At 65.5% G+C, this 56,773-nt stretch carries 51 protein-coding genes and 1 pseudogene (2 of these 52 running past the window's edge); 21 read left to right on the top strand and 31 right to left on the bottom strand.

The features are described 5' to 3' along the window. Nucleotides 1-708, bottom strand: the 5' portion of a protein-coding gene (locus AKI39_RS09555) for a LysR family transcriptional regulator (protein ID WP_066634873.1). The gene continues 183 nt to the left of window position 1, outside the view; 708 of the gene's 891 nt are visible here — the first part of the coding sequence; its start codon is at nt 706-708; its stop codon lies beyond the left edge, outside the window. A 252-nt stretch (nt 709-960) separates the two neighbouring features. Between AKI39_RS09555 and AKI39_RS09560 the strand changes: the two genes are divergently transcribed. Next, nucleotides 961-2,208: a D-amino acid dehydrogenase gene (locus tag AKI39_RS09560; protein ID WP_066634875.1), complete on the top strand. Its 1,248-nt coding sequence runs from the start codon at nt 961-963 to the stop codon at nt 2,206-2,208. 207 nt (nt 2,209-2,415) lie between these two features. Here the strand turns inward: AKI39_RS09560 and AKI39_RS09565 are convergent, their stop codons facing one another. The 7 genes from AKI39_RS09565 to AKI39_RS25485 form a co-directional block, all read right to left on the bottom strand. Continuing rightward, entirely contained in the window at nt 2,416-2,610 is a 195-nt protein-coding gene (locus AKI39_RS09565; RefSeq protein WP_066634878.1) for a hypothetical protein, read from the bottom strand. Between the two features lie 169 nt (nt 2,611-2,779). Next, complete coding sequence (locus AKI39_RS09570) at nt 2,780-5,932, bottom strand: error-prone DNA polymerase (protein ID WP_066634882.1); 3,153 nt, start codon at nt 5,930-5,932, stop codon at nt 2,780-2,782. A gap of 6 nt (nt 5,933-5,938) precedes the next feature. Beyond that, nucleotides 5,939-7,399, bottom strand: a complete 1,461-nt coding sequence (locus AKI39_RS09575; protein WP_066634885.1) for a Y-family DNA polymerase — start codon at nt 7,397-7,399, stop codon at nt 5,939-5,941. After that, the gene (gene imuA / locus AKI39_RS09580) at nt 7,329-8,150 is read right to left on the bottom strand and encodes a translesion DNA synthesis-associated protein ImuA (protein WP_066634888.1); all 822 of its coding nucleotides are present in this window, start codon (nt 8,148-8,150) and stop codon (nt 7,329-7,331) included. The genes AKI39_RS09575 and imuA overlap by 71 nt, the downstream gene beginning before the upstream one ends. A 218-nt stretch (nt 8,151-8,368) precedes the next feature. Continuing rightward, nucleotides 8,369-9,223: a DUF2182 domain-containing protein gene (locus AKI39_RS09585; RefSeq protein WP_443103374.1), complete on the bottom strand. Its 855-nt coding sequence runs from the start codon at nt 9,221-9,223 to the stop codon at nt 8,369-8,371. Next, complete coding sequence (locus AKI39_RS09590; RefSeq protein WP_066634890.1) at nt 9,207-9,809, bottom strand: DUF1326 domain-containing protein; 603 nt, start codon at nt 9,807-9,809, stop codon at nt 9,207-9,209. Before AKI39_RS09590 ends, AKI39_RS09585 begins: the two co-directional genes overlap by 17 nt. Nucleotides 9,810-9,947: 138 nt before the next feature. Then, the gene (locus tag AKI39_RS25485) at nt 9,948-10,136 is read right to left on the bottom strand and encodes a hypothetical protein (RefSeq protein ID WP_145925234.1); all 189 of its coding nucleotides are present in this window, start codon (nt 10,134-10,136) and stop codon (nt 9,948-9,950) included. Between AKI39_RS25485 and AKI39_RS09595 the strand changes: the two genes are divergently transcribed. The 4 genes from AKI39_RS09595 (at nt 10,135) to AKI39_RS09610 (ending at nt 15,238) form a co-directional block, all read left to right on the top strand. After that, the gene (locus AKI39_RS09595; protein ID WP_235610782.1) at nt 10,135-11,121 is read left to right on the top strand and encodes a tetratricopeptide repeat protein; all 987 of its coding nucleotides are present in this window, start codon (nt 10,135-10,137) and stop codon (nt 11,119-11,121) included. The two genes, AKI39_RS25485 and AKI39_RS09595, sit on opposite strands and share 2 nt — an antisense overlap. A 246-nt stretch (nt 11,122-11,367) precedes the next feature. Next, complete coding sequence (locus AKI39_RS09600; protein ID WP_083228732.1) at nt 11,368-12,369, top strand: tripartite tricarboxylate transporter substrate binding protein; 1,002 nt, start codon at nt 11,368-11,370, stop codon at nt 12,367-12,369. A 90-nt stretch (nt 12,370-12,459) separates the two neighbouring features. After that, complete coding sequence (locus tag AKI39_RS09605) at nt 12,460-13,818, top strand: MmgE/PrpD family protein (protein WP_066634895.1); 1,359 nt, start codon at nt 12,460-12,462, stop codon at nt 13,816-13,818. Between the two features lie 40 nt (nt 13,819-13,858). After that, a complete protein-coding gene (locus AKI39_RS09610) occupies nt 13,859-15,238 on the top strand; it encodes an MmgE/PrpD family protein (RefSeq protein ID WP_066634898.1) in 1,380 nt (459 codons plus the stop codon). Between the two features lie 165 nt (nt 15,239-15,403). On the opposite strand, the gene AKI39_RS09615 is transcribed toward AKI39_RS09610, so the two are convergent. The 3 genes from AKI39_RS09615 to AKI39_RS09625 form a co-directional block, all read right to left on the bottom strand. Further along, nucleotides 15,404-16,381: a Bug family tripartite tricarboxylate transporter substrate binding protein gene (locus tag AKI39_RS09615; protein WP_066634900.1), complete on the bottom strand. Its 978-nt coding sequence runs from the start codon at nt 16,379-16,381 to the stop codon at nt 15,404-15,406. 102 nt (nt 16,382-16,483) lie between these two features. After that, nucleotides 16,484-17,344, bottom strand: coding sequence for an amidohydrolase family protein (locus tag AKI39_RS09620; RefSeq protein WP_066642605.1), 861 nt, complete (start codon nt 17,342-17,344; stop codon nt 16,484-16,486). Nucleotides 17,345-17,354: 10 nt separating this feature from the next. Next, complete coding sequence (locus tag AKI39_RS09625) at nt 17,355-17,792, bottom strand: carboxymuconolactone decarboxylase family protein (RefSeq protein WP_066642608.1); 438 nt, start codon at nt 17,790-17,792, stop codon at nt 17,355-17,357. A gap of 153 nt (nt 17,793-17,945) precedes the next feature. On the opposite strand from AKI39_RS09625, the gene AKI39_RS09630 reads away from it, so the two are divergent. Continuing rightward, complete coding sequence (locus AKI39_RS09630) at nt 17,946-18,665, top strand: GntR family transcriptional regulator (protein WP_066634903.1); 720 nt, start codon at nt 17,946-17,948, stop codon at nt 18,663-18,665. A gap of 156 nt (nt 18,666-18,821) precedes the next feature. Here the strand turns inward: AKI39_RS09630 and AKI39_RS09635 are convergent, their stop codons facing one another. After that, a complete protein-coding gene (locus AKI39_RS09635; RefSeq protein WP_066634905.1) occupies nt 18,822-19,826 on the bottom strand; it encodes a Bug family tripartite tricarboxylate transporter substrate binding protein in 1,005 nt (334 codons plus the stop codon). A 374-nt stretch (nt 19,827-20,200) separates the two neighbouring features. On the opposite strand from AKI39_RS09635, the gene AKI39_RS09640 reads away from it, so the two are divergent. Both AKI39_RS09640 and AKI39_RS09645 read left to right on the top strand, forming a co-directional pair. Next, nucleotides 20,201-21,187: a Bug family tripartite tricarboxylate transporter substrate binding protein gene (locus tag AKI39_RS09640; protein ID WP_066634911.1), complete on the top strand. Its 987-nt coding sequence runs from the start codon at nt 20,201-20,203 to the stop codon at nt 21,185-21,187. Nucleotides 21,188-21,311: 124 nt separating this feature from the next. Further along, nucleotides 21,312-22,145 (top strand): SDR family NAD(P)-dependent oxidoreductase, encoded by an 834-nt coding sequence (locus AKI39_RS09645; RefSeq protein WP_235610783.1) that lies wholly within the window; start codon nt 21,312-21,314, stop codon nt 22,143-22,145. A gap of 48 nt (nt 22,146-22,193) precedes the next feature. Here the strand turns inward: AKI39_RS09645 and AKI39_RS09650 are convergent, their stop codons facing one another. Next, nucleotides 22,194-23,234, bottom strand: coding sequence for a LysR family transcriptional regulator (locus AKI39_RS09650; RefSeq protein WP_066634914.1), 1,041 nt, complete (start codon nt 23,232-23,234; stop codon nt 22,194-22,196). Nucleotides 23,235-23,542: 308 nt separating this feature from the next. Here AKI39_RS09650 and AKI39_RS09655 point away from each other — a divergent pair, with 308 nt between their 5' ends. The 5 genes from AKI39_RS09655 (at nt 23,543) to AKI39_RS09670 (ending at nt 28,419) form a co-directional block, all read left to right on the top strand. Further along, nucleotides 23,543-23,875: a thioredoxin family protein gene (locus tag AKI39_RS09655; RefSeq protein WP_066634918.1), complete on the top strand. Its 333-nt coding sequence runs from the start codon at nt 23,543-23,545 to the stop codon at nt 23,873-23,875. Nucleotides 23,876-23,961: 86 nt separating this feature from the next. After that, nucleotides 23,962-24,663 (top strand): potassium channel family protein, encoded by a 702-nt coding sequence (locus AKI39_RS09660; protein ID WP_066634921.1) that lies wholly within the window; start codon nt 23,962-23,964, stop codon nt 24,661-24,663. Between the two features lie 325 nt (nt 24,664-24,988). After that, nucleotides 24,989-26,146: an acyltransferase family protein gene (locus AKI39_RS09665; RefSeq protein WP_066634923.1), complete on the top strand. Its 1,158-nt coding sequence runs from the start codon at nt 24,989-24,991 to the stop codon at nt 26,144-26,146. Nucleotides 26,147-27,098: 952 nt separating this feature from the next. Continuing rightward, a complete protein-coding gene (locus AKI39_RS24885; RefSeq protein WP_076879682.1) occupies nt 27,099-28,196 on the top strand; it encodes a reverse transcriptase family protein in 1,098 nt (365 codons plus the stop codon). Between the two features lie 7 nt (nt 28,197-28,203). After that, complete coding sequence (locus AKI39_RS09670; RefSeq protein ID WP_066634925.1) at nt 28,204-28,419, top strand: cold shock domain-containing protein; 216 nt, start codon at nt 28,204-28,206, stop codon at nt 28,417-28,419. A 161-nt stretch (nt 28,420-28,580) separates the two neighbouring features. Here the strand turns inward: AKI39_RS09670 and AKI39_RS26005 are convergent, their stop codons facing one another. The 4 genes from AKI39_RS26005 to AKI39_RS09690 all read right to left on the bottom strand — a co-directional run bounded on the left by AKI39_RS26005 (nt 28,581) and on the right by AKI39_RS09690 (nt 31,100). Further along, entirely contained in the window at nt 28,581-28,796 is a 216-nt protein-coding gene (locus tag AKI39_RS26005; protein ID WP_235610817.1) for a LysR substrate-binding domain-containing protein, read from the bottom strand. Continuing rightward, complete coding sequence (locus AKI39_RS26010) at nt 28,720-29,334, bottom strand: hypothetical protein (protein WP_235610865.1); 615 nt, start codon at nt 29,332-29,334, stop codon at nt 28,720-28,722. Before AKI39_RS26010 ends, AKI39_RS26005 begins: the two co-directional genes overlap by 77 nt. 227 nt (nt 29,335-29,561) lie before the next feature. Continuing rightward, nucleotides 29,562-29,969 carry a hypothetical protein gene (locus AKI39_RS09685; protein WP_066634932.1) on the bottom strand — a complete coding sequence of 136 codons (408 nt, stop codon included), beginning with the start codon at nt 29,967-29,969 and terminating at the stop codon, nt 29,562-29,564. Between the two features lie 174 nt (nt 29,970-30,143). After that, nucleotides 30,144-31,100: a GlxA family transcriptional regulator gene (locus AKI39_RS09690; RefSeq protein ID WP_066634935.1), complete on the bottom strand. Its 957-nt coding sequence runs from the start codon at nt 31,098-31,100 to the stop codon at nt 30,144-30,146. Nucleotides 31,101-31,249: 149 nt separating this feature from the next. Between AKI39_RS09690 and AKI39_RS09695 the strand changes: the two genes are divergently transcribed. Both AKI39_RS09695 and AKI39_RS25490 read left to right on the top strand, forming a co-directional pair. Continuing rightward, on the top strand, nt 31,250-32,425 hold the full coding sequence (locus AKI39_RS09695) for an MFS transporter (protein WP_083228736.1): 1,176 nt from the start codon (nt 31,250-31,252) through the stop codon (nt 32,423-32,425). A 248-nt stretch (nt 32,426-32,673) separates the two neighbouring features. Beyond that, entirely contained in the window at nt 32,674-33,069 is a 396-nt protein-coding gene (locus AKI39_RS25490) for a hypothetical protein (RefSeq protein ID WP_145925235.1), read from the top strand. 287 nt (nt 33,070-33,356) lie between these two features. Here the strand turns inward: AKI39_RS25490 and AKI39_RS26015 are convergent, their stop codons facing one another. From AKI39_RS26015 to AKI39_RS09715, 5 genes and pseudogenes are all read right to left on the bottom strand, one after another. Continuing rightward, nucleotides 33,357-34,073: an ABC transporter ATP-binding protein gene (locus AKI39_RS26015; RefSeq protein WP_338012428.1), complete on the bottom strand. Its 717-nt coding sequence runs from the start codon at nt 34,071-34,073 to the stop codon at nt 33,357-33,359. 84 nt (nt 34,074-34,157) lie between these two features. Then, nucleotides 34,158-34,907, bottom strand: a pseudogene (locus AKI39_RS26020) (ABC transporter ATP-binding protein); the annotation flags it as partial. Continuing rightward, complete coding sequence (locus AKI39_RS09705; protein ID WP_066634941.1) at nt 34,904-36,841, bottom strand: ABC transporter permease; 1,938 nt, start codon at nt 36,839-36,841, stop codon at nt 34,904-34,906. The gene AKI39_RS09705 and the pseudogene AKI39_RS26020, both read right to left, overlap by 4 nt. Nucleotides 36,842-36,938: 97 nt before the next feature. After that, entirely contained in the window at nt 36,939-38,195 is a 1,257-nt protein-coding gene (locus AKI39_RS09710) for an ABC transporter substrate-binding protein (RefSeq protein WP_083228737.1), read from the bottom strand. 337 nt (nt 38,196-38,532) lie between these two features. Further along, a complete protein-coding gene (locus tag AKI39_RS09715; RefSeq protein WP_083228738.1) occupies nt 38,533-43,164 on the bottom strand; it encodes a DEAD/DEAH box helicase in 4,632 nt (1,543 codons plus the stop codon). A 119-nt stretch (nt 43,165-43,283) separates the two neighbouring features. Between AKI39_RS09715 and AKI39_RS09720 the strand changes: the two genes are divergently transcribed. Continuing rightward, nucleotides 43,284-44,180, top strand: a complete 897-nt coding sequence (locus tag AKI39_RS09720; protein ID WP_066634943.1) for a LysR family transcriptional regulator — start codon at nt 43,284-43,286, stop codon at nt 44,178-44,180. 90 nt (nt 44,181-44,270) lie between these two features. On the opposite strand, the gene AKI39_RS09725 is transcribed toward AKI39_RS09720, so the two are convergent. The 7 genes from AKI39_RS09725 to AKI39_RS09755 are packed head-to-tail and all read right to left on the bottom strand — an operon-like array spanning nt 44,271 to nt 51,170. Next, nucleotides 44,271-45,155 (bottom strand): ABC transporter permease, encoded by an 885-nt coding sequence (locus AKI39_RS09725; protein ID WP_066634945.1) that lies wholly within the window; start codon nt 45,153-45,155, stop codon nt 44,271-44,273. A 4-nt stretch (nt 45,156-45,159) separates the two neighbouring features. Next, a complete protein-coding gene (locus tag AKI39_RS09730) occupies nt 45,160-46,092 on the bottom strand; it encodes an ABC transporter permease (protein ID WP_066634947.1) in 933 nt (310 codons plus the stop codon). Then, entirely contained in the window at nt 46,089-46,826 is a 738-nt protein-coding gene (locus tag AKI39_RS09735) for a glycerophosphodiester phosphodiesterase (RefSeq protein ID WP_083228739.1), read from the bottom strand. The genes AKI39_RS09730 and AKI39_RS09735 overlap by 4 nt, the downstream gene beginning before the upstream one ends. Beyond that, the gene (locus AKI39_RS09740; RefSeq protein WP_066634956.1) at nt 46,819-47,826 is read right to left on the bottom strand and encodes an ABC transporter ATP-binding protein; all 1,008 of its coding nucleotides are present in this window, start codon (nt 47,824-47,826) and stop codon (nt 46,819-46,821) included. Before AKI39_RS09740 ends, AKI39_RS09735 begins: the two co-directional genes overlap by 8 nt. Beyond that, nucleotides 47,823-48,650: an ATP-binding cassette domain-containing protein gene (locus AKI39_RS09745; RefSeq protein WP_066634958.1), complete on the bottom strand. Its 828-nt coding sequence runs from the start codon at nt 48,648-48,650 to the stop codon at nt 47,823-47,825. Before AKI39_RS09745 ends, AKI39_RS09740 begins: the two co-directional genes overlap by 4 nt. After that, nucleotides 48,651-50,273, bottom strand: a complete 1,623-nt coding sequence (locus AKI39_RS09750) for an ABC transporter substrate-binding protein (RefSeq protein WP_066634965.1) — start codon at nt 50,271-50,273, stop codon at nt 48,651-48,653. Between the two features lie 57 nt (nt 50,274-50,330). After that, a complete protein-coding gene (locus AKI39_RS09755; RefSeq protein ID WP_066634968.1) occupies nt 50,331-51,170 on the bottom strand; it encodes a MurR/RpiR family transcriptional regulator in 840 nt (279 codons plus the stop codon). A gap of 257 nt (nt 51,171-51,427) precedes the next feature. Here AKI39_RS09755 and AKI39_RS09760 point away from each other — a divergent pair, with 257 nt between their 5' ends. Beyond that, the gene (locus tag AKI39_RS09760; RefSeq protein WP_066634970.1) at nt 51,428-52,471 is read left to right on the top strand and encodes a lysophospholipase; all 1,044 of its coding nucleotides are present in this window, start codon (nt 51,428-51,430) and stop codon (nt 52,469-52,471) included. A 90-nt stretch (nt 52,472-52,561) separates the two neighbouring features. On the opposite strand, the gene umoC is transcribed toward AKI39_RS09760, so the two are convergent. Together umoC and AKI39_RS09770 are read right to left on the bottom strand one after the other, a co-directional pair. After that, nucleotides 52,562-52,996 (bottom strand): UmoC family flagellar biogenesis regulator, encoded by a 435-nt coding sequence (gene umoC / locus AKI39_RS25145; protein ID WP_158515166.1) that lies wholly within the window; start codon nt 52,994-52,996, stop codon nt 52,562-52,564. A 268-nt stretch (nt 52,997-53,264) separates the two neighbouring features. Then, entirely contained in the window at nt 53,265-54,062 is a 798-nt protein-coding gene (locus AKI39_RS09770) for a 2OG-Fe(II) oxygenase (protein ID WP_083229088.1), read from the bottom strand. A 391-nt stretch (nt 54,063-54,453) separates the two neighbouring features. Here AKI39_RS09770 and AKI39_RS09775 point away from each other — a divergent pair, with 391 nt between their 5' ends. From AKI39_RS09775 to AKI39_RS09790, 4 genes are all read left to right on the top strand, one after another. Next, nucleotides 54,454-55,203 carry an amino acid ABC transporter permease gene (locus AKI39_RS09775; protein ID WP_066634973.1) on the top strand — a complete coding sequence of 250 codons (750 nt, stop codon included), beginning with the start codon at nt 54,454-54,456 and terminating at the stop codon, nt 55,201-55,203. Further along, the gene (locus AKI39_RS09780; protein ID WP_066634976.1) at nt 55,203-55,853 is read left to right on the top strand and encodes an amino acid ABC transporter permease; all 651 of its coding nucleotides are present in this window, start codon (nt 55,203-55,205) and stop codon (nt 55,851-55,853) included. Before AKI39_RS09775 ends, AKI39_RS09780 begins: the two co-directional genes overlap by 1 nt. Further along, entirely contained in the window at nt 55,837-56,565 is a 729-nt protein-coding gene (locus tag AKI39_RS09785) for an amino acid ABC transporter ATP-binding protein (protein WP_066634978.1), read from the top strand. The genes AKI39_RS09780 and AKI39_RS09785 overlap by 17 nt, the downstream gene beginning before the upstream one ends. 128 nt (nt 56,566-56,693) lie before the next feature. Beyond that, nucleotides 56,694-56,773: the beginning of a transporter substrate-binding domain-containing protein gene (locus AKI39_RS09790; RefSeq protein WP_066634984.1), read on the top strand. The gene runs 721 nt beyond the window's last position; the window shows 80 of its 801 coding nt (coding positions 1-80); its start codon is at nt 56,694-56,696; its stop codon lies off the right edge, out of view.

Raw genomic sequence — 56,773 nt, forward strand, 5'->3', positions numbered from 1 at the left:
GACGATGGCGTCGCCGCAGCCTGCTTCCACCATGGCGCAGGCCATGTAGTGCGTCTGCACTTGCAAGGCCGTGCTCATGCTGACGCCGTGTTCCGCCAGCGCCGCCTGCAGCAGGCTGCCGAGGGGGTCGCGCGGATCCATGGCGATCAGCTTGTCGGGCCGTACGCTGGCCAGCGGCACCGCCTGGCCGCCGGGTTCCCGGCTGACATAGACCATTTCCGAGCGGTCCAGATCGATCCGCGCGATGCCCGGATGGGCAGGCGGCTCGTAGGTCACCGCCATGTCGATTTCCCGTGCCAGCAGCCCGGCAATCAGCTCGCCGGTATGGTGGGTTTGCAGGCTGAAGGTGATGTCCGGCTGTCGGCTGCGGCTGATGCCGGCCGCGCGGGGCACCACGCCCAGTCCCAGGCTGGGCGCGCAGCCGATGCGCAGGTGCCCGCGAGGATGGTGGCGCAGATTGGCGGCCAGCTTGCGCACGCTTTCGAGGTCGCGCGACAGGCGCGCGATGTCCGGGGCCAGGATGTCGGCCTCGCGCGTGGCGCGCAGCCTGCCCTTGACCCGCTCGAACAGCCGGAAGCCCACCTGGGCCTCGGCGTGCGCCAGCATTTTGCTGGCGGCGGGCTGCGAAATATGCAACGCCTGGGCCGCGCGACTCAGAGAGCCGGTGGCCCGGATGGCTTCGAAGAGTTCGATATGGCGCAGACGCATGGCGGCTCGGCGGGAACAGTAAGATCGAATAGCAAAAGGTTATATCGAATCGGCCCCCGGCGCACGATGTAACCCATTTGTCCTCGTTCGGTACAGGGGTCATCCAAGACCCCTGGCCTTCTTGTGTTACCGAAGTAAGCCGGCCGGTCCCTCAGCCATAGCCGAAGGTTATGCATTGTGGTGGCTTTGGCATTTGCCCCCGGTCGGGCGGGTGCCCAGAATTCGCCCTATGAACGACTTCAAGGCAGTGCCATGCGCGTATGCGTGATCGGTGCGGGCGTGGTGGGCGTGACCTCCGCCTATTTCCTGGCTCGACAGGGCTATGAGGTAACGCTGGTGGACGGGCAGCGCGGTCCCGGCGAGGAGACCAGCTACGCCAATGGCGGCCAGCTCAGCTACAGCTATGTCGCGCCGCTGGCGGGGCCGGGGGTGCTGTCCAGCGTACCCGCGTGGTTGCTGCGCGACGATTCCCCGCTGCGCTTCCGGCCGCGGCTGGACCCGCATCAGTGGAAATGGTGCCTGCAATTCGCGTTGGCGTGCCGTGCCTCGGTGTCGCGCCGCGTCACGGCCGAGATGCTGACCTTGTCCTACCTCAGCCGTGATGTCCTGCATGCGCTGCTCGAACAGGAGCCTTTGTCCTTCAGCCACCTGCGCAACGGCAAGCTGATCGTGTATCGCAGCCACGCGCTGCTCGAAAAAGCGCGGGCCCTCGTGGAATACCAGGCCAGCCACGGCGCCGAGCAGCAGGTGCTGAACGCCGCGCAAACCCTGGATATGGAGCCCGCGTTGGCCGGCATGCGCGCGCATCTGGCCGGTGCCGTGTACACCCCCGGGGAAGAGGTCGGCGATTGCCTGCGCTTCACGGAGGGGCTGTTCGAACGCCTGTCGCGCCAGCACAACGTCCGCACCTTGATGGGCACGCCGGTATCCGGCCTGCGCCGCAGCGGCGCCCGCATCGTGGCCGCGCGCACGCCGGCGGGCGACATCGAGGCCGACGCCTACGTGGTGGCGGCCGGCATGGGCAGCCGGGGCTTGTTGCGTCCCCTGGGGCAGGACCTGCCCATCTATGGACTGAAGGGATACAGCCTGAGCGTGCCGGTGAACAACGACGAGGCGGCCGGCCCGGCGATCAGCGTGACCGACTACGAGCGGCGCATCGTCTACGCGCCCATAGGCCAGGTGCTGCGCATGGCCGCCATGGTGGATATCGGCGGCGGTCCTGGCATCGACGAGGCCCGCATCGCGCTGCTCAAGCGCCAGGTTGGCGACACCTTCCCGGCCCTGCCCCTCGAGGCCGCGCAGCCGTGGGCGGGCCTGCGCCCCGCGACGCCCTCCGGCAAGCCGTGGATCGGCCCCAGCCGCGCGGCGTGCAATCTGTGGATGAACGTGGGACACGGCGCACTCGGCTTCACGCTGGCTTGCGGCAGCGCGGCGCTGCTGACCGCCCAGATGGCCGGCATCCAGGCGCCCATCGAACCGCGCCCATTCCTGCCGGGCTGAGGCGCGGCGCCACGGGCCGTTACGGTTCGGTCCGCAGGCGGCCGCCGCCGCGACGGGATTGCACGGCCAAGCCCGCAGCCAGGGGATGGGTAGAGCGAAAGGAGATGAGTCCGACCGAGCTAGCATGCCCGGCCGGACCCCGTTCGCGAACGTATCAGAGAGGCGGGAAGGTGCGCCGCAAAGGGGCCCTTCCGCTATGCGGACGGATTAGCGCTTCTGGTCGGACCCCGACCCGTGGCTAGGGTGCTGCTGCCCCTGCTGCTGGCCGGAGCGGTTCTGTTGCTGTTGCTGCTGCGAGCGTTGTGGGTTCTGGTTCTGTTGTTGGCCCTGCTGGCCTTGCTGCGACTGCTGGCGCTGGCCCTGTTGGTTTTGCTGGTTCTGCTGGTTCGATTGCTGCTTCATTGCTGGCTCCTTTGCATGATGGCTCCCGCCGGACGTGGATAGCGGGAAAATGCGGAACGGATCCGCACCGAGAGGGCAGCAAATGCTGTGCCTCCATGCCTTAGTCCGGCCGGTGGAGGGCAGCGGGCGGGTGTGCGCGCATCCCGGCACCGCGGGCATGGTCGGGCTTTTAATGAAAATTCCGGCTGCTGACCGATAAATCGCCCAATAGCGGGGTCAGGTCGACCAGGCGGTGCGCGATCAGATGGCGCACCTTGTTCACGTTCTGCCAGACGCCGTACACCCCCAGCAGCGTGGAGGCCAACAGCGCCTGGCGCTGGCGTTCGATCAACTCGGGCCGCACCACCACGTTGACCGCGCCGGTTTCATCCTCGATGGAAACGAAGATCGTGCCGTTGGCGGTGCCGGGCCGCTGCCGCACCGTCACCAGGCCGCAGGCGCGCGCCAGGCGCTTGTCGGGATAGCCGTTCAGGGTCTCGGCGGTTTCGAAGCGACGCGCCCGCAGCTTGTCACGCAGCAGGGCCAGCGGATGGCGATGCAGCGTGAAGCGCAGCGAGCGGTAATCGTCGGCGATGGTCTGCCCTTCGGTGGGCGCGGGCAGTTCGGGCGCCTGGGTTTCCAGGATGGCGGCATCGCGCAGCAGCCCTTTGGCCGGCGGTCCCGCCGCCGCTTCCCAACGGGCCTGGCGACGATGGCCGGCCAGGTTGAGCAGGGCGTCGCCGGCCGCCAGTGCATCCAGGTCGTGGCGGCCAAGGTCGGCGCGCCGCGCCAGGTCCCCGGTATCCGCAAAAGGCCGCTGCGCCCGCGCGGCGGCGATGCGTCGGCCGGCCGCTTCGGACATGCCCTTGACCAGGCTCAGGCCCAGGCGTACCGCGGGCCGATCGTCATGCGCGGCGCCGGCGGCGTGGCCGAAGTCCAGTTGGCTGTCCCAATCGCTGGCACGGACATCCACCGGCAGCACCCGCACGCCGTGGCGGCGCGCGTCCTGGATCAACTGCGCCGGCGCGTAAAACCCCATGGGTTGCGAATTCAGCAGCGCCGCCAGGAAGGCTTCCGGTTCGTGGCGTTTGATCCACGAGCTGGCATAGGCCAGCAGGGCGAAGCTGGCGGCATGGCTTTCCGGAAAACCGTATTCGCCGAAGCCCTCGACCTGCCGGAAGATGGCTTCGGCGAATTCCTTCGTATAGCCATGCGCCAGCATGCCGCCGACCAGCTTGGCGTGGAATTTGTCCACGCCGCCCTTGCGCCGCCAGGCCGCCATCGAGCGGCGCAGTTCATCGGCTTCCCCGCCCGTGAAACCGGCCGCCACCATGGCGATCTGCATGACCTGCTCCTGGAAAATAGGCACGCCCAGGGTGCGTTCCAGCACCGTGCGCACCTTATCGCTGGGATAGGTGACAGGCTCCAGTTTCTGGCGCCGCCGCAGGTAGGGATGCACCATGCCGCCCTGGATGGGACCCGGCCGCACGATGGCCACCTCCACCACCAGATCGTAGAACTCGCGCGGCCGCAGGCGCGGCAGCATGGTCATCTGGGCGCGCGATTCGATCTGGAACACCCCTATCGTGTCGGCCTCGCAAATCATGTCGTAGGTGGGCTCGTCCTTCTGCGGAATATCCTGCATGGCGAAGGGCTGGCCGCGCCGCAGCGACACCAGGTCCAGCGCGCGGCGGATCACCGACAGCATGCCCAGGGCCAGCACGTCCACCTTGAGCAGGCGCATTGCGTCCAGATCGTCCTTGTCCCACTGCACCACGCTGCGGCCTTCCATCGCGGCGTTCTCGATAGGCACCAGCCGCGACAATTTCCCGCGCGACATGACAAACCCCCCCGGATGCTGGGACAAATGCCGGGGAAAGCCCATCAACAGCGTGGCCAGCGCCGCCCACTGCCTGGCCACGACGGATTCCGGATCCAGTCCGCAGCCCTGGAAACCGCGCAGCAAGCCTTCGCGGTCGTCCCACCATTGATGCGCCTTGGCGACCGCATCCACGATGGCCGGATCCACGCCCAATGCCTTGCCGGTGTCTCGCAGCACGCTGCGTGGCCGGTAGGTGATCACCACGGCCGTCAGCGCGGCGCGCGCGCGGCCGTATTTTTCGTAGATGTACTGGATGACTTCCTCGCGCCGCTGGTGCTCGAAGTCGACGTCGATATCGGGTGGCTCGTTGCGCTCCTTGCTGATGAAGCGTTCGAACAGCGAGTTGCCGCGCGCGGGATCGACTTCCGTGATGCCCAGGCAGTAGCACACCGCGGAGTTGGCGGCCGAGCCCCGTCCCTGGCACAGGATGTCTTTGGAACGCGCGAACTTGACGATGTCGTAGACCGTCAGGAAATAGGCTTCGTAGTGCAGGTCCTGGATCAGCGCCAATTCTTTTTCGATCTGTTCGACGACAAGGTCCGGCGTGTGTGCGCCGAAGCGGCGGCGTGCGCCCGCATAGGTTTCGGCGCGCAGGTATGAGGCCGGCGTGGCGCCGGGCGGCACGATTTCGTCAGGATATTCGTAGCGCAGTTCGTCCAGGTTGAAGGTGCAGCGGCGCGCGATTTCCAGCGTCTGGCGCAGCGCATCGGCGGAATAGAGCTGTGCCAGCTGCAGGCGCGAGCGCAGATGGCGTTCGGCGTTGGCGGCCAGCGCATAGCCGCATTCGCTGACCGGCTTGCCCAGGCGGATGGCCGTCAGCGTGTCGTGCAGGGGCTTGCGCGAGCGCACATGCATTTCGGCCAGGCCCAGCGCGGCGATCGGCAATGCGCAGGCCTGTGCGATGTCTTCCACGATGCCGCGATGCAGGTCGTCGCGGGATTGATGCCTGAGCGCCAGGCCTATCCATGCGCGACCGGGAAACACCCGCGCCAGCCAGCGTGCCTGGGCCGCCAGCCGATCGGCGGCGATGCCATGCGCGGGCGCCAGAATGGCCAGGCATTCCGGCAGGCCGGCCAGATGCGCGTAATTCGCCGGCGGCTGTTCCAGTTGGGATGCGGATAGGGTGTAGGAACCTTTTTTTGCCGAGCCGGTGCGCGCCAGCGTAATCAGTTCGCACAGATTGCCGTAGCCCTCGCGTGTTTGCGCCAGCAGGATCAGCCTTATCGGTTCAGGCTGTTCGGCCAGTTCGAAATAGCTGCCGATGATCAAGGGCAGCTTGTGCGCCTTGGCTTCGGTATGCGCGCGCACCACCCCCGCCACCGAGCATTCGTCGGTGATGGCCAGGGCGGCATAGCCCAGTTCGGCGGCGCGGCTGACCATTTCTTCCGCGTGCGATGCACCGCGCAGGAAGGTGAAGTTGGTCATGCAACCCAGTTCGGCGTAGGCGGGAAGCGCATGCATGGCGGTTCAGGCGTACAGCCCGTGCAGATACCAGCGCGCATCGGTCATGCCGCGTTCCCGGTAGACCCAATAGCGGGCGGCGTGCGCGTCTTCCGCCACGAAATAATCGCGCACGGCGGCGGCTTCGTCCCACCAGCCGCTTTCGATGCGTTCGGGACCGCGCAGGAGAGTCAGCGGCGTGCCGTGCACGGGACGGTTGCGCCGCACTTGCAGCGGCTGCGGCGGATCGAGCAGCCAGAAGGGGCGGTCCAGCATCGGCGCGGCCGTGTCCGCGGCGCTGGCGTCATGCACGGGTGTCCAGCGGTTGGCGACCTCGGGCCGATGATCCGCGGCGGGGCAGGGCCGCAGCACGCGATCGGCGCCCAGGCGCGCCGTCAACATGTCCAGCAGGCGCGCGCGTTCGCTCGCCACCTGGGCCGGTTCGGGGAACAGCGTGGTATTGGCCGCGGGCTGCGGCACGGTTCGCGCGGCGTCCAGCACGACGGCGATCACCGGCGCCTGCAGCGTCATGCGGCCCAGGCGTTCACGCAGCAGTCCCAGCAGATGGCCCGGCTGCCAGGCCGGTTCGGCCAGCGTCAATTCCAGCAGGCTGGGCGGCCGTGCATGGCGGCCGCGTTCGTGTTCCAGCGCCAGCGTCAATCCGGGCACGGCGCGCTGGCGCGCCGTGAGCCAGCCGCTCATCTGTTCCACAAGGATGCGCGCCACCGCCAGCACGGCATCGGTATGCTCGATACGCTCGATCAATTCGTAGCGGCGCTTGAACGCAGCCGGCGGAGATATCCAGGCATGGGCTTGCGGTGCGTCGCCGTAAGCGGCATCCAGGGCTTTCAACAGCGCCGTTCCGCAGCGGCGCTGCAAGCCGGCGCGGGGCAGGCGGCGCAGGAAGCCGAAATGGCGGCACCCGATGCCATGCAGCCATTCCAGATGGGGCAGGGCTTGCGGCAGCAGGCCGCAGGGCAGGGCGTCCAGGCGCCGCGCCAACCGTTCCATGGCCAGTGCATGGCGCGGGCCGCGATCGCCGCGGCGTGCCAGCAGCCAGGCGCCGCCGGCCGTGGGCGCCATGCCCAGGCGAGCCTGCAGGCCCAGGGTGCGCAAGGTCCCGGCGACGCGGCGCGCCAGGGCGCGCGGTCCGCCGAACACGCGCAGGCTGGCGCCCACGTTCAGCAGCAGGCTGTCCTGATCGCCCAGCGCGACGTCGGGCGTATATTGCAGCAGCGCCAGCGCGGCGCCTTCCAGCGCGGCGCTTTCGGCCGCGGGGGCGCGATCCAGCAGGATGGCGTGCGGCGCCAGTGTGTTGGCGCCCGCCCGGCGCATGCCCAGGCGGATGCCGTGGGCAGCCGCGGCCGGCGTCAGCGCCATGACGCATTCGTGCTCGATCACCGCGCATGCCGTGGCGTCAAGCGGCCACGGCGGATGCAGGGCGTCCAGCGCCAGCCTCGGCAGGTGTATCGCGATCCAGAGTTGCATGGGTATTCAAAACAAGGTCGTGCGCGAGAGGCTGCGTATCGATCGGCGCGGAGGGGGCGGCTTCTTGCGATGCGGCGTGCGATGTTTCCGGCGCTTCGGCAGGCAGCGTTTCCTGCGACAGGGAGCGGGATCGTTCCAGCGCGATGAACAGGGGATGGCTGCATACCGGCCCGCGGCGCTTGACGATATCCACTCGCAAGGCATCTCCCGCGGGTGCCAGCGACAGCCGCAAGGGCGCCGGCGAGGCCTGCGCCAGCGCGCGCGCCGGCCGCAGGCAGAAGAACAAGGTGGCGCCCGCCTGCGCCGCCAGGTGCAGCCGCCGCAGGGCTTCCGGCCTGGCCTGCGGCAGCCAGCAAAGCAGGGCGGCACAGCCACCGTTTTTCAACACCTGTTCCGCCGCCCACAGGGCATCCGCCGGCCGGGCGGGATTTACCCACAGCAGCCGCGCGGGATCCAGCCCCCAGCTGGTCCATGCCGCGATATGCGGCACGCAGGGGGGCTGCACCAGTACGATGCTGCCTTCCGGGGCCAGTGCCCGCAGCGCCGGTTGCAGCAACCGCATTTCCCCGATGCCGGGCCGCGGCAGCAGCAGTTCATTCAAGGCCCCCGGCGGCCAGCCGCCCCCGGGTAATTCCTGCCCCAGCACCGGATAACCCGTCGGCACCGCGGCGCGCGCCGCCCGCGCAAGCTGCGTCCCCCGCCACAGGGCGGGATGGATGTGTTCAGGAGGCGGCGAGGAAAGCCTGGACATGACGACGGAGCAAGGCGGAAACGCCCGGCGGGTTCAGCGCCGGGCGTGGATTTTCACTGTACAAATATACAGTAAAAACGTGGGGAGCCACCGCCACATTTCTGCGCGCCGCTACGGCAGAGGAGGGCGAAGCAAGCCCCGCTCCGGCCGGTCGAGGGGGCCAGGCGGAGCCGCTATCGACCCCGCCAACCCGCCTGGGATGCGACCTTGCGCCCCCGTCAAACCCCGTTGGCGATGCCGTTCGCCGCCATGGCCACCGCCCATCCCATCAGCGCGACGCCCAGGGGGGCGCTGATGCGGCGGCCCCAGGGCAGGTTTTTTTCGATCGCCATCGCGGTGGCCAATACCAGCATCCAGCCCAGGCTGCCCATGCCGACGGCGAACATCACCAGCATCAGCGCCCAGCAGCAGCCCACGCAGTACAGGCCATGATGCGCGCCCAGCACGAAGGCGTGCCGCGCCGGCGATCCGCCGCGCCAGTGCCGCATGATGAAACCCAGCGGCGCGCGGCATTTATCCAGGCATCGGTATTTGAGCGGGCTGAATTGGAATGCGCCCGCCAGGGCGACGCAGGCGACGCCGATCAGCCAGCCATTCCAGGCAAGCGCAGGGGTGCTGGCCAGGAGCGACAGCAAACCCGCGTGCAGACCCTGCGACAGCGCGCCGAATGCGGCCCACGCGGCCATGTAGCCCACGCCCAGCAATATCAGCAGGCGGCCGTGGTCCCGCCGTCCGGCCGTCAGCCTGTCGAAGAGGGCAAGCAGGGGCAGGATGGTCGGCAGCATCATCGCCGCGATCATGAGCACCCAGGCGGCGGCGTAGAGGACGATCGGGACCAGCACCTCGCCGCCGGGAATGGTGCGACACAGGAAGGCCGCGGATCCCGTTGTCGTCCAGTCATCGTGTTCCAGGTAGCGCCCATACGGACTGCGCGCCCAGGCCCACAGGGTTGCCCACGATAATGCGGCCAGCGCCAGCAGGACCGGCAGGAAGACACGGCGGTGGGGCCGGCTGCCGGGCGGCGCCGGGTACGGTAGCCAGCGCCCGCGGCCGGGCTTATCCGTCGAACACAAAGATGCTTTGCAGGGCATTATGGTTCTTGATGTCGACGTCGATGCCCAGCGCCTTGTTCCTGGACCGGTACGTGGGCGCCTTGCCGACGAAGACCGGCGCGCCGGGCACCGTCGAGAATATCGTGTCCGTCAGCGTCGTCTGGCCGCCGGTGGCGCCCAGGTAGGGCTCCAATGCGGCGTAGTAGTCCGCGCCGATCTCCAGTTCGCCTTTGCCTTCGTTCACCGTGAAGCGGATGGGCGCGCGCTCCACCGAGACGACCTCGCCGATCAATTGCACCAGGTCCGCGACAGGGCCGCCGAGCTGGCCCGTATAGACATCCAGCAGGGCCGCTTCCTGTTCGGGCGAAGCACGCTCATCCACATAGATGGCGGCTGTCCAGTTCCCCCGCAGGATGTTGCCCGGCACATGGGCCACGGCCGCGATGGTGTTGCCGCCGACGTCCACGCCGTTGACGGTGCCATGGTCTATGCGCCACGCGACGATGGTGTCGCAGGTGCCGTTGTCGGGATCCTCGCCTATCCAGCAGGGGCAGAGGACCTTGCAGTTGCAGACCTCCAGCAGACGGCCTTCCAGGTGATAGCTCATTGGACTACCCTCCCGTCGCATTGCGACGCCTCCCACGGCATGGGAGTGCGGCTTCATTCTCGTTTCCGCGGTGAATCAGCGTCAAGCCCATCGCGGGGCGCAAGCCGGGGGTCGATCTTCTGGCGCTATCGCTACGGGTTACACCAGCCTTTTTAATGCGCCGAGGTTTGGCCTGATCGGCCATTCGCGGGTGACGGCGATCAGGATGCCGTCATGGAACGGCGAACGGGGCGCCTCCGGACGACTGTGAGGAAAAAAACCATCGCCCGGATTGAACTTCCCTTGTCCCATCCCCATCTCATGGGTATTAACGGGAGGGTTCGTCATGTCCTCGATAAATTCAAAATCATTCGCCGGTTCGATGCTGTTGGCCGCCTGCCTGCTGATCGGCGGCAACGCCATGGCGGCGGACGCGACGCCGGATCAGGTTTACCAGGCTGCGCAGGCGGGCCACTATCGCGAGGCACAGGCGATGATGGACCAGATCCTGCGCGATCACCCGAACAGCGCCAAGGCGCACTTCGTGGAAGCCGAATTACTGGGCAAGCAGGGCAAGCTTCAACAGGCGCAGCAGGAGTTGAATACCGCCTTGCGCCTGGACCCCAGCCAGAATTTCGCCCGTCCCGGCGCGGTGGATGAGCTTCGTACGCTGATCGCCTCGGGCAATTCGGGCAGCGCATCGCAGGCGCAGGGCACGTTCGGCGGTATCCCGTGGGGCCTGGTGCTGGGCATCGCCGGCTTGCTGATCGTCGTGTCGCTGGTCATGCGCGCGCGTCGGCGCGCCGCTTATTCGCAAGGGCCTGGCGGCCCCTACGGCTATGGCGCTACCCGCACGGGACCGCCCTACGGGGTTCCACCGGCTGGCCCGCAGGGCGGATATGGCTATCCCGGCGGCGCGGCTCCCGGCCAGGGAACGGGCGGCATGGGTTCCGGCATCATGGGCGGCCTGGCCACGGGCGCGGCCGTCGGCGCCGGCGTGGTCGCGGGCGAGGCCCTCATGAACCGCGTGCTGCATGGCGGATCGGCGGCGTCGGGCAATACCGGCAATGTCGTCGATCCCGCGGCATCGCAGGATGCCGGCGCGGCGAACGCGCAGGAGGCCGGCTACGACATGGGCGGCAAGGACTTCGGCGTGCGCGATGCCAACTCGTGGGACGGTGACGACGACACCCGCAAGGTCAGCAGCAATGACGGCGACGGGAGTTCCTGGAATGTCGGCAACCCGTGGGATGACAATGGATCCTCCGGCGATGGCGGGGGTTCCTGGGACGACGGCGGTGGCGGTGGTGGCGGCTCCGACGACTGGACCTGAAGAGCGCCGCATATCGCGATGAGACGGCGCTGCATGAGAGGCGTCCGCATGCGGTCTCAGACGAACCAATGATGAAGAAGCCGGCGCAACGCCGGCTTCTTTCCATGTACGTAGGTATACTGCGGTATACAAAATAGAACAGCGATGTTCCCCGGGGAAAACGTTCACAAGGCATCGACGCTTCCTCGTCGCCTCCGCCAGAACGCGGTCCCTGGCGCATCGCGATAACACTCGGAGACAAACCCTATGGTCGACATTCCCATGTCGGGCCGGCGCTCGCCGTTCGCCCGTGTCCTGGCCGCTTCCATACTCGCTGCATGCTGCGCGCTGGCAGCCGCACCAGCGGCGGCAAAATATCCCGAGAACCCTGTGCGACTGATCGTCCCCTTCGCTCCGGGCGGGGCCGTGGACGGCGTGGGGCGCCTTACCGCCGAAAACCTATCCAGGCAGCTCGGCCAGCAAGTCGTCGTGGAAAACCGCCCCGGCGCGGGCGGGGTGATCGGCATCGGCACGGTGGCGCGCGCCGATCCGGACGGCTACACGGTGCTGATGGGCAATATCGCCCTGACCTCCGCGCCCGCCCTGTACAAGAAACTGACCTTCGATCCCGACAAGGATTTCAAGGGTGTCATCGTGGTGGGCAGCGCGCCCTACGTGCTGGCGGTCGCGCCCGACTTTCCCGCGCAGTCCGTCAAGGAATTGATCGAACTGGCCAAGACCCATCCCGGCAAGTACGACTTCTCGTCGGCGGGGACCGGTTCCGCCATACACCTGGCGGGGGAGATGTTCAAAAGCATGGCGCACATCGACATCGTCCACGTGCCGTTCAAGGGCGCCGGTCCGGCCGCCGCCGCGCTGCTCGGCGGCCAGGTGCAGATGATGTTCGGCTCGCTGGGTGAGATGATGCCCCTGATCGAGTCCGGCAAGGTGCGCGCGCTCGGCGTGACGTCGGCAAGGCGCGACTCCTATGTGCCCGGCATTCCCACCATACAGGAGGCAGGCGTGCCGGGATTCGAGGTCATCGGCTGGTATGGCTTGTTCGTGCCTGCCAAGACACCGGCCGGCGTCATCGCGACCTTGCACGATGCCGCCATCAAAGCCCTGAAGACGCCGGAAATGCAGCAACAGTTGAAGAACTACAAGCTGCACGCGGTAGGCGGCAGTCCCGCGGATGCGGACAAGCAATTGAAAGCGGAAACCGCCGAATGGGCGCGCGTCGTCAAGGACGCGCACATCCAGGCCAATTGAGTCCGCGGGGCCTATCGATCCACGTCGATCCAACGGTATGCATATCGCCGTCGAATCGAATGAACGCCGACACAAGCACTTGAACACGAGATGAACACCGACAAGCAACTTCCCGAAGATGAACAGGTCACGCGCCTGCTGGCGCGGCACATCGCCAATGCGCGATTCTCCGACCTGCCGCCGGCCGCCGTGGCGGCCGCCCGGCGCGGTGTGCTGGACTGGCTCGGCTGCGCCCTGGCGGGCAGCCGCCATGCCACGCTGGATATCCTTGCCTCCGTGATGCAGGAACTGAACGGCCAGCCCCAGGCGACGGTGCTTGGCCGCGACAGCAAGGCCGGCCTGTTGGAAGCCGCGCTGATCAACGGCCAGATGGGCCACGTGCTGGACTACGACGACACGCACATGGGCGGCGTCGTGCTGCATGCCAGCTCACCGGTGCTGGCGGCATTGCTGGCCCTGTCGGAAACGACGAAGGCCAGCGGCGCCGACCTGATCGTGGCCTATGCCTGCGGGTTCGAAGCGGGCGTGCGTATCGGCCAGGCCAGTCCGGAACATCACCGCGGCGGTTGGCACTTGACGGGCACGCTGGGCACTTTCGCGGCCAGCGCGGCCGCGGCGCGGCTTCTGGGACTGGACGAACAACGGACGGTGCACGCATTGGGCATCGGCGGCACCCAGGCCGGCGGCATGCAGCAGAACCGCGGCACGATGTGCAAATCCTTTCATGCCGGCAAGGCCGCGTCCAACGGCCTGCTGGCGGCCAAGCTGGCGCAGAAAGGCTTCGACAGCTCGATGCAGATCGTCGAAGGCAATCGCGGCTTCTGCCGCATCTACAGCAGCGTTGCCGCGCCGCAGGCCCTGGTCGACGGATTGGGCACGCGCTGGGAAATCACCCGCAATGGCCACAAGCCCTATGCCTGCGGCGTGGTGCTGCATCCGGCCATCGACGCCCTGATCCAGCTGCGCAAGACCTACGCGATCGAGCCGGCCAAGGTCAGCAGCATTTCGCTGCGCGTGCATCCGCTGGTGCTCGCGATCACGGCGGTGGTGGAACCACGCACGGGCCTGAAGTCGAAGTTCAGCATCTCGCATTGCGCGGCGGTCGCCTTGCATGACGGCGCGGCCGGAACCGCGCAATACACCGATGCCAGGGCGCTGGACCCGGCCATCACCGCGCTGCGCTTGAAGACCAGCGCGGTCGCCGACGAAACCCTGCGCAACGACGAGGCGCATGCCACGGTCGTGGCCGATGGCAAGACCTACGAGATCCACGTCGACCATGCGACCGGCACGGTAGGCAACCCGATGGACGACGACGCCATTCGCCAGAAATTCCTGGCCAATGCCGTGCCGGTCATCGGCAAGGACCGCGCCGATAAGGTCTGCGAGTGGGTCGCGTCCCTGGAAAAACAATCCGACGTCAGCCAATTGCCGGTGCTGTGCGCCTGACCGTGCTCACTACGCCATCCCCCAGCAAGGAGTTTTCGTCATGATGACGCCCGAAATGGCCGCGCGGCCATCGCCCATGCCCGCGCTGGCCGCGCATATCGCCGGTGCGCTGCGGCAGGCGCTGCCCGAAGCAGTCCTTGAGAAAGCCAAGTTCCAGTTCCTGGATACCTTGGCCGCGATGATCTCTGGGGCACGCCTGCCGCCCGGCGAAAAAGCCATCGCGTATGCGCGCACGCAAGGGGAGAGTTCGCAGGCCTGCGTGATCGGTTCATCGTTGCTGACCACGGCCGTCAACGCGGCGCTGGCCAATGGCATGCTGGCGCATGCGGACGAGACCGACGATTCCCACGCGGCGTCGCTCACGCACCCCGGCTGTGGCATTGTTCCCGCCGCCCTCGCGGTTGCAGAGATGCATCGGCGCGGCGGCCTGGACCTGCTCAAGGCCATCGTGCTGGGCTATGACGTGGGCTGCCGCCTCACGATGTGCCTGCATCCCTATCAATTCCGCGCCGCCGGGCATTCGTCACATACCTTCGGGCCCAACTTCGGCGCCGCCGCGGCGGCCGGCGTGCTGGCGGGCGTGGATGATGAAACGCGCGCCCGCTACCTGATGTCGTATGCCGCGCAGCAGGCCTCCGGCGTGTCGTGCTGGATGCGCGACAAGGACCATATCGAAAAAGCGTTCGACTTCGGCGGCATGCCGGCGCGCAACGGCGTGACGTCCGCGCTGATGGTGGCTAATGGTTTTACCGGCGTGGACGACGTGTTTTCCGGCGAGCGCTGCTTCTTCGATGCCTACGGCGACAAGGCCGACCGCGACGTGCTGGCGCAGGGCCTGGGCACCCGCTTCGAAATCCTGGAGACCAGCATCAAGCGCTGGACGGTGGGCTCGCCGATCCAGGCGCCGCTGGACGCCTTGTATGCGTTGTTGGCGGAACAGGAGGTTCCCGCCGACGCGGTGACGGCCGTCACGGTACGCATTCCCCACGAATCACTGACCATCGTCAACAACCGCGACATGCCGGAAATCTGCATGCAGCATCTGATCGCCACCATGCTGCTGGACGGCAAGCTCACCTTCGTGTCCGCGCACGATCGTGCTCGCATGGCCGACCCCGCTGTGCTTGCGTTGCGCAAGCGCATCAGCCTGTTCGGCGACGACGAATTGTCCAAGGCGATGCCGACCCGCCAGGGCACGGTGGAAATCACGCTGCGCGACGGGCGCCGGCTGTCCCGCCACACCCCGGCGGTGCGCGGCACGCCCGCCAATCCCATGACCCGCAAGGAAGTCCACGAAAAGTGCCACGACCTGATCGCGCCGGTCACCGGCGCCCAGCGCGCCCAGGCGCTGTGCGAGCGCGTGTGGGCGCTGGAGAGCATGACCGATGCGCGCGAATTGCGACCGTTGCTGAGCGCCTGAGCGCCTGAGCGATGTGCATGAACTGAGTCACTTGCCGAGCGCTTGGCGGCGCCGCATCGCGGCCATCCCGATGCGCGCCGCCGCCGTACAGGAGACCCATGACGAAGAGGATGCCGCTGCCTGTGGAAAAGAGCCGGCACGCATGGGAGCGCGCCGCATGAACGCCTATCCCAGCTTCAGGTTCGTCGCCCTGATGATCTTGCCCCACTTGTCCTGTTCCGACAGGATGAAGCGCTGGAATTCCTGCGGCGTATCGCCGACCATATCGACGCCGGTGGCCTTGAATTTCGCGATGACCGCCGGATCGGCAAGCACCTGCCGCACCGCGGCGTTCAGCTTGTTCACGACGTCCGGCGGCGTATGCGCCGGCGCGACCAGGCCGAACCATGCGTCCGATTCGAACCCCGGCACGGTCTCGGCGATGGCCGGGATGTCCTGCATGCTGGGCAGGCGATGGCTGGATGCCACGCCCAGCGCACGCATGGTGCCCGCCTTGACCTGCGGATAAGCCGTCGGCGAATTGTCGAACATCACCTGGATCTGGCCGCCGATCAGGTCGGTGGTGGCGGGGGCGCTGCCGCGGTAGGGGATATGCTGCAGGTCTATGCCCGCGTCCAGCTTCAGCAATTCCATGGTCAAGTGGCTGGTGGTGCCGCTGCCCTGCGAACCATAGGCGACGCTGCCGGGATGCGCCTTGGCGTAGGCGATCAGTTCCGGCACGGTCTTGAACGGCACGTTCATGTTCGAGACCAGCATGATGGGCACCGAGGCCAGCATCGATATGGGCGCGAAGTCCTTGATGGGATCGTAGCCGGGACTGGCATACAGCTGCTGGTTGATGCTCAGGGGCCCGGCGCTGGACACCAGCAGCGTATAGCCGTCCGGCTTGGCGCGCGCGACATAGGCCGCGCCGACATTGCCGCCCGCGCCCTGGCGGTTTTCCACGATCACCGACTGCTTCAGGATCGGGCCGAGCTTTTCGGCCAGCACACGCGCCACCACGTCGGTCGTGCCGCCAGGCGGAAAGGGCACGACGATGCTGACGGTTTGCGCGGGCCAGGCGTCAGCCGCCAGGGCGGTTGACGCGGGCAGGGCGCACGCGATCACAGCGGCCATCACTGCGCGTCGCAACTGCTTCAACATGGTTTGTCTCCCTCTTTATCGATGTTGTTGCCGGTGTCGCTGCTACTGCTTCTACTGCTGCTGTCACCAGTGCCGCTACGGCTACTGCCGCCGCCGCTAGGCTCAGAATCCGTAAAGCGCCGCGGGGTTGTCGACCAGCATCTTGTGCTGCACCGCCGGGTCCGCGATCCAAAGCGGAATCAGGTCCACCAGATCCCCGTCATTGGGCATCGGCACGTCGCAGATGGGATGTGGCCAGTTGCTGCCCCAGATCAAGCGGTCCGGCCAGCGCCGCGCGGCTTCATGGATCATCGGCAGCATGTCCGCGTGCGGATAGGGTTCATTGGACAGGCGGTACAGGCTGGCCAGCTTGATCCATACGCGACCGGTATCCATCAGTCCCGACAGGGCGCGGAAGGCCGGCCCGTCGACGCCCTCGTCGCCGCGGATGCGGGCCAGGTGGTCCAGCACCACGTCCACCCGCTGCGCGCGCAAGCGCGGCGCCAGATCCACCAGCTCGCTCGATTTCTTGAAATGCAATACCAGGTGCCAGCCCATTTCGCGCGCTTCCGCGGCCAGCGTATCGAAGGCATCGAAGCCCACGCCGCCGCCCACCACGGTCGACATGCGATAGCCGCGCATGCCCAGCTTGTGCATCGCCTCCCGTTCGGCCAAGGGACGGCCAGGCGGTATGACGGCGACACCGCGGGCCCGCGGCCCCATGCGCCGCAATGCATCCAGCGTGGCCGCATTGTCGGTGCCGTGCGCGCCGCCGTGCACGATCACGGCGCGATCGATCCCCAATGTCGCGAGCAGCTTTTCATAGTCTTCCACCGTGCAGTCTTCCGGTGTGTAGCTGCGCTGCGGCGAATAGGGGAAGCGCTCGGCCGGCCCGAAGATGTGGGCATGGCAATCGCAGGCATGGGCCGGCATGCGGAAGCGCGGCGTGCGGGTATTGCGGTCGGGGCCGGGGCAGGCGTGCATGGCGCCCACCTTATTCCGCCGCTGCCTGCGCTTCGCGCTCCGCGATGCGCGCCAGTATTTCCGCGCCGCGATTCGCGGCGGAGACCCCGCGGAAAATGTAGGCCATGCTGACCACCGCCTGCATTTCCTCCCAGGTGGCGCCGGCGCGCCGCGCCGCGATACCATGGATGACGGACGCATCGCTCAATTCCACGATCAGCATGCCGAAGATCATCAGCTGCGTGGTCTTGGTATCGAAGCAGGGCGGATTCATGGCATGGGCGCGCACTTCTTCCTGCAGGCGGACCAGCTTGGGATCCAGGGCACCCGTGACCAGCAGGCGAGATTCCACGCGCGGCGGCAGGTAGCCCAACAGGGCGCGATACGAGTCGCCCAAGTGCGCCATGCTTTCGTGCGGCTTTCCCATGGCTTTGCTGGCGATGTCTTTGTCTATGCGGGCTGCGGACATGATGGCTTCCTCGATCGGCGGCGGCATGCGCCGGAAGCGGCTATCTTTGTCCGAGAAATAATCGAAGTCAACAGTAAAATCGATTTTGTATCAGTTCATCGATTCAAGTGACGAACGCGGTAGAATCCCCGCCATGCCTCGCGATACCACCGCATGAACACCTTCCTGGAAACGTTGGCGGCCGACAATGCCGCCGAAACCGGATCTTCCTTGACGGCCTCCGTCGCCATCCAGGTGCGGGCGGCCATCCTTCAGGGAAGCTATGCGCCGGGCACCAAGCTGCGCCTGGACGACCTGCGCCGCGAATACGGCGTCAGCCTCAGTCCGCTGCGCGAGGCCTTGACCCGCCTGGCGGCCGAAGGCCTGGTGCAGATTACCGACCAGCGCGGCTATCGCGTTGCGCCGGTCTCGGCGGAGAACCTGGTGGAAGTGACCAAGCTGCGCACGCAGCTGGAAATCATGGCACTGACCGAATCGCTGGCGCGTGGCGACGACCGCTGGGAAGACAGCCTGGTCGCGGCCTATCACCGCCTAAGCCGCCTGGAACGCGAGGGCACGCGCGGCGAGGCATGGGAAAAAGCACATCGCGCCTTTCACCTGACACTGTTCGCCGCTTGCGGCATGCCTTTGCTGCTGCGCTTCTGCGGCACCCTGCATGACTTGAGCGACCGATACCGGCGCCTGTTCCTGGTACGGCATGCGCCGGACGCCAACGTGCCGCGCGAACACCAGGCGATTTTCGAGGCCGCGATGGCGCGCGACGCCCAGCGCGCGGCCGACATCCTGAGCAGGCACCTGGAGCGCACCGGCCGCAATGTGATGGCGATACTTAACGAGGCGGCAGCCGCGGACACCGAAGCCGCGGCGGATTGATTTGCCGGTGCGCCGCGGCTCAAGCTGACGGGGATCGCCCCCAAACAAAAGCCCGCGGAACGTTGCGTTCACGCGGGCTCGGTCTGCGGGATCCATGCGGACCCGGGGTGGAGGCGTCCTCCGTACGGGAAAGGCCGGCTCTCTGTACGGATTCCCTTATTCGGCGTGCAGATTGGCCCGGCGCACCACTTCGCCCCAGCGCTTTTCTTCCGCCACGATGAAGGCCTGGAAGGCTGCCGGGCCGGCGCCGGAAATCTCGCTGGAATCCTGCGCCAGCCGCTGGCGCACCGACTCGGCCGCCAGCGCGGCATGTCCGGCCTTATTCAGCCGCGCGATCACCGGCGCCGGCGTGCCGGCGGGCGCCAGCAGCCCGAACCATTGCGAACTCTCGAAGCCGGGGTAGCCCGATTCCGCGACCGTCGGCACCTTTGGAATCGCGTCCAGCCGATGTGCGGAACCCACGGCGATCAGCTTCACCCGGCCGCTCTGCGCCTGCGGCAGCAATCCCGGCAATCCCGCCGAGGCCGCATCGATATTGCCGGCCAGCAGGTCCTGCAACTGCGCCCCCGTGCCTTTGTAGGGCACGTGGACCACGTCGATGCCGGTGGCGGTCTTGAGCATTTCGAAGGCCAGGTGTCCCGCGCTGCCGTTGCCGGCAGAGCCGTAGTTCAGCGTGCCGGGCTTTGCCTTGGCCAAGGCCACGAAGGAGGGCAAGTCGTTGGCCGGCACCCGTGCATTCAGCGCGAAGACCATGGGCAGCTTGGCCAGCAGGATGATGGGCGCGAAGTCCTTCGTCGGGTTGTAGGGCAGGTTGGGCATCATCGCGGGATTCACGGCCAGCGTGCCGACGTGGCCCAGGATCAGGGTATAGCCGTCGGGCTTCGCACGCGCCGCTTCCATCGTCGCGATGCTGCCCTGGCCACCACCCTTGTTCTCCACCACGACTTGCTGGCCCAGGTCGCGCGACATTTCCATGGCCACCGCCCGGGCGATCACATCCGAACTGCCGCCCGGTCCATAGGGCACCAGCAGGCGAATGGGCCGGGTAGGTGTCCAGTCGTCGGCCGCTGCGGGACGCATGCCAAGCACCATCAGCATCGTGGCGGCGAGAGCGAGCAGGCGGGCGCCATGCCTGCCGCCGAAAAGGGCGGTACGCAACATAGGTCTGTCTCCTTGTGGACGTCTTTTTCTGGGTTTGGGCATCGCCGCCCTGAGGGCGGCAGCGCGCATCATGTCCAACAAGTCGTGGCGACGTAAAGCGCAAATAGTCGGCCGATTATTGCGTTACATGCATGAATTTCCGTTCTGCTACCGCCTAGCCTATGCCGACAGCCAGTGGCAGGGCATGGTTCAGGGGGAATTTGTACACCGGCGGCTTACAGCGCCCGGTGGTGCTGGGGCGTCCTGTTCTGAGCCGAACGGGGAACGAAGGTTTTCCCATTTTTCAAACCACGAAGCCCACGGTTTCCTAGAATGCTCGTGAACAAAGGCCGCGGACCCGATCCTGCGGCCGGAGCATTTCCCAGGAGACAAATATGCCGGCTTTGCGCTGGAAGTTCGTGTTCGCCGCCGCGGTGATGTCCGCGGCGCAATTGCTTGAGCCCTCGTTCGCGCAAGGGGCGGATACCTATCCCTCCCGTCCCATCCATCTGGTCGTGCCATTCACGCCGGGCGGCGGCACCGATACCCTGGCGCGCGTGCTGGCTCAGCAGATGGGTGAGTACCTGCATGCGACCGTCATCACCGAGAACCGGCCCGGCGCCGGCACCGTGGTCGGTTCCGACTACGTCGCGCGCAGCAGCCCCGATGGCTATACGGTGCTTCTGACCACCTCGGCGCACGCCATCAACCAGACGCTGGTTCCCAAGCTTCCCTATTCGGTCGAGAAAAACTTCGCGTCCATCGCGCTGGTCGGGCAGGCGCCCAATATCCTGGTCGTGCGGCCGGACAGCCAGTTCAAACGCGTGCAGGACATCGTGGCCTACGCCAAGGCGCATCCCGGCAAACTGACCTATGGTTCTTCCGGTACGGGGACCGCCGTGCACCTGGCCGCGGAACTGTTCAAGAGCACGGCACATATCGACCTGACACACGTGCCGTACAAGGGCGCCAATCCCGCCATGACGGACCTGTTGGGCGGCCAGATCGATATGTTCTTCGGTACATCGGGCGCCGTGTCGCCCTTGGTCAAGGCGGGGAAGCTGCGCGCCATCGCGGTGACCAGCGCCCAGCCTTCGCCGGCGTGGCCCGGCATCCCCACCATCGCGGAATCGGGCTATCCCGATTATGTCGCCGATGTGTGGTACGGCTTGTTCGCCGCGGCGGGCACGCCGGCGCCCATCATCCAGAAGCTGAACCAGGCCGTCAACGCGGCGGTTCGATCGCAGCTTTACAGTCAGCGCATGGCCAGCGAAGGCCTGGACAGCCCGCCCAGTACACCGGCGGAACTGGACGCCTATGTGCAGGCGGAAGTCCGGCGTTGGCGTAAGGTGATCGAGGACGGGCACATCACCGCGGGCTGATTGCGGGCACACGAAGGATAGGGGAAGCGGGATAGCCGGAAGGCGGATAGCCCGAAGCGGGATAGCCGAAGCGGGATAGCCGAGGCGGTCCGCGTACCTTCATGAAAACAAGGAAGCATCCAATATGACGAGCAAGGATACGGGCAAAAGCACCATGGACAGGAAGAAGCGCCTGGAGGGCAAGGTTTGCATCATCGTGGGCGGCGGCCAGCAACCCGGCGGCACGATAGGCAATGGACGCGCCACCGCCGAGCGGTTCGCCGAAGAAGGCGCCACGCTGCTGGTGGTGGACATCAACCCCGAATGGGCGCAGGACACGCTGGACGCCGTGCGCAAGCTGGGCGGCGAGGCTTCCATCCTGCAGGCCGACATCACGCAGGAAGACCAGTGCCAGGCCATCGCGCGTACCTGCATGGACCGCTACGGCCGGATCGACGTCCTGCACAACAACGTCGGGCGGTCCACCGGCGATCGCCGGACGACAGACCTGGAAGTGGAGGCATGGGACGCCATCATGGCCATGAACCTGAAGGGCATGTTCATGACCTGCAAGCATGCGCTGCCCTTCATGATCGCGCGCAAGTCGGGCTGCATCATCAATATCTCGTCCACGTCCTCGCTGGCCGCGCGCCCCACGCTGACCTACAAGACCAGCAAGGGCGCGGTCAACACCATGACGCAGCACCTGGCGATGGAGAACGCGCCCCATGGCATCCGCGCCAACGCCATCCTGCCGGGCTTGATCGATACCCCCATGGCCATCGAACGGCGCGCGCGCGAACGCGGGGTTCCCCGGGAACAGGTCCGCGCGGAACGCGATGCGCTGGTGCCGCTGGGGCATATGGGAACGGCGTGGGACGTGGCCAACGCCGCGGTGTTCCTGGCGTCCGATGAAGCAAGCTATATCACCGGTGTGTTGCTGCCGGTGGATGGCGGCTTGCTGGTGAAGCGGGGCTAAGCCGCCAGGCAAGGCAGTACGGCCGTTGCGGCCAGGCTGGCTTATCGATCAAGACCGGCTGCGGGAAGCCCGCGTGGCGCCGGGGCGCGACGGCGAGGAAGCCGGCCCTGATGCGGCTAAAGCCGTGGCGCCGGGGCGCTGCCGGCCTGGTTGCGATATGGGGTCCCGTACGGGCATGCGCGCCTTGCGCGCGTCGCGGGACGTTTGTTCGGCGCACTGGGCCAGATGGGCGAACAGGTGGCGCGCGCCAGCCTCCATCGTATTCAGATCCCGCACGCACATATACATATCGCGGCTGGCCCACGCATCCGACAAGGGCAGCCAGCTCACGCTCAGTTGCTTCACGTAGCTGCGCGCGATGATCTCCGGCACGATCGCCAGCCCCAGCCCTTCCGCCACCATCCGGCAACGCGCCTCGTAGCTGGAAACCTGGCTGCGCACCATGGGCGGGCGCGACAACGTGCTGCCGGCCAGCTCCAGGAAGCGCTCCAGCGCGTGGCGCGGGAAATAGCCCAGGAACTGGTAATCCAGGGCTTCCTCCAGGACCAGGGTTTTCTTCCTTTCCAGCGGATGGCCGCGCGGCACCACCAGCCCCACGCGGTCGCTGCGGTACTTGACCGAGTGCAGCCCGGGAGAGGGCGCTTCGGCGTGATAGATACCGACCTCCGCCTCGCCATTGGAGACCATCCGAGGGATGTCCGGGCTGTAGGCCTCGATCAGGTCGACATGGGAGTCGGGATGGCGGCGCAGGAAGGCGCTGATATCGCCGGGCAGGAATTGCACCGTGGTCGAGGGGTTGGCGGCCAGCCGGATCTTGGGTACGCCATGCCTGGAATAGGCGGCCAGCGCGTCGTGCGCCTGAGCCACGCCGCGCAGGATGGCTTTCGCCCGTTGATACAGCATCGCCCCAGCGGACGTCGGCTCGACACCGCGGCCGTGCCGGCGCAGCAGCACGGTGCCCGTCTGGCGCTCCAGTTCGCTGATACGCTTGCTGACGGCCGAGATCACCAGGTTCCGGCTTTCGGCGGCCCGCGACAGGCTGCCGGCCTCTACCGCGGCGACGAACATTTCGAGCAGGGGGATGTCCACGACGTGTTTTCAGTGCGGAAGGAGGAAAGGTTGAGGGCCATGCGCGTATACGACTGCACTTCGGGTGTCGGCGCATTGGCCGGCACGGCAAGTGCGCCGCACCAGGCCCCGTCCCGGGCATTGTAAAGAGGCAGCGTGCTTGCGTGCGGGAGCGTCAGGACGCAACGGCGCCGGGCATCGGCTGCGCCGGATCCATGCCCGGCGTTCTCTGGGGCCCGGAGTGGGCCATAATTGGCAACGACTACGCGGCTTCGCCATCAGGCAAGACAAGCGCGAAGAACGCCGCGTACAGCCGGAGGTACATCGTCATGTTCCAGGACTTCGATCCACACCGTCCCGAGCCCAGCCGGGAAGCCGTCGACGCCTTGAAAGGGCCCGCCGTTTTGGAATTCGGCGCCAACTGGTGTCCGATCTGCCAGGGCGCGCAGCCGCTGATCAAGGATGCGTTGGCCAGCTACCCCGAGGTCGACCACATCAAGGTCGAAGACGGCAAAGGCAAGCCGCTCGGGCGCTCCTACAAGGTGAAGTTGTGGCCGACCCTGATCTTCCTGCAAGATGGCCAAGAGATTGCACGCCTGGTGCGGCCCGATGATCGCGATTCGATCGCGAAGGCGTTGGCGGGATTACGGGCAGGCGGCTGAGCCGATGCACATGGCTCGCCGACGGTCTTTGGCTGCACGCCATCCGTCGTAAGATCGCGATAGGTCAAGATCGCGAAGGGGATCCGATGGCAAGCTCGAAGCGATGGCTGCAACGTGCCGCCATGCTGCGTCTGGGCAGCATGGCAACCTTGCTCTTCGTGCTGGTCCTGAGCGTCTTCGTCGCGCCAGCGGTCATTCCCCCCGAATCCGGCATCGGCCAGGTGGTCGAGGACGTACTGATTTCCCTGATCCTGATCAGCGGCGCGATCGCGGTATCCGACCGGCGTTTCGCCTTCATTCCACTGGCCATGGTGGCGGTCGTCGTCATGGCCGTGCGCTGGACGGGGCGCTTCGTGCAGTCGGAAATGACGCCCGAGATACGCGCCGCGGCCTTGCTGTTCGCACTGGTGATGTTGGGGCTGGTGATCGGGTTCAAGGTGTTCGGTACGGGCACCAAGGTTCGCGACCGCCTGTGGGGCGCCGTGGCGCTGTACATGCTGCTGGGCGTGATCTGGGCGGTGGCCTATGAACTGGTGAACTTGCGCGTGCCGGGCGCTTATACCGGCATAAAGGGGACCAGCACCGGCCCGGCCTATCAATGGATATGGGTCTATTTCAGTTTCTCCACCCTCACCACCGTGGGGTACGGCGACATCACGCCCGTTGCCCGCCTTGCCAGATCGTTATCGAATATGGAAGCGTTGATCGGCCAGCTTTATCCGGCGATCGTGCTGGCGCGACTGGTTTCCCTGCCCGCGGAGGACAGGCGGGATGACGAAGACGATTAGCGCCCCGCGCAGGGCGATTTGCCCCGCCTTGCGCACGTGTGATAGCCTCCCCTCAGTATTCCATCCAGCAGCAGCCAGGCTGTAATGGACAGCGACTCGGGGACACCGGGCAATGCTGCGTGCGAGTGGGCGCCCGGTTCGCTCTTTCGTCGCATCACCCCATACTCGTTCTCACGCCGCCGGAGATTGCCGCCTCGCCCAACATCGAGAGGAACGAGCGATCACGGACAGCAACATATCGCAAAGCATTGGACAGCTTGCGCATCGTAAAGATCAACCGCACCTGCCCTCGCTCACGCCCCTGCGCGGCATCGCCGCCATCTGGGTGGTTCTCTATCACTACGGCGTCCTGTATTTCCCCAACGTTCAGCCGAGCCGTTATACGGCGCTATTGAACAAGGGCTACCTGGCGGTAGACCTGTTCTTCATGCTGAGCGGCTTCGTGATGACGCATGTCTATCGCGAGGTGTTTGCCTCACGTGTCTGCTGGCGCAGCTATTGGACCTTCCTGTCGGCGCGCATCGCGCGGCTGTATCCGCTGCATCTGGCGGTGCTGGGCCTGTTCCTGGCCGCCGGGCTTGCGGTGAGCACGGCGGAGTATGCCGCGGGTGGTCCGGTAACGGGCATCCCGATGTGGGGCGTGCGATCGGTGGTCGCGCTGATCGCCAATCTGTTCATGCTGCAGGGCTTGCATGCCAGTACATTGAGCTGGAATTATGCGGCCTGGTCCATCAGCCTGGAGTTCATGGCGTACCTGGTGTTTCCCTTCGTGCTGATGCGCGTATGGCGGGCCGGGTCGCGCACACAGGGCTTATTGGCGTTGATATTGTTCGCGGTGTTGGCCTGGCTGGCCTGGCTGACGCGTGACGACTTCAACCAGTGGGATGGGCCCACCACGTTGCTGCGTTGCCTGCCTGAATTCCTGCTGGGCACCTTGTTGTACCGGGCCTACCTGTCGCCGGCGCGCGCCGCTTTGCTGTCGGGCGATGCGGTCACGCTGGCCTTGCTCGCCGCGGTACTGTTGGCCCTGCACGCCAAGGGACCGGACCTGCTGGTGATCGTCCTGTTCGCCGCGTTGCTGATGGCCGTGGTATCGAACCGCAGCCGGGTGGGGGCGTGGCTGAACAGCAGCCCGCTCGTCTGGCTGGGGGAAATCTCGTATGCCTTGTATCTGGTCCATGGCTTCGTGGAGCACACGGCCAGCGAAGTGCTGTCGCTGGGTCTGCACATCGCCGATCGTCATCAGCTTTCCAGCGGCTTGTCGCTCGGGGTGCTGGCCGTCATGCTAGCGGCCAGCCTGCTGCTGGCGGCGGCCTGCTACCGCTGGATCGAGAAGCCCGCCCAACGCTACGTGCGCGGGGCGCTGGCCGTGCAGGGCGACGGCGGCGACGCCACCCTGCCGGGCGCGGGCTCGGCGACGGTGGCCATCGCGGCCCCGTCCCATCGTCACGGCGTAGGCGGGAACACGCCTTTTGACTCGTGAAGAACAGGGGACAAAGAAGGCCGACCTCGGATATAGCAACCTGAGTTGTCTTGTTCCCGTCATTCCTGTGTTGCTGGTGTGTCGCAGGCGCAATGGCCAAACCCCCGGATTTATTGCCGTGTGACCATGGACGTAGGTTCGTTGCAAGAGCTGGATGCCCCGCGTTGGTCAGAAACCTTTCTATCATTGCTCGGGCTCGTCCGAAGGTTATTAGGACTCTGCGGCCCAACTGCTTTGCAGCCTGATGGTGTTTGTCCGCGACGGTTGGCGCGGGTACGGCCCCCTGTATGTGTTTACTTCCGGGTTTACCCTAGATGTATATATATATATCCGCGAGTATCATGGCATCACACCAGATGACACCATCTGGGTTGCTTGAACCTGAAGCTGTCGCACGTCGTTTTACATAGGAAAGCCTGGGTTTTTCTTTTTAGAAAAACGTTCTGTTCATTCAGAACTTGACCGGCAGGTTGTTGATGCATCGCCCATGCGCCCCGTAATGGTCGCGGCGGCGACGGAGCAGCCCGCTTAGAGTCGATTGTTGAGCTAAAAAATGAATACCTGAGCCGGTAGCAAGTTTTTATTTCCTATGTCTCCTTAGGAGTGTTGAGCCCCTGCGTCGGATTGGCCGAGGCAGGGAAAACTTTCCACAAGGAGAAAAAATGGCGAAATCGTCGAAAAAACGTGCGAAACAGTGCAACCTTCGCGTTGCTAAAGGTTCGGATGTGAAATTGCGAGGGCAAGTTCGCGGACAGAGCAACGCTGGCTACTGGCTCGGTGACTTGATGGTCCTGTTGAAGGTCATCATGACACTAGAATCTTTATGGATGCATGTGCGCCCTTGGGTTTGCCATGTGATGTAAAGTAGGTATTTATTTTTCCCCTTAAAATGCGCGCGCAATATTCGAAAGGTCCCATAGGTTCTTTAGAAGCCCTGTCGCGGACTCTTGGCATGGATCTCGGTATCCTGAGAAATACCATCAGGACGATTGATAAACACTACCACCCGCACTCTATTCCAAAAAAAAATGGCGGAAGTAGGATTATTCATATCCCCACCACGCATCTTAAGACAATCCAAAAGAGAATAAACAGGCAGATTTTCGACAACGTCATATATCCCTCCTATCTCTTTGGCGGTGTTAGGGAAAAAGACTATGTCAGAAACACTTCCGAACATGGCGGGTGTAATGCCCTCGTAGCGCTAGATGTGAAGGACTTTTATCCTTCCATTACCGTAGCCGCTGTTAAAAAGATATTTCAATACTTCTGCAAGTTTCCGGCGGAGGTCGCAGAAACTTTGGCGGGCTTATGTTGCCTCAACGGAAGAGTGCCGCAGGGCGCGTGCACCAGCTCGCACCTCGCAAATTTGGTACTACATGACGAAGAATACCATCTTGCCCAGTACTGTAAGAACAAGGGGTGGACCTATACGAGGTTGCTGGACGATATCAGTGTGTCGTCAAAGGCCGAATTCGATGTCAAAGAAATCGACGCGATCATAAGGAAGGTCAAATACATGCTCGGCAAGTCCGCGCTCAAGTTGAATAATAGAAAGACTCGGGTGCTTACGAAGGCGAATCCGGTCAACTTGATGGAGGTCACCGGCCTTTGGCTTAATAGAGGGGTACCTCGGGCACATCGCGCCGACCGCAATACTATCCGGGGTGAAGTCCATCAATGTGAAGTCGCTGCGCGGGACAGTCGTACGGAGAAGCAATACCACGAATTGCACAACCGAGTATCGGGGCGAGTAGCGAAATTATCATACTTGAAACACGCTAACTCGCGGGAGTATCGGGAAAGGCTTCGTTCTGTCCTGCCTCTTTACGACGAACATCAAGCTACAAACTTATTGAAGCAAGCCCGGTATATGGCGAAGACAAAGACAAATATAAGAAAGACGCCCGCATACTGCAAAAAATATTTTATTCTCCAACATCGACTCAACATTCTAATGCGAACGGATCGGGGCGCTGCGGGAAAAATCAGGGCTATCCTGACTACGTGTCGCCCGGCTATTGCGTCAGCTTCCGCCTATATTGAGTGAGGTCCGAATGGACAATCGATACGAAGTAGGGACTGTGAAGTGTTTTTTCTCCTTGAAGGGGTTTGGCTTTATAACAAGGGAGCGAGGCAAAGACGTATTTTTTTTCTATAAGGATGTAGTGGCGGAGGAGGATATGCTTGAGGGCGCGAAGGTGAAGTTCACAGTAGACCAAAATCCGAACGGAAAGGGCCCAGTAGCGCGCGACGTTCATAGGGTTGGCTAGAGCTGGGCGTTATCGTAAACGGAGGGGTACGGAGCCTTTTCCTCTCCCACGTGGTAACCAGGATGGAAATCTGGTCTGCCTGGACGACCACATTGAGATGCTCTCCTCATTTCCGACGCGGAATGAAACGTGTGGTCGCGCGCGCCAGCGGCTGAAGCAGATCAGTCGCCCGACGCTATGTGCTGTAGCCATTCCTTGAGCGCAACGACCGGCGGAGCGTTTTCGCTTTCCTTCCGATGAAGAAGGTAGTAGGCCAGCTCGCAGCTTTGCGTTTCGTCGAACGGCCGTACTAAACGTCCTTCAGCCAGGTCCCTTTCGATAAGTGTGGTCCTTCCCAGCACCACGCCGTCGCCCGAAATGGCAGCCTGGATTGCCATCGCGGAATTGTTCAGCTGGAGGCCGCGATCGCAGTAGCCAGTCTTCCCATATCCCGCCTTTTGCAGCCTTGATGGCCACTTCGGAAATACGCCGAAGCCCACCATGCATATGTCGTGGATGCTGGTGATGCCGTAAGTCCGCGGACGCCTTCAGTGCATGCTCGCCTCTGAGCAGCGCCGGGTCGCAAAGGGGGAAGAAGTCCGAAAATTCAGAGCGAATTGCTCGTCTATTTGTTCCTGCGTGGCAGGAATCCTGCAGCGCGGCCTTGCCGGCGCGGGCATTCGCGAATACGACGTCGATGTGCCCGTGGGTTTCAACGATTTCCGCGATTGCCTTGTCGATCTGTCCCGGGGCACGAAGATCGACTTGCAGGGCGATTCCGTCGTTTCCCAGCACGCGTTCGGCACCTTTCGGGCGGCGGTTTGGAGCCGATGATGGCGACCTGGCCTTCGGCGCGGAACAGCTTTGCGGCTTCAGCCCGATGCCGGAGGTCCCGCCGGTGATCACGCTTACTTTGTTTGCCAGTTTGAGATTCATAGTCCTTCAAGTCCGGTGTGGCGGAATGCCACGTCCGGGTGGCTGAACTATCGCGGCCGGCAAACCGCGCGACAAATGAGAAGATCTGGCGCGCCGGGAAATAAAATAAAAACGATCTTGGCATGGATGCGGCTTTATTGGCGCCGGGCCACGGGGCCGCACGTCGTCGCAAGACGGAGTCACCATCTGCCTACGACGTGGCGTCATAGCCTGTTCTATATCCGGCCTTACGAGCCGGCGCCCGTGGTGCCGGTCGCATTGAAGTTCCTGACGGTGCCCTTCGCGTTGAAGAAAATGTTCAGATCGCGGCTGGTCTTCCGCTGTTGCGACTGGGCGGCCGCGTTGCCAAGCGAGCCGGCCATCCCCGAAAAATATTTCGAGGCTTCTCCGAGATAGTCCTTACCGTTGATCTGGTCTTCGTTGTAAGACCAGTAATCCGCGCCGTCCGGCTGTTCGCTCTTGTAGCGGGGCTCGCCAAACATCTGCACCACCTCGGCCTTGGTAGTCTGGTTCGCGACCAAATGCTGCTTGAGATAAGCCATGCTCATTTTGTCCTCGCCGCTGCCGCCATTCATATTGGCGCAAGCTGTAAGCGTGGAAAGCAACAGAACAACCATCAATCCGCGGAAAGACATAGATACTCCTGAGTAGGATTTTTCTGAATCGGACGCGGGGAGCACCTTACTTAAATGATTGTTACATCGCAAGTAACTATCGATAACGAAAAATTATTCAAAATTCGAGTCAACACGTATGCGCTTAGATCGCCAGACGGGTTTGCCATCCGCTTACCGAGCGGCGAGACTTTATCAAGATGATTCCGGCTGCATCCGGCTTGCCCTGCGCACATGGCGGATCGCCTGCGGCGCTTGTCCCAGCGTTCGGAGAAACGCACGTCGCATCCGGTCCCTGTCCACGAAGCCGACTTCGCGCGCGATGATGTCCATCGAATGGCGGCCCTGTTCGAGCATCAGCCTTGCCGCCTCCACGCGCAGGCGCTCTACGGCCTTCGCAGGCGATTGGCCGGTTTCCGCGCTGAAAGCCCGGCTGAACTGCCTGGGGCTGAGGCTGGCCACGTCGGCCAGTTCCTCGACGGACAGGGTATTGCGCAGGTGCGTGCTCGCGTAGTCGATGGCCTTTTGGATGCGGTCGGATTTCGGTTCCAGGTCCAGCAAAGCGGAGAATTGCGATTGCCCGCCGGCGCGGCGGTGATAGACCACCAGTTTCCGCGCCACCGTGCGTGACACTTCCGAGCCGTGATCGCTTTCGACCATGGCGAGCGCCAGGTCGATGGTGGCCGACATGCCCGCCGACGTCCACACCGATCCGTCCATGATGAAGATCTGGTCTTCCTCGACGACCACGTTGGGAAAGCGGCGCCGCAGTTCCGGGGCGAAACGCCAGTGCGTGGTCGCGCGACGGCCTTCCAGGACGCCGGCTTCCGCCAGGACGAAAGCGCCCGTGCAGGGGGCGGCGATGCGCCGGGATATCTTCAGCGAGCTCCGGACGAAGTCCATCAGACCGGGTGAAGAGAAGTCCGTTTCGACGCCCGAGCCGAACATGACCGTATCGAAGACCGTGTCACTGAAGGGCTGGGTTTCGACCCTGAACCCGGCCGAGGACGGCACCAGCCCGCCGGTTTCGGAGAGCAGCGTCACCTCGTAGGCGGGCTCGCCCAGCGTCAGGTTGGCCGTCTCGAATACGGTGACGGCGGCGAAACCCATGACGTTGAAGTTCGGGAAGACGACGAAACCGACCTTGTGCATATGTCCCCCTTGGGCATGTCCTAAATCACCATTATTTATGACATTTGAGACGTCAACAAGAGGACATATCCTGGGGGCTCTTCTCCCGCCATGTCGCGCGCCATGCGTGGCATGGGGATTGGAAAGCCATTTACGAAGGGGCCGGTCAAATGAGTCGCCGATTACTGATGCTAGCGCTGGGCATGTTCGCCATAGGCACCGATAACTTTGTCGTCGCCGGGATACTCCCCGGCATTGCGCAATCGCTGCATACCTCCGTCAGCCTGGCTGGGCAGATGGTGACGGTTTACGCGCTTTCCTACGCCATCATGTCGCCCGTGATGGCGGCCCTGGCCGCCGGCTGGCCACGCAAGCTGCTGCTGGTCTCGGCGCTGGGGATCTTCGTGATCGGCAACATCATCAGCGCGATGGCAGCGGACCTGAACACCGTGCTGCTCAGCCGTGCATTGGCGGGACTGGGTGCCGCCATGTTCGCGCCGACGGCACTGGGTGTCGCCGCGGCGCTTGCCGATCCGGCAAGAAAAGGCCGGGCCCTGGCGCTGGTGACCGCCGGCCTGGCCGCGGCGACCGCGCTGGGGGCGCCGATCGGCACCTTCATCGGCGGACTGGGGGATTGGCGGACCACCTTGTGGTTCGTGGCGGGCCTGGGCCTGGTCTCCATGATCGGCGTTTGGGCAGTCCTGGCCGCGGTTCCGCAGCCACCGCGCATTACCCTGCGCGAGCGGTTCACGCCGGTGCGCGACGTCCGGATCGCGCTGACCTTGCTGACCTCCCTGTTCGCCTTCGGTGGATTCCTGATGGTCTATACCTACGCGGGACCGGTGCTGCATCGCGCGACCGGCGGCGACGCGCGAGCGCTGGCGGGATTGCTTCTGGTCTGGGGTATCGCGGCGACCGTGGGAAACATGATGGCAGGCCATCTGGTCGATCGCTTCGGCAGCCGCAAGATCATTAATGTGGGACTGTTCGTCGCCATCCTGAACTTCTGCGTGTTCCCGTGGACCTCTGCCCATATCGCGACCGCCTTGGTGTCGCTGATCATCTGGGGCTTGATAGGCTGGGGGCTGATCGTGCCGCAGCAGCACCGGCTGGTGAAAATCGCGCCGCACGTGGCGCCGCTGCTGCTGGCGCTGAACAATACCGCCACCTACACCGGGCTTGCGAGTTCAGGCTTGCTGGGCGGGGTGGTGCTGTTGTTCGTGGATCCGCGATATCTCAGCCTGGTCGGGGCCGGACTGATCGGAATCTCGCTCTTGCTGGCCGCCTTGGTTCCCGAAGGCGCGCGGTCGCCGGCGGTCAATGCCGGCGCGCATCAGAACGCCTGACGCCTCTTGTGCAGCAGCGACTTTCGGCGGCGCTATCTCAGCAAAAAAAATGGCCTGTTCCAATAGCAGCACGCTGACGCCTGTCACTCCGGGCCGATGACGCTGCTGTGACGCGAAATCAAAAAAAATCTGCATGCGATGAAAGGCGTCCGGTGGCAGATGCCATTACCTTGGTAGCGTCCAGCGGAAGAAATTCTCCGAACGGTAGTCCCCATGCGCTGGAGCGTCCTCTAAATTGGAGTGCTTACATGTCTGGATCCACGACTAGCCTCAAGGCGAATAACGGTTATTACTGGAGGGTCGATCCCATCGGCAAAATGGTGTCGCCAAATGGTACTGTGACAGACGATCCCTATTGCCGTTTCACTATCGCAGGGTCAAGTATTTTTTCGGTAGGCGCCAGCTTTTACGTCGGACCTGGACAGGGCAACCAATCTGCGTACTTGTACGCTACGTACCAGAATGCATATGCGATGGGAAATATGAGCGGCACTGTCGACAACGAGGCCAACTGGATCACGATCCAGTTCCAATTGCCAAACTATCAGTTCGTGGTGTGCGATGGAAATGCAATTAAAATCGAAGATGACATGAACATGGACCCACGTACCGTCTTCCAATGTGATCCGCCTTTCCCTTCCTGATATCCGTGAAGGCGCCAAAGTGATGGCATGACGCGGAGCGGGCTTTCATTTCCTGGAAGTTTATTTTGAAATCCAGTTCTTCCGTTCTGAAGAAATGAAGGGCGACTGCATTTGCGAACTGCCGGCTGACATGAAAAAGTCCGTCGGCCCGAATAACGAACGTTTGCAGCTGCAGCCAACCAGGCGTTGGTGGAAAACACTGCGAGATGGGACGCGGGGCGGCTGATGCCTTCCAGGACCCGCCGAGGCGCATCCGCCTTTCGCGGCGCTCGCGGCCCATGGAGCCGTCAAGCCGGGTTGGTGTCTACGGCCACGTCGACATGGCGGATTTCCCCTTTCTCCACCACGTACTTCCGGTCCGCCACCATGTCCGCGAAGCGGGCGTTCTGCTCCGATAGCAGCACGCTGGCGCCTTGCTGCTTCAGGGCGATGATGGCCTGCGCCATCTGCTCCACGATGATGGGCGCGACGCCTTCGGAGGGTTCGTCCAGCAGCACCAGGTAGGGGTTGCCCATGAGCGTGCGCGCGACGGTCAGCATCTGCTGTTCGCCGCCGCTCATGTGGCCGCCCGGGCGGCTCTGCATGGCCCGCAGGTTGGGGAACAGGGTATAGAGCTGGTCGGTGCTCCAGCGCGGCGCGGGCCGGCCGTCCGGCCAGGATCGCGGCGGCTGCTGGCCGACTTGCAGGTTCTCCCGCACCGTCAGGTCCGCGAAGATCCGCCTGTCCTCGGGGACGAAGCCCAACCCTGCCTTGGCGATCTGGTCTGGCCGCTGATGGGAGATGTCCTGGCCCATGAACGTCACCTGGCCGCTGCGCTTTGCCAGCATGCCCATGATGGCTTTCAGGGTGGTGGATTTGCCCGCGCCGTTGCGGCCCATCAGCGCGACGACTTCGCCACGGCGGACTTCCAGATCGATGTCGAACAGGATGTGCGCGGCGCCATACCAGGCGTTCAGCTTCCGGACGCGCAACAGCACGTCCGCCTCGGGCGGCGTGGCGGCGATCCGGTGACCGGGAACGCCGGGCGGGCCGTCATGGGGCGCAGGTGGCCCGGGCTGCGCTTGCCTTGACGTCGACAAAGCCGACGCCTCGAAGGTGGACCCTGAACCGAAGTACACCGCCTGCACCTTCGGGTCCGCGCGCACATCGCGCGCGCTGCCTTCGGCGATCAGCTTGCCGCGGGCCAGCACGATGACGCGGTCGGCATGCGCAAAGACGACATCCATGCTGTGCTCGGTGAACAGCACGGCCATTCGGCGTTCGACGACCAGCCGTTTGGTCAGGGACATCAATGCATTGCGCTCGCTCGTCGCCATGCCGGCCGTGGGTTCGTCCATTAGCAGCAGCTTGGGGTCGTTGGCCAGGGCCATGGCCAGCTCGAGGCGCTTGACGTCGCCGTAGGCCAGTTCGCTGCAAGGGCGATGCGCCTGGTCCGCCATGCCGACCTGCTCCAGCAGGCCCAGCGCCTGCGTGCGGTATTGCGCCGCGGCTGGCCTGCCCATCGAGAAGACGCGTCGATGGTGGGACAACAGGGTCATCTGCACGTTCTCGACTACCGAGAGCGACGCGAAGGTTTCGGTGATCTGGAAGGTGCGGCCGACGCCCAGCCGCCAGATATCGCGCGGATGCAGCCTCGTCAGGCTTTTGCCGTCCAGGGTAATGGAGCCGGTGGTGGGCTCGATCTGCCCGCCCACCATGTTGAAGGTGGTGGATTTGCCGGCGCCGTTGGGGCCGATGAGCGCCAGCAGTTCACCGGGCGCGACATCGAAATCGATACCGTCGACCGCTGCCACGCCGCCGAAGCGCTTGCCGAGATTACGGACCTGCAGCAGGCTCATGGCGTGCCTCCCCACGAGCCCCTGCCGGAAGGCGGTTGCACATCGCCGCCGCCAGCATGCCAGCGTTCCGCCACTTGCCGCACAAAGCCGGCAATCCCTTGGGGGAAGGCCAGCACCAGCAGCAGGATCACGCCGCCCAGCATGGCGCGCCAGTACTCCGTGGCGCGCATGACGTTGTCCTGCAGCCAGGTGAACGTAGTGGCGCCCACGATGGGGCCGGCCAGCGTCTGGATGCCGCCCAGCAGCACCATGACCAGGCCATCGACCGACTTGCCGACGGCCATGACGTCCGGCGCGATGCTGCCCTTGGAGAAGGCATACAGGGAACCGGCCAGGCCGGCGAACAGGCCGGCGATCACGAACGCCGCCCATTGCACCCGCCTGACATCGATGCCGATGGCATCGCTGCGCAATGCCGAATCCCGTCCCGCGCGCATGGCATAGCCGAACGGCGCGAACAGCACGCGCCGCAACAGCAGCACCCCTGCGACCGCCAGCGCCAGCGCCAGGTAGTAGTAGGCGTAGCCCGTCGACAGCCAGGCCGACGGCCACAGGCCCGTGATGCCGTTGGAGCCGCCCGTCAATCCATCCCACTGGAACACCACGGACCAGACGATCTGCGAGAAGGCGAGCGTCAGCATGGCCAGGTAGACGCCGGACAGGCGCACGCAGAACCAGCCGAAAACCAGCGCGCCGAGCGCCGCGACCAGCGGCCCCAGCATCAAGGCCGCTTCCATCGGCAGCGCCAGGCTTTTCAGCAGCAATGCGGCGCCATACGCGCCCAGGCCGAAATACGCCGCATGGCCGAAGGAGTGCATGCCCGCCGGGCCCATGATGAAGTGCAGGCTGGCCGCGAAGAGGGTGGCGGTGAGGATGTCGGTGAGCAGGACGGTCGCATACGGAAAGCGATCGCCGATCAACGGCAACAGGATGAGAAGGGCGAGTAGGGTGCCGGCGAGGACGCGCAGGCCACGCGACGACGGCCGCAGGGGCGCTTCGATGGGCGCCGAGCCGCGCACCATGACGCTGGGACGGCCCAGCAGGCCCCATGGTCGTATCGCCAGCACGACGGCCATCACCAGGAATTCCGCGACCAGGGTCAGGGACGATAGCGAGATTTGAAACCCGGCGACGCTGACGGTGCCGATGGCGATGCACAAGGCCTTGATCTCCGCGATCAGCAGGGCCGCGATATAAGCGCCCGGTATGGATCCCATGCCGCCCACCACCACGACCACGAAGGCGTCGCCGATGGTGCGCAGGTCCAGGCCCAGGCTGGCCGGTTCGCGCGGCAGCTGCACCGCGCCGCCGAGTCCTGCCAGGGCGGCGCCCAAGGCGAAAACGCCGGTGAACAGCCAGGCCTGGTTGACGCCGAGTGCGCCCAGCATTTCCCTGTCCTGCGTGGCGGCGCGCACCAGTGTGCCCCAGCGGGTGCGGGTCAGCAGCAGCCACAGCAGGAACAGCACGGCCGGCCCGATGGCGATCAGCACCAGGCTGTAGGCGGGAAACTGCCTGCCAAGTATCGCCACGGCGCCGCCCAGGCCGGGGGCGCGGCGTCCCAATAGATCCTCCGGGCCCCAGATGGCCAGCGCCGCATCGTTGATGACCAGCACCAGCGCGAAGGTCGCCAGCAGCTGGAACAGTTCGGGCGCGCGGTAGATGCGCCGCAGCAGCGCCATTTCGACCAGCGCGCCGAATGCGCCGACGGCCAGGGCCGTGGACAGTACGCTGGCCCAGTACCCCAGGCCCGTCGCGCCGATACGCTCGGTCAGGCTATAGGCGACATACAGCCCGGCCATATACAACGAGCCATGCGCGAAATTGACGATGCGGGTCACGCCAAATATCAGCGACAGGCCCGAGGCCACCAGGAAAAGGGTGGATGCCTCGGCCAGGCCGTTCAGCAGCTGGACCAGTAATGCGTTGAGGTTCATGCAGGAAGATCCGGGGAAGCCGGCGCCAGGCAGGATGGGCGTACGCCGGCATCCTGGCGCGTACGCGCATGCCTGCCGCCGCTCCGGGGCGCCGCGATCAGTGCGCGGGGCGCAGCTTCCTGACTTCCTCGTCGGAAGGCAGGAAGTCCGCGCCGTTCATGTAGCGGTAGTCGACCATGATGCCCTTGCCGTCCTTCTGCGCGAGCTTGCCGACGAAGGCGCCCATGGTGGATTGATGGTCGATGGCGCGGTAGGTGATAGTGCCGAAGGGCGTGTCCGCTTTCAGGCCTTCGAAGGCCGCGATCAGTTTTTCCGTATCGGCGCCGCCGGCTTTCTTCATGCCGGCCGCCATGGACATGACCGAGCTGTAGCCGATGATGGAGCCCAGGCGGGGGTAGTCCTTGTAGCGGTCCTGGTAGGCCTTCAGGAAGGCTGCGTGCTCCGGCGTCTGGATGGAATACCAGGGATAGCCGGTAACGATCCATCCCGCGGGCGTTTCCTCCTTGAGGGGATCCAGGTATTCCGGTTCGCCGCTCAGCAGGCTGACGACGGGCGTCTTGGGAAACAGCCCGCGTGTCGTGCCCTCGCGAACGAGTTTCGCGACATCCGCGGCGAACAGCACGTTGAAGATCGCGTCCGGCTTGGCGTCGGCCAGGGCCTGCACGACGCTGCCCGCGTCGATCTTGCCCAGCGGGGTAGCCTGTTCGTTGACGAACTCGACGTCGGGCTGGGCCTTCTTCATCAAGGCCTTGAAGGTGGCGGCCGCGGACTGGCCGTACTCGTAGTTGGGGTAGACGATGGCCCAGCGCTTCTTGTTCAGCTTGGCCGCCTCCGGCACCAGCATGGCGGTCTGCATGTAGGTGGAGACGCGCAGCCGGAAGGTATAGCGGTTGCCGTCCTGCCAGACGATCTTGTCGGTCAGCGGTTCGCTGGCCAGGAAGAACACTTTTTTCTGACGCGCGAAGTCGGTCAGCGCCAGGCCGATGTTGGACAGGAAGGAGCCCATCAGCACGTCCACGCGCTCGCGCGACAGCAGTTCTTCGGCCGCCCGCACGGCGTCGCCCGGGTTGGCGTTGTCGTCGCGGGTGATCAATTCCAGCTTCCTGCCGTCGATGCCGCCAGCCGCATTGACCTGTTCGACCGCCAGTTCCATGCCTTTGCGGTAGGGCTCCAGGAAGGCGGGCTGGGATTTATAGCTGTTGATTTCGCCGATCTTGATCGCACCGCCTTGCGCGGCGGCGCTTGGGGGGAAGGCCAGGCCCAGCAAAGCGAGCGCGAAACTGACGCTGGTGAGCGCGGCTGCGCGAACCAGGCGACCGGCGGCTGGTTTCCGCGCGGTTTTTTTGATGTCCATGACTTCCCCTCGTGGCAATACTGAGCGATGACTCGCAATATTAAGGGCTTTGCACGCCGTCGCGGCCGGCCCAAGGCCGTGGATCCGTGGAAGCGGATGTGGCCGGCCGGAATCCAAGGCGCATTATCGGCGAAGGCGTAATTCTCACCAATTCTCAGGGGATATGAGAAGTATCAAATCCGTTGAGAATTGCTGATACTTGGTGGCGCGACGCGCGATGGCATTCCGCGGACCGCGCTCCAGGATCCGGAGCCGGCCCAGCGCAGCTACGTCGAAGTCGCCACCCGGCACATTGGCTTGGCGCATGAACCAGGCCAGCTGGCGACCCTACCGGCCCTCAAAGGTCCTCGGCTTCCAGGCTTTGCGCTTCTCCGGCGATCAGGACGCGCAGCAGCTTCTCTCGCTCGGGGCCTTCCAGCGTGTGGTCGTAGTGCGGCTTTCTGGCGATCCAGGTGGCGATGGGCAGGCCGTCGCGGAACAGGATGCGGTTGCCGGCCAGGGCGGGGACTTTGTCGCGGGGCAGCAGGGTGCCGCACAGGTTCAGCGGATCGACCGCCGAGATGCGGACCAGGGTGCCGTCCACGGGGCGGCGGCGCACCTCGCGCAGCAAGGGGATGGCTTCGGGCAGGGCGAACTGTTCTCCCGCCAGGCCGTCCACGAAGCGGCCGCCGCGGATTTCCCCGCGCGCCTCCATGCGGTGCAGGACGGGCAGCCATTCGCGCCAAGGCGGCAGCCAGCCCGGTTCACGGTCCAGCAGTCGCCAGAACACAACGCCGTAGCGGCGCAGCAGGACGCGCGCGATGTGTTCCAGGGTTTCCGGCGCGATGGCGGGACGGCGCGGCGGCTTCGGCGCGGCGCCGGCGCCGGATGCCGTGGCGATGGCGGCGGACATCGTGGCCAGCGCGGACTCCCGCGGGCGCCGTACCGGCGCCCAGCGGCCGGCGGCCTCCAAGGGATCCGGCATGGCGCCGCGGCGCCGGCGCGCGGCGTGCGCGGTGCGCCTGGAGGCCGGCACGAGCAGCGCACGCAAGCCCGCGAAGCTGTCGGCGGCGATCAGTCCCGCCGCCACCAGTTCGCCCAGCACTTCTTCCAGCTGGCCGGGCAGCAGGCGAGTTTCCGCGGCCAGTTCGTCGAAGAACATCGCGCCGCCATCCAGCAGCGCCGTCAGCACCAGTTGCGCGCGGGCGGAGACTTCCACCGGGTCTTCCAGATGCGGCAGGGCCTGCCAGACGCGCAAATGGCGTCGTGGCAGGATGGACATGGGCGTGGCGCGCACCGGTCCCGCGCCGGGACGGCTGCCGGCGCCGCGCGCGGGGTTGGACAAGCGCGTCCAGGCGATCTTGCCGGCGCGCGACAGTTCGTCCAGCCAGTCCGGCGCGTAGTCGGCGATGCGTGCGGCCAGCAACTCGCTTTCCCAGGCCCCCGCCGGCGCTTCGTAGCCTTCCAACTGGTCCAGGATGGTGGGCAGGGCGTGCGGACCGCGCAGGCGCGCGTCCGCCGACAGATGCTGCCAGTCGAACAGAAAGCGCATGAAGTCCTGCCGCGAGACGGGCTCGACCTCGCTGCGCAGGCGCTTGATGGTGTAGCGATGGATGCGGGCCAGCAGGTGGCGTTCGCACCATTCCTCGTCGCGCGCGCCAGGACTGAAGCGGCCGCGCATGACGCTGCCTTCGGCTTCGAGTTGGGCCAGCGCGATGGCGATGGCGGACGCCGGCCAGTGCAGCAGGCGGGCCAGCGCGCCGGTCGTAATGGGGCCGGACGCGCCCAGCCGGGCGCGGAGGATGTCGACGCGCGCGTTGTCCGTTTCCCATGCCGTGTCGTCGTCCAGCGGACGCAGCGCGGGGTCGGGGCGGGCGTCGGGGTAGGCGGCCAGCACGGCGCCCAGGCGCTCCAGCGCGACCCACAGGATTGATGCCGACGCCGATGCCGTGTCAGCCGCACCCGCACCCGCACCCGCTGGCGCGCCTGTTGCGGCGGGCGCGCGCACCTGCAAGCGGCAGGCGCGCCCGGCCTGTGCCAGCGCGCGCAGCCAGGTATTCCAGTTTTCGCGCGCATCGGCTTCGGCCACCGTGATGAATGCCAGCTCGTTCAATGCTTCATGCATTTCATCGGCATCGCGTGGCTCGGGCCAGGCCTCGTCGCGCACGCGCTGGATGGCATCGGCGTCCAGCGCGCCCAGGTCGTCGGCGCTGGCCGGGTCGGTCCAGCGACGCGCCATGACGGCGTGGGTGCGGCGTTCCTCCAGCGGCGCGTCGTCCAGGAAGGCATAGGGCTTGGCGCTGAGAATTTCCATCGCCAGCGGCGAGGGCGCGGGCAGGTCGCGGGCCATCAGGCGGCATTGCCCCTGCTCGATGCGTCGCAGGACGGCCAGCCATGTGTCGCTGTCCATGGCTTCATGCAGGCAGTCCTCCAGCGCCTGGCTGACCAAGGGATGATCCGGAATGTCGCGTTCGCCCTGGATGTTTTCCAGGCAGGCGGCCTGGTCGGGGAAAACCGCCGCCAGCAAGTCGTCGCTGCGCATGCGCTGGATGGGCGGCGGCACCTTCCGGCCGCCCGAGAACCGCGGCAGCGCCAGCGCGCAGCCCGCCGTCCAGCGCCATCGCACATTGAACAGCGGCGCATCCAGCACGGCCTGGACCAGCACATGTTCGGCTGTCGCCGCGCGCAGATAGCTCCAGACTTCCTCCAGCGGAAAGCTGTGCGCGTCCGACAGCGAGATAACGATGGCGTCCTCGGTCGCGGCGGCCTGCAACTCGAAATTGAAGCGGCGGCAGAAACGCTTGCGCAGCGCCAGCCCCCAGGCGCGGTTTACCCGGCTGCCGAAGGGCGCGTGCAGCACCAGCTGCATGCCGCCGGATTCGTCGAAGAAACGTTCCAGGATCAGGGTGTCCTGGGTCGGCAGCTCGCCCAATGCGGCACGGCCGCGGGCCAGGTAGTCGACAATCTGGCTGGCCGACGACATATCGATGCCGATGTCGTCGGCCAGCGCTTGCGACGCGCGGTCCAACACCGGTTGCCGATCACCGGCGGTCGCGGCGGCGGACGCCCGCTCCAGGTCGTCCGGCGTATCGCCCCGCAGATCGGCGAGGGCGCCGATGGGGGCGGCCCTGGCCACGGCGGTCGCCGCGCGGGCGCCATCGGCCGTCGAGGACCTGGCATCCGCCACCGCGATTTCTCCGCCAAGCAGCGCATTCACCCGTTCCCGCAGGCGCGCGACGCCGGCGGACAGCTCGTCGCTGCGGCCAGGCGCTTCTCCCATCCAGAACGGGATGCTGGGCGCCATGCCGTGCGCGTCCTCGACCCGCACGCGTCCGGTCTCCACGCGCAGGATGCGGTACGACGTATTGCCCAGCTGGAACACGTCGCCGGCCAGGCTTTCGACGGCGAAGTCCTCGTTCACGGTGCCGATGTTCAGGCCCTGCGGCTCGAGCACCACCGCGTAGTCGGCGTTGTCCGGGATGGTGCCGCCGGAGGTCATCGCGGTAAGCTGGCTGCCGCGCTTGCCGCGCACCGTGCGGGCCACGGCATCGCGGTGCACGTAGACGCCGCGTTGGCCATTGCGGCCCACATAGCCCGTCGCCAGCATGCGCAGCACCGCATCGAAGCGCTCGCGCGGCAAGTCCGCATAGGGTTCGGCCTGGCGTACCATCTCGTAGAGGGCGTCCTCGCCCCACTCGCGGCACGACACGTCGGCCACGATCTGCTGCGCCAGCACGTCCAGCGGGGCACGGGGAATCCGCAGCAGGTCCAGTTCCCCGCGCCGTACACAGTCCAGCAGGGCCGCGCATTCGATCAGGTCGTCGCGCGACGTGGGAAACAAGCGCCCCTTCGGCACGCCGCCCACATGGTGGCCCGCGCGCCCCACGCGCTGCAGCAGCGCCGATATCCCGCGCGGGGACCCCACCTGGCATACCAGGTCCACGTCGCCGATGTCGATGCCCAGTTCCAGCGAGGCCGTCGCCACCAGGACCTGCAGATCGCCGCGCTTCAGGCGCTGTTCCGCATGCAGGCGGTGTTCCTTGGACAGGCTGCCATGGTGGGCGGCCACGGCATCTTCGCCCAGGCGTTGCGCCAGGTGCCGCGCGGCACGTTCGGCCATGCGGCGCGTATTCACGAACACCAATGTCGTGCGGTGCTGCGCCGCCAGCACCGCCATGCGGTCGTATAGCAGGTCCCATACGTCGTTGGCCATCACCGCTTCCAGCGGTACCGGCGGCAGCTCGATCGCCAGATCGCGCTGGCGGGTATGGCCGACGTCCACGATCGCGCAGTCGCCTGCCCGCGCGGTCCCGGCCAGGAAACGCGCTACCGCATCGAGCGGCTTCTGCGTGGCGGACAGGCCGATGCGCGCCGGCGGCTGCGCGCACAGTGCATCCAGCCGTGCCAGGCTCAGCGCGAGATGGCTGCCGCGCTTCGTGCCGGCCACCGCATGGATCTCGTCGACGATCACCGTGCGCGTCGTCGCCAGCATCGCGCGGCCGCTGGTGGAGGTCAGCAGCACATACAGCGATTCCGGCGTGGTCACGACGATATGCGGCGGCCGCTTGCGCATCGCCGCGCGGTCCTGTTGCGTCGTATCGCCCGTGCGTACCGCCGTCCGGATGCCGTGAGGGGGCAGGCCGCGGCGGCCCAGTTCTTCCGCGATACCGGCCAGCGGGACTTCCAGGTTGACACGGATGTCGTTGGACAGCGCCTTCAGCGGCGATACGTAGACGACCGTGGTCTGGTCGGGCAAGGTCCCGCCCGCCGCGATACTGTCGCGCACGAGCGCGTCGATCGCGGCCAGGAACGCCGTGAGCGTTTTACCGGAACCGGTCGGCGCCGCGATCAGCACAGGGCGGCGTTCGCCGATCAGCGGCCATGCCGCTTCCTGGGCCGGGGTCGGCGACGGAAAAGCGTGACGGAACCAGGCGGCGACGGCGGGGTGGAAGGCGTCCAGCGCCGCGGCGCCGGTACGGGCGGGAGTCATGCCTTCTTATATCGGGGCGCCGCGGCCGAAGTCAACCATCGCCCTTGCCGACGCTCGCGTCGAAGCGGCCCATGCCTGGCCAGGGCAACAGACCTGATCTGCGGCTAACATTCGCACCCATGAAGACGACCCTGGACGAAATGCAGACCTTCATCGCCGTGGTGGACACCGGCTCCATCACGGCGGCATCCGCCCAGCTGGGCCAGACGGTGTCGGCTATCAGCCGCGCGCTGGCCCGGCTGGAACGCAAGCTCGACACGACCCTCCTGCAGCGCACCACCCGGCGACTGGCGCTGACCGAAGAAGGCAAGCTCTTCCTGGCCGACGCCCGGCGCATCGTCGACTCCGTGGACGCCATGGAAGAGCAACTGGCCGTCCGGCGTCACGTCCCGGCGGGCCTGCTGCGCGTCAACGCCGCATCGCCCTTCATGCTGCACGTCGTCGTCCCGCTGGTCGGGGGCTTTCGCGAGCAATACCCGGAAATCGCGCTGGAATTGCATACCAGCGACCAGATCATCGACCTTCTGGAGCAGCGCACCGATATCGCCATCCGTATCGGGCCCTTGCGGGACTCCACGCTGCACGCGCGGCCGCTGGGCAGCCACGCGCTGCGCATCCTGGCCAGCCCGGCGTACCTGGCCGAACGCGGCAAGCCCCGCACGCCTGCCGACCTGGAGCACCACAGCCTGCTGGGCTTCACCCAGCCGGAAACCCTGAACCACTGGCCGCTGCGGCATGCCGGCGGCGCAAGCCTGGCCATCCAGCCGACCCTGTCGGCCTCCAGCGGCGAAACCTTGCGCCAGCTGGCCCTGGCGGGGCAGGGGCTGGTGTGCCTGGCGGACTTCATGACGCGGGAGGACCGCCGCCGCGGAGACCTGGTACAGGTGCTGGCGCGCGATACCGTGGAGGTGCGCCAGCCCGTGCACGCGGTGTACTACCGCAATACCCAGCTGGCCTCGCGCATCGCGTGCTTCCTGGACTATGTCGCCCAGCGGATGCGCGAACTGCGCGATTGAGGGGGCGGGACCTCGTCGAGGGCCGCGAGCTGCGACGGTATCCCAAGAAGCTGCTGCGGGATTGATACGGCTGCGAGCGGCGGGCTGTAGTCAGCCGACGTCGCGCAGCGACGGATCCAGCCGATCGCGGATCCAGTCGCCAACGATGGATATGGACATCGTCGTCAGGAAGATGACGGCCCCGGGCAGGATCGCGATCCACCATGCCGTCATCAGGAAGGCACGGCCGGATCCCAGCATCTGGCCCAGGCTGGTCAAGGGCGGGCGTATGCCCAGCCCGAGAAAGCTCAGCGAAGTTTCCAGCAGGATGACCTGCGGAAAATTCAGCGTGAATTGCACGATCAGCACGCTCAGGATATTCGGCAGGATGTGCTTCGCGTATATGTGCCAGGGCGACGCGCCCAGGGCCTTCACCGCCATGGCATAACCCTGGTTGTTGGCCGAGATGACCACGCCGCGCGTCAGGCGCGCGAATACTTCCCAGCCGTAGAAACCCATGATGACGACGAATAGCGTGAAGCTGCCGCCGAATACGGCGATCAGTGCCAGCGCGATCAGGATGAAGGGCAGGGATGCCTGGACGTCCGTCAGCATCATGATGGCCTCTTCCACCACGCCGCGGAAATGCGCCGCCAGGAAGCCCAGCACCGTGCCGACCACCGCGCCGATGGCCGTGCCGCCCAGCGCCACCAGGACGCTGAAACGGATGGCATAGAGCAGCCGGCTGAGTATGTCGCGGCCCAGTTCGTCGGTGCCCAGCCAGTGCGCGCCGGTCCCGCCCAGGAAGAAGGGGGGCGCCAGGCGCAGCCGTAGCGTTTGCGCGCGGTAATCATAGGGTGCCAGCACGTCGGCCAGGCAGGCAACGCCCAACAGCAGCACGATGAAGACCATGGCCATTATCACCAGCGCGGGATAGCGCTTCTCGGCACGGACGTTCGCCGCTCCATTGCGACGCCAGGGTAGGGCGGATAGCATATTTTCAGCCCTCCTTGCGCGATGCGCGCATGCGGGGATCCAGCAGCGTGTAGATGAAATCCACCGCCAGGTTGGCAAGCACCATGGTCACGGCGGTCAGGATGAGGATGGCTTGCACCACCGCGAAGTCGCGCGACGTGACCGAGCCGACGAGCAGGCGGCCGATGCCGGGCCAGCCGAACACGGTCTCCACGATGATGGAGCCGGCCACCAGGTCGCCCAGTTTCAAGCCGGCGATGGTGACGATCGGTATGGCGGCATTGGGCAGTGCGTGCCACGCCACGCGGCGCAGGCGCGGCACCCCCCTGGCGCGCGCCGCCACCATGTACTGGCGGTTCAGCACTTCCAGCATGGCGGATCGCGTGAACCGCGCGAAGACGCCGGCGAAGTGGGTGCCCAGCGTGACGGCCGGCAGGACCAGGTGCCACGCGCTGTCGGCGCCCGCGCTGGGCAGCAGCCGCAGGCGCAGCGAGAACAACAGTATCAGCAGTATGCCCAGGAAGAAGTTGGGCAGGCTGAAGCCCAGCACCGCGAAGCTCATTACGAAGCGGTCCACCGCGCGGTTGCGATTCAGCGCCGCGACTATGCCCAGGACCAACCCCAGCGCGAGGCCGAAGCCGAATGCCGTGAGACCCAGTCGCAGGGTATAGGGCAAGGCGGCGGCGATCAGTGCCGTGGCGGGCTTCTGGTCGGACAGCGACAAGCCGAAGTCGCCACGGAGCATGTTGCCCAGATACGAAACGTATTGCTCCCACAGCGGCTTGTCCAGGCCGAATTTCTGCCGGTACTGCTGCACGACCTCGGGCGAGGCTTGGTCGCCCACCAGCGCTTCGATGGGGTCGCCCGACAGGTTCAGCGCCACGAAGGTAAAAGTGACGACGATCCACACCGTCAGGAAGCCGCGAAGCAACTTGCGCGTCAGCAGGCCGGCGTTCATGGCGTCTCCGAGGGCCGCGGCGAAGCGGCCGTGCCAGTCATCAAGGGGGGATCGTTCAACAGCACGCCGCGCGGGCGCAATGCCAGGATGCGCGCCAGGCGCTCGGGCGTGGTGTCACCCACCTCGCATGGGGTGTTCTTGCCGCCCATGGTGATCCAGGTCGGTTTCGCGCGCACGACGCGGGCCGCGTCCGGATCGTCGACGTGTCCTTCCCACACCCGGAACGCCTGCGCGCCGGCGCGTTCGAATTCCTCGGCCCGGGAATAGTCAGGCAGGAAGGCCAGCAGGCGGACGCCTGGCAGCAGCGCGTGGGCCAATACCATCTGCGACAGGTCGCGCACGCCCATCCAGACCCGGGCGAGCGCATCGCAGGCGCGTATGTCGCGGACGATGGCTTCGATGATGTCCAGGTCCGGCGTCTTCACATCCATCAGGACCGGTCGCGACGGGGCAATATCGATAAGGGTGCGCGGCAAGGGCGACAGGCGCGCGCCGCCGGCTAGCGCGACCTCGCACAACTGAGCGGCCGTCATATCGGCGACTTCGCGCGGGTCTCCCGCGATGCGCGCCAGCGTGGCGTCGTGGCAGGCGAAGACGGCGCCGTCCTTAGACAGCCGTGCGTCGCTTTCGACGATATCCGCGCCGATGTCGATGGCGCCGCGGTATGCCGACTGGGTGTTCTCGGGATAACGCGTGGAGTAGCCGCGGTGGGCGATGATCAAGGGCTTATTCATGCTGGCTGCTTATCTGTTCCGCGAAATGGCACCGCACCGTGTGCGTGTCCCCCACGGGACGGAGAACCGGCATCTCTTGCGCGCAGCGGTCCTGCGCGTAAGGGCAGCGGGTATGAAAGCGACAGCCGCTGGGCGGCTGCGCGGGGCTGGGCGGATCGCCTTGCAGGACGATGCGCCCGGCCCCTTCGCGTCGCGGCGTGGCCGAGACATCGGGAATGGCCGACAGCAGCGCCCGGGTATAGGGATGCAGGGGGCGTTCGTAGAGGTCGTCGGTAAGCGCTTCTTCCACGATCTGGCCCAGGTACATCACCGCGACGCGATGGCATAGCCGCCGCACCACGCGCAGGTCATGCGAGATGAACAGATAGGCGATGCCGTGGTCATGCTGCAGCTTTTGCAGCAAGGCGACGACGGTGGCCTGCACCGATACGTCCAGGGCGGACACCGGCTCGTCGCAGACGATCAGGCTGGGCTTGAGCGCCAGGGCGCGCGCGATGACCACCCGCTGGGCCTGGCCGCCGCTGATCTGGTGCGGGAAACGATCGCGCAGCGCATGGGGCAGCGTTACCGCGTGCATGAGGGCGTCCACCGTGGCATCGCGTTCCGAAGCCGGACCGATGCCGTGCAGGTCCAGCGGCTCCCGGATCTGTTTGGCGATGGACAAGCGTGGATCCAGGGCCGATAAAGGGTTCTGGAAAATGATCTGCACCTCGCGCCGCTTGGCGCGCCATTGCGCGTCGGTCAGGGGCGCCAGGTCCTGGCCCTTGAAACGGATCGCGCCGCGCGTCGGCCGTTCCAGCCCGACGATCATGCGGCCGGTGGTCGACTTGCCGCAGCCGCTTTCACCGACCAGGCCCAGCGTTATTTCGCCGGTACGCACGTGAAAGGAGACGTCCTCCACGGCACGTATGCCGTGGCCTTGGTGCCCCAACAGCGAACGCGAGGGGCCGAAATAGCGGCGCAGTTCGCTGACCTCCAGCAGGGGAGTGCGCGCCGTCATGCCCATTCCTCGCGCCACTGGTAGACGGGCGCGCGGGTATCCAGGCGCGGCATGGCCGCCAGCAATTCGCGCGTGTAGCTCTCGCGGGGCGCACTGAACAGGCGCGCGGCGGGCGCGGTTTCGATCACGCGGCCATGGCGCATGACGACGACATCGTCCGCCATCTCGGCGACCACGCCCAGATCGTGGGTGATGAACAGGATAGCCATGCCCAGCTCCGCTTTCAGGCGGTTCAGCAGTTCCAGTATCTGCGCCTGGATGGTGACGTCCAGCGCCGTGGTCGGCTCGTCGGCGATCAACAGGCGCGGACCGCAAGCCAGCGCCATCGCGATCATCACGCGCTGCGCCATGCCGCCGGAGAACTGGTGCGCGTACGAAGCGAGCCGCTGTTGCGGCTCCGGAATGCCGACCATCCGCAGCAGCTCGATGGCGCGCGCGGCTCGCCGGACGCGGTCCAGGGGCGTATGCAGGGCCAGCGTTTCGTCCAGCAGCCGGCCGACGGTATGTACCGGGTTGAGCGAGCCCAGCGGGTCCTGGAATACCATGCCTATGCCGGCGCCGCGCACACGCCGCAGTTCGCGTTCCGGCAGTTCCGCCAGGTCGCGGCCCTGATAAAGGATGCGGCCGGCGGTGCGGCGGCCGTTGCGCGCCAGCAGCCCCAATATGGTCTGGCACGTGATGCTCTTGCCGCTACCGCTTTCGCCGACGATGCACAGCGTGCGTCCCTGGCCCACGTCGAAGCCGACGTCATGCAGGACGTCGGCGTAGCCCGCCGCCGTGCGGAACCCCACGCGCAAGCCCTGTACGGAAAGGACGGTGTCCACCTATTTGGACCCGAAGGACAGGTTGTCGGGGCGGAAGTCCATGAAGTATTGGGAGTAGGGCTGCCACTGCACGTTTTTCTTCATGGCGTAGCCGGTGGCCGGGTTGTACAGCATGGTCATCGGCATATCGTCCTCGAAAATGTCGAGGACCTTGCGGTAGGTCGCGCGGCGCTGGGCCGGGTCGCCCACGGTGTACAGCGTCTGCGACAGCGTATTGAATGCCGGGGTGGGCGTATAGACCTTCGAGGATTTCTGCACTTCCGAGTTGGCGCCCCACAGGATCAGCAGCGAACCGGTCGGATCGGGAATGCGGTAGGTGTTCGACCACGCGTACATCTGGATGCCCGGCTTGCGCACGTCCTTGAAGCTGTCGACGAAATCGATGCGCACATTGATGCCGACAGCGCGCCACATTTCCTGCAGGATCTGCGCGGCCTCGACGTTGTACAGGTAGTAGTTGGGGATCAGGCGATAGGAGATTTCCTGGCCCTTGTAGCGGCTTTGCTTCAGCAGCTTCTTCGCCTGCTCGGGATCGTACGCATAGCCGACGCGATCCTTGTCGTACAGATTGCCGAAGCTGGGCAGCTGGTAGCCGTTGGGCGCGTAGGTCTTGCCTTTCCAGAGGGCGTCGATCAGGGCCTTGCGATCGATGGCCAGGCTAAGCGCGTGGCGCAGGTTCTTGTCTGAAAGGACCGGGTCATTGGTATTGAAGACGACGACATGGCTGTTCTCCTGCGGTACGGTCTTCAAGGTCAGATCCTTGTACGCGCCCAGGCCCTCCCATTGGTCGGGCGGGATTTCGGCGGCGATGTCGTACTCGCCGGATACGAGCCCGGCGATGCGCGCGGCGACTTCCGGCACGGACTTGAAGGTGACGGTCTTGGCGGCCGGCTTGCCTCCGTAGTACTTGTCGAAGGCCTGCAGCGTAATGTGGTCGTTCTTCTGGTAGCTACCGAACTTGTAGGGGCCGGTGCCTACCGGGTTGAAGCGCAGCGCCTTGGCGGCTTCGTCCATCCAGACCTTGGCCGGCACGCCGTCCTTGCGGTACTTGTTCCAGGCCTCGTCGCAGATGACGAATGACATATAGCTGGACAGCCGCTGCTCCAGCGAGGCGTCATGTTCGGCGGTGGTGAAGCGCACCGTCATGTCGTCCAGCTTTTCAACCTTCTTGAACGTGCCGAAGTAGGCGGGGCCCTCGGCGTAATAGGCGTCGGGGCCCCACAGGCGTTCGGCCGAAAACGTGGCCAGCACGTCATCGGCATTGAAGGGGCTGCCGTCGTGGCACAGCACGCCCGAACGCAGCTTGACCTCGAACGTGGTGGGCGTGCTCCAGCGCCAGCTGGTCGCGAGGGACGGCTCCAGCTTGGCGCCCCCGTTGGCCTCGGGATGATCGAAGTCCCGCCGTATAAGGGTATCGAAGATGGAGTAGTAGCCACGGACGTCGACGGTGCCGTTGCCGGCGGCGGGGTCCAGCGTGCGCGCCAGCTCGTTGACAGCGATGGTCAGGGTGGGCCGCGCGTCCGAGCCGGCCTGGGCCTGCGCGGCGCCGGCTGGCGCCATGGCCGCGGCTATCGGCATGCATAGCAGTACGCCCTTGGCGGCATACCGGTTTAGCTTGAACATGTGTGTCTCCCGCGCGCTTAGGTACAAGAATGGTGTGGGACCGCATGCAGCGCCGCATCAACGGCGGCGTGCGGTGCCGCCTGTTTTTTCGAATCCGACCCGCAGGTCTTCCAGCTTGGCCAGTGCTCCCATGGAGCGGCCGCGGTCGACCCGTGACAGTTCCAGGATGAGGGTGTTGCAGATGGCCATGGGCACCGTCAGGGATTGGAACTCGCCAGGTTCGCCGCGCCTGGCGGTGATGGTCAACCTGGCCTCGACGGGCAAGGTCAGGTCGGTCAGCAGGATGCTGGCCGCCCCCGCCTCGCGGGCGAGCCGCAGCGCGCGTGTCACGCCGGGACTGTCATGACGGAAGATCATGCCGAAGACCAGGTCCCTGTCGGTCAGGCTGATGAGTTCGTCGGCGGCTTGCCAGTCGGCATGCGCCAGGCCGAGCGCGTGGTAGCCCGAACGCTTCAGCCGGCGCGCGAACAGTTCCGACAGGCTGCCGGCATGGCTTTCGCCGATGACGATGATGTGGCGGGCCCGGCGCAGCGCTTCGGTGGCGGCGGCGATGTCCTTCTGCGTCACCTGTTCCATCAGGCGGCCGAGCGCGGCGATCTCGCCGGCGATGACGGATTCCAGCAGGGTGTTTCCCGTGGCATTGTCGATGCGCTTGCGCACGCGCGCCGATGCATCCAGCTCGAACACCATCGCTTCGCGCATGGCGCGGTAGGAATCGAAACCCAGTTTGCGGGCGAGCCTGCCCGCCGTGGACGGATGCACCCCCGCGCGTTCGGCGATCTTGTGCGCGGGCATGAAGCTGCCCACGGTCGTATCGGAAAGCAGCACGTCCACCAGCTTGCGGTCCGAGCCGGTAAGGGTGTCGTTCTTGTCGGCGACGAGGTCTTCGAAGCGCATCCTGGCGTCCAGGCGAATGCTCGGGGTCGAGCGATGAGCAGTGATCTTAATGCAAAATATATTGCAGAAGTTTGACACGTGCAATATTAGTTGCAGACTTGCCGCGCCGGGATGCGCGCGCCAGGGCCGGTTCGGCAAGTTGTCAGGGGCGGTGGCGTAGTCTTTCGGCGTCTGGCCGTATGGGCCGGCGCCTCGCCCTGGCGCGATATGCACGCGCCGGCGTTGATTCCAATTATTAGAACGAACGAGACGAAACCATGACGAGATCCATTTCCTTCGTGCTGCGGGCCTGTGCGCTGGCGCTCTTCACGGCCAATGCGGCCGTTGCCGCGTCCATGGGCGGCCCTTTGCGGATCGCCGATATGGGCAGCTTCTTCGTGGGCGGCCGCATCATCGACACACAGTACCCGGGCTCGTTCCCGGCCGGCCGGGTGCCCAATGGCAAGATCGCGGTCGACCAGATGTACGTCAGCTACGTCATCCCCGAGCATGCGAAGAAGACGCCCATCGTGCTGGTCCCCGGTGGCGGGCTGACCGGCGCCGAATACGAGACCACGCCGGACGGCAGGGAAGGCTGGGCGACCTATTTTGCGCGCAAGGGCTACCCGGTCTATGTGGTCGATACGCCGGGGCGCGGCCGCGCCGGCTTTGACGCGACGTCCATCGTCGAAGCCAAGGAAAAGAAGGATGCCGGCGTCCTGCCCTCAGGGCTGTTTACCGCGACGGGCGAGTTCGCCTGGACCAATTTCCGCTTCGGACCGCAGTTTGGCACCCCGTTTCCGGATACGCAGTTTCCTGTCGCGGCGATCGACGCTTTCGCCGCGCAGGGCGTACCGAACTCCGAAGCTACCCTGACTGGGGGCGGGCCGAAGACGGCGCCCATCGCGCTGGCCGCCTTGCTGGACAGGATCGGCCCGTCCATCGTCCTCGTGCATTCCTTGTCCGGTCCCTACGCCGATGCGCTGGTCGGGCTGCGGCCCAAGCGGGTGCGGGCCGTGGTCAATATCGAGGGCGCGCAGTACATCGTCCCCACCGATGCGCAGATTGCCGCCTACAAAGGCATCCCGGATCTTGAGCTGTTCGGCGATCACCTGGACGCCCAGGCGATCACGGGCGCCGTCAGGATGCGCGGCCGCCAGGCCGTCGTGGACAAGATCAACCAGCAGCCGGGCGGCAAGGCCAGGCTCGTGACGCTGCCCAGCGTCGGCATCCACGGCAACTCGCACATGATGATGCAGGACAGGAACAACCTGGTCGTGGCCGACTACATTCTGAAGTGGCTGGCGGTGCAGGCCAAGTAGGCAGGGCGGGCGCCCGCACCCCGTGGCGGGCAGGCGAACAGGCGGGCAGGCGAACAGGCGAACAGGCGTATACGAAGAGCCGGACATCTTTCAGTTCTGGCCCAGCTGCGTCGCGCGCCATTGCGTCAGCGCGACCTGGCATGCCAGTTCCATATCGCCCGCGCCCGAGCCGCCGAGCATGGCGGCGCCTTGGCGCCTGCATTCCTTGTGCATGAAGCTGTTGAAGCTGTCCTGCGAATGCTTCAAGGCGCGCAGCGCATCCGGTGTGGCGGCGGAATCGATCTTCTTCAGGCCGGACTCCACTTGCGCATAAGCCGCGCGCATGGCGTCATGCGCCTTCTTCAGCTGCGTCTTCAGGCAGCCCTGCATGGCGGTGCGTGGTTGATTGCCGATGGCCAACGCGCAGCGATCGAGGACGCTGGTTGCCGGGGACGCCTGCGTGGTGCTTGCGTTGCTGGCCGCGCATAGCAGCGCGCCGGCGGCCGCGGCGTAGATCAGATGCATGTACGGGCGGGTCCGTTTCATTGCCGACTCCTGGTTCGAACGCAGTGCAAAGCGATGCAGCCGATTGTAGGCATCGCACGCACCGCTGCCACGCGGAGGTGTGGAATAGGCATGAAATCGCCGATATCGTGCATGCTTGCAAAACAAATGGTGCATGCACGCAACGGTCGCGCGCGTGCGGCCTGGATATGCCGGTGTATGCAAGCAACGGTTCCGCAGGCGTCGCTTGCATATGCCGGTGCGCGTGTGCCGGCGCGGACGGTGGCGCGGTGGCCAAACGCGGCGGGGTTCAGGCGGCGTCGTGGAAGATCACGCCCAGCACGTGGCGCTGCCCCGTGCGCAAACGGCTGACGCCGTGGCGCAGCTTGACGCGATACACGCCGCGAGTTCCTTGTACCGGGCGCTCGTTGACCGCGAACACCACCGCGTCGCCCTTGTTCAAGGGCACCACCTCCACGCGGGACTGCATGCGCGGACGCTGCTCGGTCAGCACGAATTCACCGCCCGTGTAGTCGCTGTCCGGCCGGGAAAGCAGTACCGCGATCTGCAGCGGAAATACGTGTTCGCCATACAGGTCCTGATGCAGGCAGTTGTAGTCGCCGGGGCCATAGCGCAATAGCAATGGGGTAGGGCGTGCCTGGCCGGCCTGGTGGCAGCGCCGCAGGAAGCCGGCGTGCGTGGGCGGATAGCGCACGGGATTGCCCATCGCCGCATTCCAGCGGTTGGCGATGGGAACGAGATGGGGATAGGCCTGCTCGCGCAAGCCCTGGATCAGGCCGGGTAGCGGATAGGCGAAGTATTGGTATTCGCCGCGTCCGAACCCGTGGCGGCTCATGACGACGCGGCTGCGAAAGCGCCCGGCATCGTCATAACTGCCCGCCAGTGCATCGCATTGCGCGTCGGACAGCAGCCCGGGCAGCAGGCCGCACCCTTGGCTGTCCAGCGCTTGCGCCAGGGCGGCCCAATCCTGTCCGTGCAATCCGGCGGGAGTCCGATCCAGCTCGGACTCATGCGGTTGCGCGGGGCCGTGCGCCTGGCGCCGGGAAGGTTCGAGAAGAAGCGGGTTCTGATGTTCGGGAAGGGGCATGATCGGCTTGCCGTCGGCGATGCGATAGCCGGCGGCGACTCGTATCCCAAGGGCGCCGGCCGGGGACACATCCAGTCTAGGCCCGCTCGCGTCGGGACGCGCTCCGGAAGTTGCGCAGCCGCAGGCGGCTGGCGACCGAACGCGGGCCTGCACCGCCGGCCCTCTTATCGGTTGTCATATGAGTGCGGCCGGGCGTGTCCTGCGTTCAGCTTGGAGAAAGCCCTACCGCCCGCCGAGTCTAGGGATTTGTACCATGTACGTTGTCGTACATCGATGATATAGTCCCCGCCAGCGTATGCCGGTGTCCCCACCGCCGACCGGCACCGCGGCGTTCAAAAAAAGGGGCTGGCCAAAAGCACGGCTTCCCATAAAGAAAGAGACTTAGCGCGCGATGAGCTTTTCCCTGGATTTCAGTAGTCTGTGGCCCTACTGGCCGGTGTTCCTCAAGGGCGCGTGGCTGACCCTGAAAATGACCGCCGTGGCGATTTTCTTCGGCGTCATCCTGGGCACGCTGGTGGCTTTCGCCAAACGCAGCCGCTACCGCCTGCTGGCCCGCGCCTGCGCCGTGTATATCGAGGCGGTGCGCAACACACCCTTCCTGGTTCAGATCTTCCTGCTGTTCTTCGGCCTGGCCAGCGCGGGCATCCATCTGCCCACCTTTACCGCGGCGGTATTGGCGATGATCGTCAATATCGGCGCCTATGCCGCGGAGATCATCCGCGCTGGGCTGGAGGCCGTGCCGCGCGGGCAGATCGAGGCCGCGGAATGCCTGGGGCTGTCGCGCTGGCGCATCGGCTGGCATGTCATGCTGCAACCCGCCATCGAAAAGGTGTACCCGTCGCTGACCGGCCAGTTCCTGTTGATGATGCAGGCATCCGCGGTGGCATCGCAGATCTCCGCCGAAGAACTCACCGCCGTGGCCAACACGGTGCAGTCCGATACATTCCGCTCGCTGGAAACATACATTGTCGTCGCGGCGCTGTACCTGGTCTTGTCGCTGCTGATCAAGCTGCTGGCCTGGGTGGTGGGCGAATATGCCTTCAAGCGCCGCCGCGCGATCCGGCGCGCCGCGGCGCAAGCCGGCAAGCCGCCGCCCAAGCGCGCCAGCGTATCGGCGGCCATCAAGCGGGGGGCGGCGTAATGCACGGCTTTTCGATGGCGCACTTCTGGTACCTGGTGCAGTCGATAGGCTGGACCTTGGTCCTGTCCGCGCTGGCCTTCGTCCTGGGCAGCATCGGCGGGTTCGGCGTGATGTTGGCGCGGATTTCGCCGCGCCGTTGGCTGCGCGTGGCGGCGCTGGTCTATATCGAAATCATCCAGGGCATCCCGCTGCTGATCCTGCTGTTCATCGTCTATTTCGGCCTGTCGGTCTATGGCTACGAAGTACCGTCGCTGGTGGCGGCGGGGCTGGCCTTGATGGTCTACACCAGCGCCTATCTGGGCGATATCTGGCGCGGCTGCGTGGAAGCGATGCCCAAGCCGCAGTGGGAAGCTTCCGAATGCCTGGCGATGACCCGCTGGCAGACCTTGCGGCTGGTCATCATTCCGCAGGCCGTGCGTTTGGCGCTGCCTTCGACGGTCGGCTTCATGGTGCAGTTGATCAAGATGACCTCGCTGGCGTCGGTGATCGGCTTCATCGAGCTGACGCGCGCCGGACAGATCATCAACAACTCCATTTTCGAGCCCTTCCTCGTGTTCGGCCTGGTGGCCGCTTTCTATTTCGTGCTGTGCTACCCGCTGTCGCGCTGGAGCCAATCGATGGAGAACAAGCTCAATGTCGGCAATCGTTAAGCTGGACGACGTCTATAAGCGCTTCGGCTCGAACCAGGTCCTGCAGGGCGTTTCCTTCGAGGTGGCGAAGGGCGAGATGATCGCGGTGATCGGCGCCAGCGGCTCGGGCAAGAGCACGGCACTGCGCTGCATCGACCGGCTGGAAACCATAGACCAGGGCAGCATCGAAGTCTGCGGCATCCGCGTGGATCGCCCGGAAACCGACCTGCGCCAGTTGAGGCTGGAAGTGGGCATCGTGTTCCAGAGCTACAACCTGTTCGCCCACCTGACTGTGGAAGAGAACATCATGCTGGCGCTGCGGCACGTCAAGAAAATGCGCCGTGAGCAGGCGCGCGGCATCGCGATGTCGGTGCTGGAGCAGGTCGGCCTGGCGCAGAAGGCGGCCGCCTACCCGGAGCAGCTGTCCGGCGGCCAGCAACAGCGCGTGGCCATCGCACGTTCGCTGGCGATGTCGCCCAAGGTCATGCTGTTCGACGAGGTGACGTCCGCGCTCGACCCGCAACTGACCGGCGAAGTGCTGCGCGTCATGGAAGACCTGGCAGCCGGCGGCATGACCATGATCCTGGTCACCCACGAGATGGCCTTTGCCAAGCGCGTGGCCGATCGCATCATCTACATGCACCAGGGCAAGGTCTGGGAGGTCGGCGACGGCGGCATGCTGGACGCGCCGCGGACGCCGGAGCTGCGGGCCTTTCTGAGCAACGGGCTCTGAAGGCAAGCTCGGGCCTGTCGCCGCACGGTTTGCGCTTTTCATTCCCCCGGCACCACGTTTTCATTCCAGCGGCCTCACCGCTGCCTTCCAACGCAGTTCCAACACCGCATATCAACGAGGAGACACACTTGAAAATCAACCAACTGTTCCTGCGCGGCTGCACCGCCGCGCTGCTGCTGGCCGGCGTCGCGCATGCAGCGGTCGCCGA

It is taken from the genome of Bordetella sp. H567, assembly GCF_001704295.1.
In the GTDB taxonomy this organism is placed as follows: domain Bacteria; phylum Pseudomonadota; class Gammaproteobacteria; order Burkholderiales; family Burkholderiaceae_B; genus Bordetella_C.

Coding starts and splice junctions, on each gene's coding strand:
- AKI39_RS09560 (WP_066634875.1), top strand. CDS start 961: ATGCGCGTATGCGTGATCGGTGCGGGCGTGGTGGGCGTGACCTCCGCC.
- AKI39_RS09565 (WP_066634878.1), bottom strand. CDS start 2,610: ATGAAGCAGCAATCGAACCAGCAGAACCAGCAAAACCAACAGGGCCAG.
- AKI39_RS09570 (WP_066634882.1), bottom strand. CDS start 5,932: ATGCATGCGCTTCCCGCCTACGCCGAACTGGGTTGCATGACCAACTTC.
- AKI39_RS09575 (WP_066634885.1), bottom strand. CDS start 7,399: ATGCAACTCTGGATCGCGATACACCTGCCGAGGCTGGCGCTGGACGCC.
- imuA (WP_066634888.1), bottom strand. CDS start 8,150: ATGTCCAGGCTTTCCTCGCCGCCTCCTGAACACATCCATCCCGCCCTG.
- AKI39_RS09590 (WP_066634890.1), bottom strand. CDS start 9,809: ATGAGCTATCACCTGGAAGGCCGTCTGCTGGAGGTCTGCAACTGCAAG.
- AKI39_RS09595 (WP_235610782.1), top strand. CDS start 10,135: ATGTCCTCGATAAATTCAAAATCATTCGCCGGTTCGATGCTGTTGGCC.
- AKI39_RS25485 (WP_145925234.1), bottom strand. CDS start 10,136: ATGACGAACCCTCCCGTTAATACCCATGAGATGGGGATGGGACAAGGG.
- AKI39_RS09600 (WP_083228732.1), top strand. CDS start 11,368: ATGGTCGACATTCCCATGTCGGGCCGGCGCTCGCCGTTCGCCCGTGTC.
- AKI39_RS09605 (WP_066634895.1), top strand. CDS start 12,460: ATGAACACCGACAAGCAACTTCCCGAAGATGAACAGGTCACGCGCCTG.
- AKI39_RS09610 (WP_066634898.1), top strand. CDS start 13,859: ATGATGACGCCCGAAATGGCCGCGCGGCCATCGCCCATGCCCGCGCTG.
- AKI39_RS09615 (WP_066634900.1), bottom strand. CDS start 16,381: ATGTTGAAGCAGTTGCGACGCGCAGTGATGGCCGCTGTGATCGCGTGC.
- AKI39_RS09620 (WP_066642605.1), bottom strand. CDS start 17,344: ATGCACGCCTGCCCCGGCCCCGACCGCAATACCCGCACGCCGCGCTTC.
- AKI39_RS09625 (WP_066642608.1), bottom strand. CDS start 17,792: ATGTCCGCAGCCCGCATAGACAAAGACATCGCCAGCAAAGCCATGGGA.
- AKI39_RS09630 (WP_066634903.1), top strand. CDS start 17,946: ATGAACACCTTCCTGGAAACGTTGGCGGCCGACAATGCCGCCGAAACC.
- AKI39_RS09635 (WP_066634905.1), bottom strand. CDS start 19,826: ATGTTGCGTACCGCCCTTTTCGGCGGCAGGCATGGCGCCCGCCTGCTC.
- AKI39_RS09640 (WP_066634911.1), top strand. CDS start 20,201: ATGCCGGCTTTGCGCTGGAAGTTCGTGTTCGCCGCCGCGGTGATGTCC.
- AKI39_RS09645 (WP_235610783.1), top strand. CDS start 21,312: ATGACGAGCAAGGATACGGGCAAAAGCACCATGGACAGGAAGAAGCGC.
- AKI39_RS09655 (WP_066634918.1), top strand. CDS start 23,543: ATGTTCCAGGACTTCGATCCACACCGTCCCGAGCCCAGCCGGGAAGCC.
- AKI39_RS09660 (WP_066634921.1), top strand. CDS start 23,962: ATGGCAAGCTCGAAGCGATGGCTGCAACGTGCCGCCATGCTGCGTCTG.
- AKI39_RS24885 (WP_076879682.1), top strand. CDS start 27,099: ATGGATCTCGGTATCCTGAGAAATACCATCAGGACGATTGATAAACAC.
- AKI39_RS09670 (WP_066634925.1), top strand. CDS start 28,204: ATGGACAATCGATACGAAGTAGGGACTGTGAAGTGTTTTTTCTCCTTG.
- AKI39_RS26005 (WP_235610817.1), bottom strand. CDS start 28,796: ATGGCAATCCAGGCTGCCATTTCGGGCGACGGCGTGGTGCTGGGAAGG.
- AKI39_RS26010 (WP_235610865.1), bottom strand. CDS start 29,334: ATGAATCTCAAACTGGCAAACAAAGTAAGCGTGATCACCGGCGGGACC.
- AKI39_RS09685 (WP_066634932.1), bottom strand. CDS start 29,969: ATGTCTTTCCGCGGATTGATGGTTGTTCTGTTGCTTTCCACGCTTACA.
- AKI39_RS09690 (WP_066634935.1), bottom strand. CDS start 31,100: ATGCACAAGGTCGGTTTCGTCGTCTTCCCGAACTTCAACGTCATGGGT.
- AKI39_RS09695 (WP_083228736.1), top strand. CDS start 31,250: ATGAGTCGCCGATTACTGATGCTAGCGCTGGGCATGTTCGCCATAGGC.
- AKI39_RS25490 (WP_145925235.1), top strand. CDS start 32,674: ATGTCTGGATCCACGACTAGCCTCAAGGCGAATAACGGTTATTACTGG.
- AKI39_RS09705 (WP_066634941.1), bottom strand. CDS start 36,841: ATGAACCTCAACGCATTACTGGTCCAGCTGCTGAACGGCCTGGCCGAG.
- AKI39_RS09710 (WP_083228737.1), bottom strand. CDS start 38,195: ATGGACATCAAAAAAACCGCGCGGAAACCAGCCGCCGGTCGCCTGGTT.
- AKI39_RS09715 (WP_083228738.1), bottom strand. CDS start 43,164: ATGACTCCCGCCCGTACCGGCGCCGCGGCGCTGGACGCCTTCCACCCC.
- AKI39_RS09720 (WP_066634943.1), top strand. CDS start 43,284: ATGAAGACGACCCTGGACGAAATGCAGACCTTCATCGCCGTGGTGGAC.
- AKI39_RS09725 (WP_066634945.1), bottom strand. CDS start 45,155: ATGCTATCCGCCCTACCCTGGCGTCGCAATGGAGCGGCGAACGTCCGT.
- AKI39_RS09730 (WP_066634947.1), bottom strand. CDS start 46,092: ATGAACGCCGGCCTGCTGACGCGCAAGTTGCTTCGCGGCTTCCTGACG.
- AKI39_RS09735 (WP_083228739.1), bottom strand. CDS start 46,826: ATGAATAAGCCCTTGATCATCGCCCACCGCGGCTACTCCACGCGTTAT.
- AKI39_RS09740 (WP_066634956.1), bottom strand. CDS start 47,826: ATGACGGCGCGCACTCCCCTGCTGGAGGTCAGCGAACTGCGCCGCTAT.
- AKI39_RS09750 (WP_066634965.1), bottom strand. CDS start 50,273: ATGTTCAAGCTAAACCGGTATGCCGCCAAGGGCGTACTGCTATGCATG.
- AKI39_RS09755 (WP_066634968.1), bottom strand. CDS start 51,170: ATGCGCTTCGAAGACCTCGTCGCCGACAAGAACGACACCCTTACCGGC.
- AKI39_RS09760 (WP_066634970.1), top strand. CDS start 51,428: ATGACGAGATCCATTTCCTTCGTGCTGCGGGCCTGTGCGCTGGCGCTC.
- umoC (WP_158515166.1), bottom strand. CDS start 52,996: ATGAAACGGACCCGCCCGTACATGCATCTGATCTACGCCGCGGCCGCC.
- AKI39_RS09770 (WP_083229088.1), bottom strand. CDS start 54,062: ATGCCCCTTCCCGAACATCAGAACCCGCTTCTTCTCGAACCTTCCCGG.
- AKI39_RS09775 (WP_066634973.1), top strand. CDS start 54,454: ATGAGCTTTTCCCTGGATTTCAGTAGTCTGTGGCCCTACTGGCCGGTG.
- AKI39_RS09780 (WP_066634976.1), top strand. CDS start 55,203: ATGCACGGCTTTTCGATGGCGCACTTCTGGTACCTGGTGCAGTCGATA.
- AKI39_RS09785 (WP_066634978.1), top strand. CDS start 55,837: ATGTCGGCAATCGTTAAGCTGGACGACGTCTATAAGCGCTTCGGCTCG.